Annotated in this window: 54 protein-coding genes, 2 tRNA genes and 3 pseudogenes (2 of these 59 cut by a window edge); 35 read left to right on the top strand and 24 right to left on the bottom strand. The window is 58.3% G+C overall.

The window, feature by feature from the left end:
• From G3M63_RS15705 to G3M63_RS15660, 10 genes are all read left to right on the top strand, one after another.
• Positions 1-656, top strand: partial view of an ArsA family ATPase gene (locus G3M63_RS15705; RefSeq protein ID WP_163983731.1) — the 3' portion only. 352 nt of this gene lie to the left of the window's left edge; only the last 656 of its 1,008 coding nucleotides appear in the window; its start codon lies off the left edge, out of view; it ends in the stop codon at positions 654-656.
• An 86-nt stretch (positions 657-742) separates the two neighbouring features.
• On the top strand, positions 743-1,147 hold the full coding sequence (locus G3M63_RS15700) for a hypothetical protein (RefSeq protein WP_163983730.1): 405 nt from the start codon (positions 743-745) through the stop codon (positions 1,145-1,147).
• 11 nt (positions 1,148-1,158) lie between these two features.
• Positions 1,159-1,740, top strand: a complete 582-nt coding sequence (locus tag G3M63_RS15695; protein WP_163983729.1) for an AAA family ATPase — start codon at positions 1,159-1,161, stop codon at positions 1,738-1,740.
• A gap of 140 nt (positions 1,741-1,880) precedes the next feature.
• The gene (locus tag G3M63_RS15690; RefSeq protein ID WP_163983728.1) at positions 1,881-2,429 is read left to right on the top strand and encodes a hypothetical protein; all 549 of its coding nucleotides are present in this window, start codon (positions 1,881-1,883) and stop codon (positions 2,427-2,429) included.
• 1 nt (position 2,430) lies between these two features.
• Complete coding sequence (locus G3M63_RS15685; protein ID WP_163983727.1) at positions 2,431-2,721, top strand: transcriptional regulator; 291 nt, start codon at positions 2,431-2,433, stop codon at positions 2,719-2,721.
• A 67-nt stretch (positions 2,722-2,788) separates the two neighbouring features.
• Complete coding sequence (locus G3M63_RS15680) at positions 2,789-3,655, top strand: MotA/TolQ/ExbB proton channel family protein (protein WP_163983726.1); 867 nt, start codon at positions 2,789-2,791, stop codon at positions 3,653-3,655.
• A gap of 1 nt (position 3,656) precedes the next feature.
• The gene (locus G3M63_RS15675) at positions 3,657-4,091 is read left to right on the top strand and encodes a biopolymer transporter ExbD (RefSeq protein WP_163983725.1); all 435 of its coding nucleotides are present in this window, start codon (positions 3,657-3,659) and stop codon (positions 4,089-4,091) included.
• A complete protein-coding gene (locus G3M63_RS15670; RefSeq protein WP_163983724.1) occupies positions 4,091-4,810 on the top strand; it encodes a TonB C-terminal domain-containing protein in 720 nt (239 codons plus the stop codon). Before G3M63_RS15675 ends, G3M63_RS15670 begins: the two co-directional genes overlap by 1 nt.
• A gap of 10 nt (positions 4,811-4,820) precedes the next feature.
• Complete coding sequence (locus G3M63_RS15665) at positions 4,821-7,436, top strand: ankyrin repeat domain-containing protein (RefSeq protein WP_163983723.1); 2,616 nt, start codon at positions 4,821-4,823, stop codon at positions 7,434-7,436.
• 233 nt (positions 7,437-7,669) lie between these two features.
• Positions 7,670-9,202 (top strand): phospholipase D family protein, encoded by a 1,533-nt coding sequence (locus tag G3M63_RS15660; protein ID WP_163983722.1) that lies wholly within the window; start codon positions 7,670-7,672, stop codon positions 9,200-9,202.
• Positions 9,203-9,216: 14 nt separating this feature from the next.
• Here the strand turns inward: G3M63_RS15660 and cls are convergent, their stop codons facing one another.
• The 6 genes from cls to G3M63_RS15630 all read right to left on the bottom strand — a co-directional run bounded on the left by cls (position 9,217) and on the right by G3M63_RS15630 (position 12,794).
• Complete coding sequence (gene cls, locus G3M63_RS15655) at positions 9,217-10,656, bottom strand: cardiolipin synthase (RefSeq protein WP_163983721.1); 1,440 nt, start codon at positions 10,654-10,656, stop codon at positions 9,217-9,219.
• 15 nt (positions 10,657-10,671) lie between these two features.
• A complete protein-coding gene (locus G3M63_RS15650; protein ID WP_163983720.1) occupies positions 10,672-11,007 on the bottom strand; it encodes a TusE/DsrC/DsvC family sulfur relay protein in 336 nt (111 codons plus the stop codon).
• Positions 11,004-11,303, bottom strand: a complete 300-nt coding sequence (gene tusB / locus G3M63_RS15645) for a sulfurtransferase complex subunit TusB (RefSeq protein WP_163983719.1) — start codon at positions 11,301-11,303, stop codon at positions 11,004-11,006. Before tusB ends, G3M63_RS15650 begins: the two co-directional genes overlap by 4 nt.
• Positions 11,303-11,659, bottom strand: a complete 357-nt coding sequence (gene tusC / locus G3M63_RS15640; RefSeq protein WP_163984301.1) for a sulfurtransferase complex subunit TusC — start codon at positions 11,657-11,659, stop codon at positions 11,303-11,305. Before tusC ends, tusB begins: the two co-directional genes overlap by 1 nt.
• Positions 11,659-12,048: a sulfurtransferase complex subunit TusD gene (gene tusD, locus G3M63_RS15635; protein ID WP_150298872.1), complete on the bottom strand. Its 390-nt coding sequence runs from the start codon at positions 12,046-12,048 to the stop codon at positions 11,659-11,661. The genes tusC and tusD overlap by 1 nt, the downstream gene beginning before the upstream one ends.
• Positions 12,049-12,119: 71 nt before the next feature.
• Positions 12,120-12,794, bottom strand: coding sequence for a Bax inhibitor-1/YccA family protein (locus G3M63_RS15630; RefSeq protein ID WP_178101008.1), 675 nt, complete (start codon positions 12,792-12,794; stop codon positions 12,120-12,122).
• A gap of 234 nt (positions 12,795-13,028) precedes the next feature.
• Between G3M63_RS15630 and G3M63_RS15625 the strand changes: the two genes are divergently transcribed.
• The 3 genes and pseudogenes from G3M63_RS15625 (at position 13,029) to G3M63_RS15615 (ending at position 15,293) form a co-directional block, all read left to right on the top strand.
• Positions 13,029-13,119: transfer RNA gene (locus G3M63_RS15625), tRNA-Ser, on the top strand.
• A gap of 584 nt (positions 13,120-13,703) precedes the next feature.
• Positions 13,704-13,952 (top strand): annotated as a pseudogene (locus G3M63_RS15620) (alcohol dehydrogenase catalytic domain-containing protein); the annotation flags it as partial.
• A 327-nt stretch (positions 13,953-14,279) separates the two neighbouring features.
• Complete coding sequence (locus G3M63_RS15615; RefSeq protein ID WP_163983718.1) at positions 14,280-15,293, top strand: zinc-binding alcohol dehydrogenase family protein; 1,014 nt, start codon at positions 14,280-14,282, stop codon at positions 15,291-15,293.
• 152 nt (positions 15,294-15,445) lie between these two features.
• Here G3M63_RS15615 and G3M63_RS15610 read toward each other — a convergent pair whose 3' ends face one another.
• Positions 15,446-15,595 (bottom strand): hypothetical protein, encoded by a 150-nt coding sequence (locus G3M63_RS15610; RefSeq protein WP_163983717.1) that lies wholly within the window; start codon positions 15,593-15,595, stop codon positions 15,446-15,448.
• A gap of 233 nt (positions 15,596-15,828) precedes the next feature.
• Here G3M63_RS15610 and G3M63_RS15605 point away from each other — a divergent pair, with 233 nt between their 5' ends.
• The 3 genes from G3M63_RS15605 to G3M63_RS15595 all read left to right on the top strand — a co-directional run bounded on the left by G3M63_RS15605 (position 15,829) and on the right by G3M63_RS15595 (position 19,910).
• Positions 15,829-18,651 (top strand): winged helix-turn-helix domain-containing protein, encoded by a 2,823-nt coding sequence (locus G3M63_RS15605; RefSeq protein WP_163983716.1) that lies wholly within the window; start codon positions 15,829-15,831, stop codon positions 18,649-18,651.
• A 132-nt stretch (positions 18,652-18,783) separates the two neighbouring features.
• Positions 18,784-19,173 (top strand): nuclear transport factor 2 family protein, encoded by a 390-nt coding sequence (locus G3M63_RS15600; RefSeq protein ID WP_163983715.1) that lies wholly within the window; start codon positions 18,784-18,786, stop codon positions 19,171-19,173.
• Positions 19,174-19,322: 149 nt separating this feature from the next.
• A complete protein-coding gene (locus G3M63_RS15595) occupies positions 19,323-19,910 on the top strand; it encodes a helix-turn-helix domain-containing protein (protein ID WP_163983714.1) in 588 nt (195 codons plus the stop codon).
• Between the two features lie 266 nt (positions 19,911-20,176).
• On the opposite strand, the gene G3M63_RS15590 is transcribed toward G3M63_RS15595, so the two are convergent.
• The gene (locus tag G3M63_RS15590; protein ID WP_163983713.1) at positions 20,177-21,142 is read right to left on the bottom strand and encodes a LysR family transcriptional regulator; all 966 of its coding nucleotides are present in this window, start codon (positions 21,140-21,142) and stop codon (positions 20,177-20,179) included.
• A 331-nt stretch (positions 21,143-21,473) separates the two neighbouring features.
• Between G3M63_RS15590 and G3M63_RS15585 the strand changes: the two genes are divergently transcribed.
• The 4 genes from G3M63_RS15585 to G3M63_RS15570 all read left to right on the top strand — a co-directional run bounded on the left by G3M63_RS15585 (position 21,474) and on the right by G3M63_RS15570 (position 24,489).
• A complete protein-coding gene (locus G3M63_RS15585) occupies positions 21,474-22,463 on the top strand; it encodes a zinc-dependent alcohol dehydrogenase family protein (protein ID WP_163984300.1) in 990 nt (329 codons plus the stop codon).
• A 30-nt stretch (positions 22,464-22,493) separates the two neighbouring features.
• Positions 22,494-22,829 (top strand): antibiotic biosynthesis monooxygenase, encoded by a 336-nt coding sequence (locus G3M63_RS15580; RefSeq protein ID WP_163983712.1) that lies wholly within the window; start codon positions 22,494-22,496, stop codon positions 22,827-22,829.
• Between the two features lie 329 nt (positions 22,830-23,158).
• On the top strand, positions 23,159-23,425 hold the full coding sequence (locus tag G3M63_RS15575) for a DUF2790 domain-containing protein (RefSeq protein WP_163983711.1): 267 nt from the start codon (positions 23,159-23,161) through the stop codon (positions 23,423-23,425).
• Positions 23,426-23,505: 80 nt separating this feature from the next.
• Complete coding sequence (locus G3M63_RS15570) at positions 23,506-24,489, top strand: AraC family transcriptional regulator (RefSeq protein WP_163983710.1); 984 nt, start codon at positions 23,506-23,508, stop codon at positions 24,487-24,489.
• 325 nt (positions 24,490-24,814) lie between these two features.
• On the opposite strand, the gene G3M63_RS15565 is transcribed toward G3M63_RS15570, so the two are convergent.
• Positions 24,815-25,099, bottom strand: a complete 285-nt coding sequence (locus G3M63_RS15565; RefSeq protein WP_163983709.1) for a hypothetical protein — start codon at positions 25,097-25,099, stop codon at positions 24,815-24,817.
• A gap of 471 nt (positions 25,100-25,570) precedes the next feature.
• On the opposite strand from G3M63_RS15565, the gene G3M63_RS15560 reads away from it, so the two are divergent.
• The 7 genes and pseudogenes from G3M63_RS15560 (at position 25,571) to G3M63_RS15530 (ending at position 32,917) form a co-directional block, all read left to right on the top strand.
• Entirely contained in the window at positions 25,571-26,221 is a 651-nt protein-coding gene (locus G3M63_RS15560) for a hydrolase (protein WP_163983708.1), read from the top strand.
• 97 nt (positions 26,222-26,318) lie between these two features.
• Positions 26,319-27,218 carry a pirin family protein gene (locus G3M63_RS15555; protein ID WP_163983707.1) on the top strand — a complete coding sequence of 300 codons (900 nt, stop codon included), beginning with the start codon at positions 26,319-26,321 and terminating at the stop codon, positions 27,216-27,218.
• Positions 27,215-28,849, top strand: a pseudogene (locus G3M63_RS15550) (acetolactate synthase large subunit); the annotation flags it as partial. The gene G3M63_RS15555 and the pseudogene G3M63_RS15550, both read left to right, overlap by 4 nt.
• A gap of 68 nt (positions 28,850-28,917) precedes the next feature.
• The gene (locus G3M63_RS15545; protein WP_163983705.1) at positions 28,918-30,351 is read left to right on the top strand and encodes an aldehyde dehydrogenase family protein; all 1,434 of its coding nucleotides are present in this window, start codon (positions 28,918-28,920) and stop codon (positions 30,349-30,351) included.
• A 279-nt stretch (positions 30,352-30,630) separates the two neighbouring features.
• Entirely contained in the window at positions 30,631-31,500 is an 870-nt protein-coding gene (locus G3M63_RS15540; RefSeq protein WP_163984299.1) for an alpha/beta fold hydrolase, read from the top strand.
• Between the two features lie 312 nt (positions 31,501-31,812).
• Positions 31,813-32,432 (top strand): annotated as a pseudogene (gene ycaC / locus G3M63_RS15535) (isochorismate family cysteine hydrolase YcaC).
• 77 nt (positions 32,433-32,509) lie between these two features.
• A complete protein-coding gene (locus G3M63_RS15530; protein ID WP_163983704.1) occupies positions 32,510-32,917 on the top strand; it encodes an OsmC family protein in 408 nt (135 codons plus the stop codon).
• A 42-nt stretch (positions 32,918-32,959) separates the two neighbouring features.
• Here G3M63_RS15530 and G3M63_RS15525 read toward each other — a convergent pair whose 3' ends face one another.
• The 13 genes from G3M63_RS15525 to G3M63_RS15465 form a co-directional block, all read right to left on the bottom strand.
• Positions 32,960-33,694: a pirin family protein gene (locus tag G3M63_RS15525; RefSeq protein ID WP_163983703.1), complete on the bottom strand. Its 735-nt coding sequence runs from the start codon at positions 33,692-33,694 to the stop codon at positions 32,960-32,962.
• Positions 33,691-34,305: an AraC family transcriptional regulator gene (locus G3M63_RS15520; RefSeq protein WP_163983702.1), complete on the bottom strand. Its 615-nt coding sequence runs from the start codon at positions 34,303-34,305 to the stop codon at positions 33,691-33,693. The genes G3M63_RS15525 and G3M63_RS15520 overlap by 4 nt, the downstream gene beginning before the upstream one ends.
• Before the next feature lie 152 nt (positions 34,306-34,457).
• On the bottom strand, positions 34,458-35,096 hold the full coding sequence (locus G3M63_RS15515; protein ID WP_163983701.1) for a response regulator transcription factor: 639 nt from the start codon (positions 35,094-35,096) through the stop codon (positions 34,458-34,460).
• A 4-nt stretch (positions 35,097-35,100) separates the two neighbouring features.
• Positions 35,101-38,127 (bottom strand): sensor histidine kinase, encoded by a 3,027-nt coding sequence (locus tag G3M63_RS15510; RefSeq protein ID WP_163983700.1) that lies wholly within the window; start codon positions 38,125-38,127, stop codon positions 35,101-35,103.
• A gap of 64 nt (positions 38,128-38,191) precedes the next feature.
• Entirely contained in the window at positions 38,192-38,974 is a 783-nt protein-coding gene (locus G3M63_RS15505) for an alpha/beta hydrolase (protein ID WP_163983699.1), read from the bottom strand.
• On the bottom strand, positions 38,975-40,582 hold the full coding sequence (locus tag G3M63_RS15500) for an MFS transporter (protein WP_163984298.1): 1,608 nt from the start codon (positions 40,580-40,582) through the stop codon (positions 38,975-38,977).
• Positions 40,583-40,586: 4 nt separating this feature from the next.
• On the bottom strand, positions 40,587-42,425 hold the full coding sequence (locus tag G3M63_RS15495; RefSeq protein ID WP_163983698.1) for an amidohydrolase: 1,839 nt from the start codon (positions 42,423-42,425) through the stop codon (positions 40,587-40,589).
• Positions 42,426-42,562: 137 nt separating this feature from the next.
• Complete coding sequence (locus tag G3M63_RS15490; protein ID WP_178101006.1) at positions 42,563-43,141, bottom strand: antibiotic biosynthesis monooxygenase; 579 nt, start codon at positions 43,139-43,141, stop codon at positions 42,563-42,565.
• A 46-nt stretch (positions 43,142-43,187) separates the two neighbouring features.
• On the bottom strand, positions 43,188-43,874 hold the full coding sequence (locus tag G3M63_RS15485) for a hydrolase (protein ID WP_163983697.1): 687 nt from the start codon (positions 43,872-43,874) through the stop codon (positions 43,188-43,190).
• 190 nt (positions 43,875-44,064) lie between these two features.
• Positions 44,065-45,447: an alginate export family protein gene (locus G3M63_RS15480; RefSeq protein WP_163983696.1), complete on the bottom strand. Its 1,383-nt coding sequence runs from the start codon at positions 45,445-45,447 to the stop codon at positions 44,065-44,067.
• A 70-nt stretch (positions 45,448-45,517) separates the two neighbouring features.
• On the bottom strand, positions 45,518-46,339 hold the full coding sequence (locus tag G3M63_RS15475; RefSeq protein WP_163983695.1) for an alpha/beta fold hydrolase: 822 nt from the start codon (positions 46,337-46,339) through the stop codon (positions 45,518-45,520).
• A 431-nt stretch (positions 46,340-46,770) separates the two neighbouring features.
• Positions 46,771-47,427, bottom strand: a complete 657-nt coding sequence (locus G3M63_RS15470) for a glutathione S-transferase (protein WP_163983694.1) — start codon at positions 47,425-47,427, stop codon at positions 46,771-46,773.
• A 150-nt stretch (positions 47,428-47,577) separates the two neighbouring features.
• Positions 47,578-48,177: a YigZ family protein gene (locus G3M63_RS15465; RefSeq protein ID WP_163983693.1), complete on the bottom strand. Its 600-nt coding sequence runs from the start codon at positions 48,175-48,177 to the stop codon at positions 47,578-47,580.
• Between the two features lie 275 nt (positions 48,178-48,452).
• Here G3M63_RS15465 and G3M63_RS15460 point away from each other — a divergent pair, with 275 nt between their 5' ends.
• The 4 genes from G3M63_RS15460 to G3M63_RS15440 all read left to right on the top strand — a co-directional run bounded on the left by G3M63_RS15460 (position 48,453) and on the right by G3M63_RS15440 (position 52,479).
• Positions 48,453-49,889 (top strand): thioredoxin family protein, encoded by a 1,437-nt coding sequence (locus G3M63_RS15460; protein ID WP_163983692.1) that lies wholly within the window; start codon positions 48,453-48,455, stop codon positions 49,887-49,889.
• Positions 49,886-50,425 (top strand): UGSC family (seleno)protein, encoded by a 540-nt coding sequence (locus G3M63_RS19655; RefSeq protein WP_306110138.1) that lies wholly within the window; start codon positions 49,886-49,888, stop codon positions 50,423-50,425. The genes G3M63_RS15460 and G3M63_RS19655 overlap by 4 nt, the downstream gene beginning before the upstream one ends.
• A gap of 69 nt (positions 50,426-50,494) precedes the next feature.
• Positions 50,495-52,381: a selenocysteine-specific translation elongation factor gene (gene selB / locus G3M63_RS15445; RefSeq protein WP_163983690.1), complete on the top strand. Its 1,887-nt coding sequence runs from the start codon at positions 50,495-50,497 to the stop codon at positions 52,379-52,381.
• 3 nt (positions 52,382-52,384) lie between these two features.
• A tRNA-Sec gene (locus tag G3M63_RS15440) sits at positions 52,385-52,479 on the top strand.
• Positions 52,480-52,512: 33 nt separating this feature from the next.
• Here the strand turns inward: G3M63_RS15440 and G3M63_RS15435 are convergent.
• Positions 52,513-53,406, bottom strand: coding sequence for a LysR family transcriptional regulator (locus tag G3M63_RS15435; protein ID WP_163984296.1), 894 nt, complete (start codon positions 53,404-53,406; stop codon positions 52,513-52,515).
• A gap of 115 nt (positions 53,407-53,521) precedes the next feature.
• Between G3M63_RS15435 and G3M63_RS15430 the strand changes: the two genes are divergently transcribed.
• Complete coding sequence (locus G3M63_RS15430) at positions 53,522-54,496, top strand: LLM class flavin-dependent oxidoreductase (RefSeq protein ID WP_163983689.1); 975 nt, start codon at positions 53,522-53,524, stop codon at positions 54,494-54,496.
• Between the two features lie 69 nt (positions 54,497-54,565).
• Positions 54,566-56,017 (top strand): aldehyde dehydrogenase, encoded by a 1,452-nt coding sequence (locus G3M63_RS15425; RefSeq protein WP_163983688.1) that lies wholly within the window; start codon positions 54,566-54,568, stop codon positions 56,015-56,017.
• 41 nt (positions 56,018-56,058) lie between these two features.
• Here the strand turns inward: G3M63_RS15425 and G3M63_RS15420 are convergent, their stop codons facing one another.
• Positions 56,059-56,961 (bottom strand): LysR substrate-binding domain-containing protein, encoded by a 903-nt coding sequence (locus tag G3M63_RS15420; protein WP_163983687.1) that lies wholly within the window; start codon positions 56,959-56,961, stop codon positions 56,059-56,061.
• 148 nt (positions 56,962-57,109) lie between these two features.
• Between G3M63_RS15420 and G3M63_RS15415 the strand changes: the two genes are divergently transcribed.
• Together G3M63_RS15415 and G3M63_RS15410 are read left to right on the top strand one after the other, a co-directional pair.
• Positions 57,110-57,466, top strand: coding sequence for a putative quinol monooxygenase (locus tag G3M63_RS15415; RefSeq protein WP_163983686.1), 357 nt, complete (start codon positions 57,110-57,112; stop codon positions 57,464-57,466).
• Positions 57,467-57,566: 100 nt separating this feature from the next.
• Positions 57,567-57,671: the 5' portion of an SDR family NAD(P)-dependent oxidoreductase gene (locus tag G3M63_RS15410; protein WP_163983685.1), read on the top strand. 690 nt of this gene lie beyond the right edge of the window; 105 of the gene's 795 nt are visible here — the first part of the coding sequence; the start codon lies at positions 57,567-57,569; its stop codon lies off the right edge, out of view.

The following is a 57,671-nucleotide window of genomic DNA, read 5'->3' as shown; positions in this document are numbered from 1 at the left end:
CGGCGCTGCTGGAGCGCATCGCCCGGCTGATTACCGACGCTGAATTGGCCTATGACCTGATCATCTTCGATACGGCTCCAACCGGCCACACCCTGCGCCTGTTGACCTTGCCCGAGGCCATGGCCGCCTGGACCGACGGCCTGCTCACGCATAACCGCAAGTCCGAGCAGCTGGGGAAGGTACTGAAACACCTGACGCCCAAGGCGGGTCGCGACGTGAGTTCCCCCTTCGATGATCCGAAGGAGGATGCATTGAGCGCGCTGGACCAGCGCACGCGGGACATAGCGGAAACGCTGCTCAACCGGCGCAGGCTGTTCCATCAGGCGCGTCGCCAGCTGGAAGATGCATCTCTGAGCGGTTTCATGTTTGTTCTCACTCCGGAGCGCCTGCCGATTCTGGAAACAGCCAGGGCGGCTACCACGCTGCAGGAGGCAGGTATTCCTGTGGTGGCCACGCTGGTGAATCGGGTCATACCGGTCGAAGCCGATGGCGCCTTTCTTGAACGCCGGCGACAACAGGAGGCTACCTATTTGCAGCGGATTGATGAGGTGTTTGCCGCGCTGCCTCGCCCACGTTTGCCCTGGCTGGATACCGACGTGCAGGGGCTCGATATCCTTGAGGACCTGGCTGACCGCCTGGCTGGCGAAGGGTTCTGACCGGTCGCTCTGATTGACTTAGTAGGCTTGTAGCGCGGCGCTACAATTGCTATGGTGGCATAGGTCTGTTGACCAGGAGAATGGTTATGGCTACGTCTTCACCGCTTCGACTTGATGAAAAACTGGTAGTGGCAGCCGCGACGCAGGGCAGCCTGGAAAAGCGCACCACGCCGCGCCAGATTGAATACTGGGCTGAGATCGGCCGCGCAGTAGAGCGCGATCTGGATGCGCGGGCATTGCTTGCCATCAGGGAAGGGCTGGCGCGGATCCGTGTCGAGCCTGTGCGCGCCGAGCCGGTCGCATCTGACGATGTGTTCGCAGACATCGATCTGGCGCGCGCTACTGGAACACTTGGCGACCGGGTCAGCGCGTCGACGATCCGCTATCAGGCCAGTCGATCACTGCCCGGTCTGCTCGAGCAACATCATCCGGACGGGCGCGTCGAGACCGGGCGGTTTCGCGATGGTCAGTTCGTGCCCTTACAGGGATGATCATCTGAACCATGCCGCCGCAAAAGCAGCTCTGGATCCTCACCGGCGGCAATGGTGCGGGTAAAAGCACCTTCTACCGGTTGTTTCTTGAGCCGCGCGGGATGGTCTTCATTAACGCCGACAATATTGCCCGGGATCTATCGCCCGACAATCCGGAGGAGGCCAGCTATCGAGCGGCGCGACTGGCCGAAGTCATCCGCTACGAATTGCTGCAGGAGAGCGCCACCTTCTGCTATGAAACCGTCTTCTCGCATCCCTCCAAAATCGATTTTGTCGCCGAAGCCAGAGCACGCGGTTATCAGGTCATCCTGGTATTTATCCATCTCGACGGTTCCGATCTGAACAAGGCACGGGTCGCGCAGCGAGTGGGCGAGGGGGGCCATGCGGTGCCTGAAATCAAGATCGAATCGCGCATCCCGCGCACACTGGGAAATGTTCGCCGGGCGCTGGCACTCGCCAATGAAGTGCACGTCATCGATAACAGCAGCCTGGAGCAGCCTTTCGTGCGCCTCGCGCGCTTGCACGAGGGTGTTCTCGAGCGGTATCAGCCACTCGATGGCTGGGCTGAAGAGCTACTGTCGGGATACCTGTGACCACTGACTAACCAGGTAACCTCTTTCCTGTCTCTCGATTGGGTCACAAATTCCTATTTATTTAATTCGAGACGATACTTGTTTTCGTTCGCTCTATTACATAGAGTACTTTGCATAACGAATAACAAGAGTTTTTTCTGATGGCATCATCTGCCGAAGAAGCCGCCCGCGCTCTGCGGGAAATTGCCGAAATCAATGCCCGCGCCGCCGGGTTTCAGGACTACCAGGCCGAGTCGGGCCAGATGGTCCTATGGGGTTTCGCCTACATCATCGGCTTCGCTTTGACCGGGTTGTTCACCGATTACATCCTGCTCGTATGGACGCTGATTATAATCATCGCGCTGATAGCCGGTAGCTCCATTGCCCGCCGCACCAATCCCGACATTCCCGGTATCGCCTGGCGCTACCTCGCACTGATCGGCAGCATTCTGCTGCTCTGCGTGCTGATCAATATTGTCATGTGGCCGTTGACTCCCAGGCAGGGCGCCATGCTTGCACCCTTGTTCGTGGCCACGCTGTACATCCTGCGTGGCGTACAGCTCAGGCCGCGTTATCTCGTTATCGGCGTGCTACTGGCTGTGCTGAGCATGGTTGGTTATCTGTGGCTGGATGCCTGGTTCTGGTGGTGGATGGCGTTCGCCTTCGGCGGAACGCTGGCGATCTCGGGCCTGTGGTTGCGGAATTTCTGACATGCACAGCCCCGACGAAATCATCCATCAGCCGGTTCGCCTGAAAATCATGGCGGCGCTGAACACGCTCGAAGCGAATCAGTGGCTGGAGTTCGTGGCGCTCAAATCCATCGTGAAAGCGACTGACGGCAATCTGGGTGCGCACCTTGGCACCCTGGAGAACGCAGAGTACGTACAAATCACCAAGGATTTCGCCGGCAAGAAGCCGCGTACACGGGTGCGTCTCAGCCCCGCTGGGCGTCAGGCCTTCGCGCGTTATGTAGCCGATTTACACGCTTTGCTCAATCTTTGAATTCAGACCCGTCACTGCCGTTGGGGTGAGTGGGCTGAGCCTGATAACAACGATAAAAGAGGTTCCTATGCAGACGAGTATTATCCTCAACCGCGCGGCTCGCTGGCAGGCCCGTATGCGATTGGCAGCGTTATCCGTACTTATTGTCCTTTGCGGTATGACCGGTGTGGTACTGGCGCAACAACCCGATGCACCCGCGGCTCAGGTCCAGCCTGTGCAGAGCAATGCAGCGCCTACCGAAGCGGGGAGTGCGGTTCAAATGGAACGATTTGGCGCACGGGAAATGTTCCTGCAGGCCGATGTGGTGGTCAAGGCGGTGATGATCCTGCTGGTGTGCTGCTCGCTATTGACCTGGGCGGTACTGATGGAAAAGTTGATCGTTTTCAACCGGACCCGCCGCAGCAACACGCAATTTCTCGCGGCCTTTCGCAAAGGTGAAACGGCAACATTGGCCGAGCAGGCAGATAAAAGCCCCATGGGCCGAATGTGGCAGGTTGCTCAGTCTGAGCTGAAGCACTTCGGCCGGCACCGTAATGGCGAGGCCAATGCCGACCAGATCAATCGCTTGCTGCAGCGCATGTCGCTCACATCCAGCATCGTCCAGGAACGTGATCTCGCACGGCTGGGCACCATGATGGGCGTGCTCGCGACCATCGGGGCGACAGCGCCATTCATTGGGCTGTTCGGCACCGTATGGGGCATCCTGAACAGTTTTGCCAGTATCGCCACCATGAAGACTGCCAGCCTGGCGGTGGTTGCGCCGGGCATTGCCGAAGCGTTGCTGGCCACTGCCCTGGGGCTGTTCGCAGCCATCCCTGCGGTGATGATCTTCAACAAGTTTGCCCGCGACATTAACGGCTTCGTCGGTTCGCTGGATAACTTCTCGGCCGAGATGATTGCCTCTGTATCACGGCAAATGGACGAGGGGCGTTGAGATGAGCATCCAGTTCAACTCGGGCCCCATGGTCAAGCGGCATAACTATCAGCAGAACGCCGAAATGAACATCACGCCCTTCGTCGACGTGATGCTGGTGTTGCTGATCATCTTCATGGTGGCCGCGCCGCTCGCCACCGTTGACGTACCGGTAGACTTGCCCAGCAATGCCTCCACCGCCAGTCCGCCACCGGCTGATCCGGTGTACGTTAGCGTCCAGCCTGGTGGGGCGCTTTTTGTGCAGGAAACGCCTGTCGCCTTGGGCGAGCTCGCTTCGCTGGTCGCAAGCCTGACCGGCGCTCAAACCGACACCCGCATGTTTCTGCGCGGTGATCAGGCCGTTGACTACGGCACCCTGATGCGGGTGATGAATACGCTGCAAAAAGCCGGCTATACGCGCATCAGCCTGGTGGCGACCGAAGAGCTGGAGCCCTGATGAAGATGACCAGCACATATGCCGGCTGGTTGGTTCGTTTAGGCGTGATAGTGGTATCGGTGATTGTGCATGCGGCATTGATCGCATGGCTCAGTAGTGGGCGATTCAGCCACAAGGCGGCTCCAGAATCCAATGTGGTGGCTGTAGAACTGGTTGAGCTGCCCAAAGAGCCCGAGCCCGAGCCCGAGCCCGAGCCTGTGCCGGAGCCAGAACCGGAGCCAGAGCCCGAACCGGAGCCGGAGCCGGAGCCCGAACCGGCCAAACCAACGTCACCTCCGCCGCGCCAGCAAGCCGCTGCTCCGCCGAAACGCAAGGGCCCGCCGGTGCATTCCTTCGGAGCGAATGATAACTGGGCTGCACCGCCTGCTCCGGCTGCCAGTGACTCTCCAGGTCGCGGAAGGCCCGTGCCGTCAGGCTACGCGGATACGGTGAAGAACAAGGTGATAGCCAATCTCAAGCGGCCGGCCGGTTCTTCCTACAAGCCACCGCCGGGATACAAGGGCGATCCCGAGGATTTCAAACGCCGCTGCTATATCCCCTACGAAATTCTGGTGGATGCGCAGGGCAAGATGATTTCCTTCGAGATCGATCCTTGTGGTGATGCCGTGCTGGATGACGCCGCTGAGCAGGCGATACGTCTGGCTGGTCCCTTTCCGCCACCGCCGAATCAGGGCGCGTCGCGCTACACGATTTATGGCACAGCAATATTTTTAGATTAGGAGCCTGACCATGGCTGTACTGATTGTTCCACGGAGCGCTGTGTTGGCCGGGGCGCTCGCATTGCTAGGCGGTTGTGTATCCGAGCCGGTTTCCGGGCCGGTGCCTTTTCACGACAACACGCCGCGCAGCTACACCGATAAACCGCAAACACTGGCCAGCTTCGCCTGCGGTGGTGCGCTGCCGGCGGTGCACCAACAGATCTGCGCCAGTGAGGCGCTTTCCCGGCTCGATCATCAGGTTGTCGATCAATACCGACAAAAACTGCGCGAGTTGGATGTGCCCGGCGGTTTGTTGCTGGAGGCCAATCAGCGCCGTTGGATGCTGTCCAGAGCCGGGCAGTGTGGCCTGACTGAGGAAGCGCGCGCTGAGGCGGCAAATCCGCAGGCGATTGCCTGCCTGGAATCCATGTATCGCAAGCGTGCACGACAGCTGGCGGATTGGGCCGTGCCAGCGCCACAGACTCAGAAGGAAGCGCATGCCTGGTCCTCGTATGCGGAGTATCGCCTGGTGGATAGTCGCGGGCAGGGCATGTGTGAAGCCATTGGCGCAGCGCTCAACCGTGAGCTCAAGCGCGACGGCATACCGCGTCCGGATGCGTTGCCAAACGTTCAGGTACTGGCGGGCAGCCATGCGGGCAGTCAGCAAACAAAGGTCGGTGCCTCTGATATATCGGTCAACCTGTACGACGCGGGGCTCTATGCCGGTTATGAGCGCCGGGCCCGTGGCGTCAGCGTTGATGGTGTGCCTGTGCTGGATCACCGGACCCTGCCGCTCTGGGTCGCCGAGCAGCCTAACTACGGCGGTCGCGCGCATGCATCCTCATCGCAGACCGGTGACTACGCCTCGATTGATGTGCTTGAGCGCAATGGCCAGACGCTGGTGCTGGTAAATGAAAGCTGGGGATTCTATTCGCCCGCAGCCCGGGGTGAGTCCGCCTACGCGGGCTTGTACCGGCTACAGGGCAAACAGCTTGAGCCCTTGTGTCTGTACCAGACCTACCTGACCCCGCCGCGCACCAATACGCTGGCCGGTTTGCCTGCCTATCAAGCGCTGCAAACCGAGCTCGACACCCTTGCTGGCGACCCGCTGGCCGAATATGCGCAGCACGAGCGCCGGGACAACTTCCAGACCTGGAAAGAGCAACAATGGACCTTGCTCAATCTGCCCTTGGTCGGGGCGGAAGCCTTATCCCGCTACGGACGCAAGGCAGCCCTCCAGCAGCGCAACGATGAGGTGCTGGAGGCGTTCTTCGGCTGGTCTGAACGCAACCTGCGCAACAAGCAGATCTACCGTAAGGTATTGCCGATGATGCAGCCGGCCTATCAGGAATTGCAGCAGATGTTCCGTGATCAAGGCCTGGAAACCGCGCAGGCGACAGCCGCGGCTGACCTGCTGTTTCACGCCAGCCTGGCACGCAGCATGGATAACCTTGCGGCACCGCAGACCGTACCGGATATGCCGCTGGCTGCATTTGCCCGCTATCAGCCGCGCTATGCCATCGCGCCGCAGACTGGAGAGCTGGAGCAGGGTCGCAATTTCGCCACCTTGCACAGTGTTCTGCTCAACAACGCACCGTTACGCGTCGTCAGCGACTTCATAGAGTATGAAACCGCAGAAATGGGGGGCCAGCGGGGCAGGGGGCCAGATGGTAACTCCGCTACCATGGCCGCGGTCGGCAATCCCGAGGCGCTGACATTGCTGTTACGCCACGGCTTCGACCCCAACCAGTCCAACGACTGGGGCAAGACCGCACTGATGAGCGCTGTTCAGCTTGATCGGCCCGACAGCGTGAAGCTGCTGTTTGAGCATGGTGCAGATGTGCACAGGCAAACCCGCAGGCAGACTGGTGCCGGCGCGGGTGGGCCGGACCGGACGGAGGCAACGACCGGCAAACAGACGGCACTGACGCTGGCCGCGCAACATGCGAGCGGCCGCATCATTGACCAACTGATTGCTGCAGGCGCGACGCGCATGGAATGGGCTGGCTACAAGGACCAGGTGTGTGGACTGCTGGCGCAGAACCGCCAGCTGGATGGTGCGCAGCGCAGTCGCGTGCAGGGCCCTCTGTGCATCGCCGACTATGCGCCCGCACCCGCTACATTGCAGGCGCGGGCAGACCTGCGCCGTGGCGAGGAGATCAGCATCAGCGAAGCAGGCCAGGATTATCGGGTAAAACTCATCGATCGCCCGGCTATGACGCTGTTCGGCCAGGCGGTGGAAATGCATCCGCAACGTTTACGCAAGGATCTCGGCAAGATGGCCCGGGCAATCGGCACTGCAGCAGTGCGCCGAGGCAAGGGTGAGATAAAAGGCCCGCTGACGCTGGTGTTCAATGATCTCACCGAAAGCAACGCCGAAAAGCTCAAAGCGGGTGTGGCCTTTCCGGTCTCGGCTGGTACCACCTCGGCGTGGCGTTATCAGGTTGAGCAAAAGCCTGCGAGCAAGGCGTTACGGATCGTTGCCCACGATCCGGATGCCGATCCAGGCACGCTCTGGCACGCGCTGTTCACTGCCGCAGAGCGCAACAATCTCACGCCGACCATGGAGGGCTACATGCTGATCCATACGCGCGGTACCCGCAGTACCGAATATCAGCTCGGCGTGATTGACCAGCCCCGCAACTGATTGTCATCCCAGGCCCGCGATGTCTCCCGTCGCGGGATCTCAGAGCGTGACCCATGTGATCAACCCCGCCCCGTGCGTTGCGAAACTTGCAGCGACGGGCACTTCCTTGCATGCTTCGTGTCCTCTTTGATGGAAGCCGATAGTCGCGTGTGGAGCTGTTTGAAGTAGTCATCAAGCTGCTCCGGTCACCTCGCGGCTAGCGGTAAAACCTAATGGATCCTAAGCGAGACCATGTGAATAGACTGGCAGTTGTAGTTCTCATGTTCTGTACGGCAGCCCTGAGCGGGTGCGCCACGACCTTGCCCCAGCACGATGCGCCGCCGAGCTACGTGCTACCGGTCGACCTGGATTCACCGTTAAGTCGCTACGTGCAGGACCGGCAACCGGATGACACCCAGCTGTCCGGATTCAGGCTGCTGGCGAACGGCTCCGACGCCTTGGCCAGCCGGCTGCAGATGATCAACATGGCGGAGCACAGCATTGATCTGCAGTATTACATCTACAGCTCGGACCTCACCGGAGCCCTGCTGGCCGAGCGGCTGCTGGCTGCAGCAGATCGCGGCGTACGGGTGCGCATTCTGTTGGATGACATAGGCAATGGCCTGGCGGATTTCAGTGTCTCCGCGCTGGATCACCATCCCAATATCCAGCTGCGTCTGTTCAACCCGCTGACCTTTCGCCACAAGTGGCTCCGGAATCTGAGCAAGGTCGCCGAGTTTGCGCGTATCAATTACCGCATGCATAACAAGTTGATGGTTGCCGATAGCAGCGTTTTCGTTACCGGGGGGCGCAATATCGGCGACGAGTATTACGCATTGAGCGAAATGACCTTCCATGACGTGGATATCCTGGGAATAGGTCCGATTACCCGTGACGTCAGCCGTAGTTTCGACGAGTTCTGGAACAGCCGCAGTGCCATCCCGATCAAGGCAGTGGCGGGCAAGTCAGCCAATGGCTCGCTGGTGCAGCTGCGTAAAAGCATCCGTTCAGTGGTTGGACGCGTGGAGACCCGTCGCTACCTGGACGGCGTGAATGAGTCGCCGTACCGGCAGGTTCTGAGCGACGACAGCTTGGCTTGGCATTGGGGCCCAGCCGAGTGGGTATACGATCCGCCGGAGAAGGCTGACCCCACGGAGCCGCGCAAAGATGTTTCACATGTTGCGTATGAGCTGGCCAGGCGTGCCGAGGAGGCCGAAGACGAACTGCTGCTGATGACCGCCTATTTGATTCCGGGCGCGCAGGGCCAGGCGTTTCTGGTGGACAAGGTGATGGCCGACGCGGCCCTGAAAGTGTTGACCAACTCACTCTCAAGTACCGATTTGCTGGCCGTTCACGCCAACTATGCCCCGTACCGAAAGCCGCTGCTTGAGGCGGGCGCCGAGATGTGGGAGCTGCGTCCGATCGCCGGGCAGCAGGGGCGGGCCAGTCCCTTCCTGAGCGAATCCCTGGCCAGCTTGCATGCCAAAACCTTCGTCTTCGATCGGCGCGACCTGTTCGTCGGCTCGATCAATCTTGACCCGCGGTCGCTCTGGCTGAATACCGAATCGGGCGTGTTTGTTGAGCAGCCAGAGCTCGCCGCGCAGGCAGCTAAACTGTTCGAACGCTGGACGTCAGAGAGCTACGCGTTTCGCTTGCAGCTGGATGAGGATGGAGACATCAAATGGCATGCAGACGGGCACACCTGGACCAGCGAGCCGGGTGCATCGGCGCTGCGCCGCATCAGTGCCTGGTTGCTGGGCTGGTTGCCAATCGAGAGCCAGCTCTGAATGTGAGGTCGGGCTTACAGCAACGGACTCATGAAATACATCAGCCTTTCCAGACCGCGAGCGGCCTTGCTGCGTTGTTGCCAGCGGCTCAATAACAGCTGCTCGCTGCGTGCCTGGTAGGAATCCAGCACCGCCCTGATATGTGCACAACTCTCCGGGGTCGTCAATGCGACGGTCAGCTCGAAGTTCAACTGAAGGCTGCGAATGTCGAGGTTGACGCTGCCCACCAGGGCGAGCTGCTCATCCATCAGCATGGCCTTGGTGTGCAGCAACCCGCCATCGAACAGAAAGATTTCTACCCCGGCCTGCAGCAGCATCTCGAAGTAGGAACGGCTTGCCCAACCCACCATCAGAGAATCGTTGCGCCGTGGCAACAATAGCTGCACTTTGACGCCACGATGAGCCGCCTGGCACAAGGCCTCGAGGATGGCTTCGGAGGGCACGAAGTACGGCGTGCTGATGACGATACTGTGATTGGCGCGATAGATGCTGGTGAGCGTGGCGTGCCCGATCAGGTCTTCGCCTATGCCCGGGCCGGAGGGCAATACCATCAGCCACTGGCTGGGATTATCCGGGGTGTTACCGACCTCCGGCAGGCGGCGCTGGCCTGTCTCGACCTCCCAATCCCAGGCAAACACTTTGGCCAGTCCCGCCGCAGCCTGGCCATCGATCCGCAGCATGATATCGATCCAGGGGCCCACCTTGGCGTCGCGCTTGAAAAACGCCGGGTCAGCAATGTTCATCGAGCCGGTGTAAGCGACGGCATCGTCAATCACGATCAGCTTGCGGTGCATGCGCAGGTCGATGCGATGGACCAGCGCCCGCAGCAACCGCACTGGCAGCGCGGCGGTAACTTCAATTCCGGCTGCCTTCATCTGCTTGTACCAGCGAGACCGGAAGAAGGGGCGGCTACCGGCATGGTCAATCAACAGATAGATTTCCACACCGCGGCCAGCCGCTTCGATCAATGTTTGTGCCAGCTCATCGGCCCGCCCACCGGGGAACCAGATATACGTCTCGATGCGAATGCATCGACGTGCACGGCGCACATCATCACATAGCCGATCGAAGATATCCTCGGGTGCGTCCAGCACTTCCAGCGACTGATAGCTCTGCGCGCTGATATGAATCTGGGTGGATAGCAACTGGTTGATAGCCAGACTGAGCTGGCCGCCTGGCAGCGAAACGTCGGCCGGAAAGGATGTGTGCAGGCTCCGTAGATAGGGCTCGATCATGGCTTCGGCGCGGCCGGCGCGCTTGCGGCCCAGGTTCAGGTCACCGACGAGCAAGTAGAGCACCGCGCCCAGGATCGGAACGATGAATATAACCAGCAGCCAGGCCAGGGTTACGCTCACCGGTTTGCGCCGCGCAATGACCCGTGCGGTCACCAGCGCAATCAGCAGCCAGTACATCACGGCCGTCGCGAGACCGAGCACCGTCTGAATATTATCCATTCAGGCCGCTCCGCATCAGAGACAATTATCCGGTTTAGGCAAGCCTGCGATCTTGCTGGCTAGTTTTGCCGGGCTCCCGGGGAACAGCCGCAGCAGATGCAGGCTGGTGCCTTTTTCCGGGCCAAGCTGCTGGCCGATGTATTTGACCAGCGGGCGCATGGCCGGAGACAGCTGATATTCCGCGTAAAAGCGGCGCAGGGCGTGGATGACCTCAAGGTGCTCGTCTCCGAGCGTGATGCCCTCAGCCTGCGCCAGCTCTACGGCCACCTGCTCTGACCAGTCCCCAAGGTCGACCAGAAAGCCTTCCTTGTCGAGCGCAACAGAGCGGCCATCTACCGTGATGACTGTCACCAGCTCACCACTTTCGAGTGATAGACGCAGAGCTGCACCATGGCCGGGTAATCGATGAGTTTGACGCGCTCCGGCAGATCATCCAGCGCAATGCCGCGCGCCAGGATGTCGGCTTCCATGGCATACAAACGCACGCTGCCGGGCAATATTTGCAGCGAAGCCAGCGTCCTTGAGCGCGGCAGCAAGCCATAGACGGCATCTTCCAGCAGCAGCAGGCTCTGTTGAGGGCCCAGGCCGCGCAGGCAGCTGGCGAAGCGGGTCTCGCTACCTGGTGAGTGACGAAGTATATGCAGCATCAGAGCGTAACAACCTGATCGTAGTGGTCGAGGAGGGCGGCGATCTCGGCGCTTTCAACAGGACGCGCATCCAGCAGGCACTGAGCACCGCCAAGGCCGCGTTCGCCCATTGAATGCTGGCACACCATGATCTCTTCCACGCCGAACAGGGGTAACGCCTGCAGATTGGCGGCGAGAGACTTGCGGTTGATCTGCGTGGCATCCTGGCCTTTCAACAACTGCAGTACGCCGTCATCCATAAACAACAAGGCCGTGGGGACACCGAAGGCCGCCGCAGCAAGCGCCAGATCCAGTGCTTCACGGGCAGCCAGGCGGGCAGGCGGGTGACGGCTGATAATCAACAGGCTTTTCATGATCAGGTACCGAAAGTGACGGCGCGATCAGCCGTTTGCAGGGCATCTACCCACTGCCCGAGGCCGGACAGTTCCCAGGGCGCGCCAGTATTGGCAACCGGACGCTCCCAGCGCTGGGCCTCGTCTTCATTGAGCACGCCGCGGCGCAGGGCTGCTGCAATGCATACCACTGCGTCCAGCTCGTGCTCGGCGATGAACTGGCGCCATTCCAGCGCTATATCGGATTCATCCTGCGGTTGAACACCCAGGCTGGAGGCGAGATGCACCGCGTCCCGGTAAAGGAACAGACGGCTGATCTGGTGACCTTCGGCGATCACAGCCTTGGCAAAGCTGAGTGCGCTTCGGGCGGCCGGATCCTGCGGGCCGGCGAGCAGAGCAATAGCAAATTTCATGGACTCTCAACCGCTGAAAACAAGGAGGCCCGCATTAAGCGGGCCCCGGTAGTATACCTGCGTTGATCAGATCAGTCGTTGCTGCCAAAGATGCCGAGCAGCTGCAGCAGGCTCAGGAACAGGTTATAGATGGATACGAACAATGTGATCGTAGCCATGATGTAGTTGTCTTCGCCGCCGTGGATGATCGCGCTGGTCTGATACAGGATCACTGCAGAGGAGAACAGTACGAAGCCGGCCGAAATGGCCATCTGCAAGCCGCTGATCTGGATGAAGAAGCTCGCCACGACTGCGCACAGCAACACCACAAAGCCGGCCATGATGAATCCGGACAGGAAGCTGAAATCCTTGCGCGTCAGGATTGCGTAGGCCGACAGACTGAAGAACACCAGAGCCGTCATGCCCAGCGCCATAGTCACCAGCGAACCGCCGTTAGGCAGCGACAGGTACATATTCAGGATCGGACCGAGCGTATACCCGAGAAAGCCGGTGAAGGCGAAAGTACTGACCAGGCCCCACGCCGAATCGCGTAGCTTGGTAGTCAGGAACAGCAAGCCGTAGAAGCCGACCAGCGTGATGATGATACCGGGATGCGGCAGGTTAAGGCTCATCGACCCAAAGGCAACCAAAGCACTGAATGCCAGGGTCATGGCCAACAGACTATAGGTGTTGCGGAACAGTTTGCTGACTTCCGCCTCGTTCACTCCCGTATGCTGGAGAGTGTTAGTTCGTTGCTGGGTGTTCATGTTCAAGCTCCAATGGTTGCAAACAAGAGGTCCTTTAATCGGTTTGATCATACCGGTTAGTCACTTCAAATCAAGAAATCCCGTGCCGTACAGGCATATCGACCCCGCGACTTTTGTGACAGAGTGCAACAAGGGCACCGGCAGCGGTCCATGACAGCAATCTGCGAGGAATTTGCTACAACCTTTGCTTAGACCATTGACTGGAATGAAGTTTCCGGTAGTATTGCCGGCCGTGGAGGGATGGCAGAGCGGTTGAATGCACCGGTCTTGAAAACCGGCGTAGGTTAATAGCCTACCCAGGGTTCGAATCCCTGTCCCTCCGCCACATCTCGTGGTAAATCAATGCCTTACATTTGGTTTTGATTCTTACCCAACAAAACGCCCCACAACCCGAAAATGGTTGATTGGGGCGTTTTTTTGCCTGAAATCCGTCGTGGCAGTCAATCGACCAGAACTTCAGTATCCGGTCTTACCATCAAAGTAAGCCTGCCAAAGCGGTCAAGCGGAATCGGGGGCGAGGACGACGTGATGCTCGAATTACGGAGTGTGCGATTCCCCGTACTGTTGCCGGATGTCCAGTTGTGAAACCTGTTTCTACGCCAGGAAAAAAGGTGGGAACGGGGACTCCGAAATCCTGAGCCAGGTTGGCGATTTTGCCATTCACGCGTGGACAGCGGCCAGCTTCGTTGGCTGCCGATTTGCCCATACGCGCGGGCAGCCAAGAGTCTGCCCGAGTGCGGCATCACACAATCATCCCAACTTCATAAAATCATCCAATAACAAGCGGCGGTGCTTTGCGACAGTGTCCGACGTTTTATCAATCCCATACTCGATGAGGCAGTTTCGCCACTGGCGCATAGCTATCGGGAAACCAGGCGACTCCCCTTTTTGTCGAAGCGAGGATCTACAATGAAAGCGATGGTGCTCAAATCATTTGGCGGGCCGGAATCGTTCGAGCTTTGCGAGGTGCCCAAGCCAGTGCCGCACGCGGGACAAGTGCTGGTGCGGATACACGCAACCTCCATCAATCCGTTGGATTACCAGGTACGCCGTGGCGATTATTCCGACCTGGTACCACTGCCGGCCATTACCGGCCATGACGTATCGGGTGTTGTCGAAGCCGTCGGGCCGGGTGTGACGAGCTTCGTGCCAGGCGATTGTTGGCGCGGTCTATTCGCTTGCTGACATTGGTCTCGCCCATGCGCTGCTGGAGAGCCCAAACAACGGTCTTCGGGGAAAAATCGCGATTGCGGTCGAGCCACAGGCTCATCTCGTCAGCGGGAATGTCTAACCGTTGAACTCGCACTAACGGAGAGCCCCATGATTTATGAAATCGCTCTGCTGCCCGTTCATAAGGATCAAATCGAACGTTTCAGATGTGCTCATCGACCGCCCCGGGCCTCGAAGCCGGACAGTCTGTTGCTGGACCAGAGCTATTAAAACGTTGCCTCAAGCCCTACAACTCACCATGAAAGGGACAACCCAATGAAAGCTATCGGCTATGTGACTAACGGCGCAATTGAGCGCACCGATTCTTTAATCGATCTTGAGATCAATAAACCATCGGCTTCTGGTTATGACCTTCTCGTCAAGGTGGCCGCCGTTTCAGTCAACCCTGTCGACACAAAAGTGCGGAGAGCCCGCCCAGCAGAGGGCGATGCGCCTGTCATTCTCGGCTGGGACGCCGTGGGCGAGGTTGTAGAAGTCGGCGAAAAGGTCAGCCAATTCAAGGTCGGCGACAAAGTATGGTACGCGGGCGCGATTAACCGCCCCGGCACCAATGCCGAGTACCATCTCGTTGACGCACGCATCACCGGCCATGCACCCAAAAGCATCGAAACGCCTGCAGCAGCAGCGCTGCCCCTGACAACTTTGACGGCGCAAGAGATGATTTTTGATCGCCTAAAAGTCACCGATAGGGTGCCGGGGGCCGCAAATGCAATTGTGATCATCGGCGGTGCGGGTGGAGTAGGGTCCGTAGCGATTCAGCTTCTGCGCGAGCAGACCGACCTGACGATCATTGCAACCGCCTCGCGTCCCGAGACACAGGAATGGGTCAAGGAACTGGGCGCACATCATGTCGTAGACCACTCAAAGGCGCTGGCGAGCCAGATCGCCGCTCTAGATATCGGTGCACCTGCATTTGTGTTCTCAACCAACCATTCCGAAACCTACGTGCCCCAAATAGCTGAATTCATTGCGCCGCAGGGCCGCTTCGGTCTTATCGACGATCCGAACGATCTCGACATCATGCCGCTTAAAGTCAAAGCTGTGTCGATCCATTGGGAGCTGATGTTTACACGGTCGCTGTTCACCACAGAGGATATCGCACGTCAGGGTGAGATCCTCGATACCGTAGCCGGGCTGATCGATGCTGGACACATTCGTTCAACGGCGACAGAAAACTTCGGCAAGATAAATGCTGAAAACCTCAAGCGCGCCCATGCCCTAATCGAAAGCGGCAAGGCCAAGGGCAAAATTGTGTTGGAAGGGTTCTGAACAGCAGTGCGCGAAATTGATGACGCATCCAAACCACCTGAATCGAGCTGCGAGCATCGTCGGCCAGTCGACCTGGATTTATCAAGACAGATCCCACCAGACTGCGCGGATGGAGTCAGAGCCGTCCACCAAGGACGTGCTCGGCTTCATCTCTAGCTGACCTCCAGCGCAGCCAGAGCAATCTCGTCTTCTCCCTCCTGAAATTCCTCGGCGCCAGGTGAACTGATCTTGTTCAACGCCTGATCCGTATTCCGGGAAACGATCAAGAAAAGAAATCGCTCACGTAGCCTGAATCTCGACAATCACCGCGGTCTTCCTTGAGAAGAGCTTGCCCACGTGCCCGGCGCGATGGGTGCAGATGGCAGGTTGCAATATCGTGCTATACCTCGGAGGATAATGCTGGTGGCCGAGGACCTCGTAGTTGGCAGTTAAGTCCCCGTGTTCGCGGACGAGCATGAATACCCGAGGATTTTGCGTGCCAGAGACTGACGAGATTGTCGAATTTGGCCCGTTTCGCCTGCACGTGGTGGGGCGGTTGCTGGAAAAGGAAGGGGTGGCCGTCAAGCTCGGCAGCCGCTCGCTCGACCTATTGATTGCGTTGGTTGAGCGACCTGGGGAAGTCATTTCCCGGCGGGAGCTGATGGCGCGCGCCTGGTCGGGACTGGTAGTCGACGAGGCCAACCTGCGGGTCAATATCGCAAGCCTCCGCAAATGCCTGGGTGGGGCCAGTGAGGGCGCACGTTACATCGCCAACGTCCCCGGCCGCGGGTACAGCTTCGTCGCACCCGTAACGCGAGCGCGGGTTGAGTCTTCGCCTGAGAGACCCGAGGCCCCCCGATCCCCCGATCCTTACCCCGGCAATCAGCTACAGGTGTCGGTCCTGAAATCCGCATTGCCCGAGCGTCTCGGGCGGCTCATTGGACGCGATGCGTCCGTCCGCGCATTGGGCGAGATGCTCACCACCCATCGATTTGTGAGCATCATCGGCCCTGGTGGAATGGGGAAGACGACTGTCGCGATCTGCGTGGCGCGTACCATGCTCGATACCTTTGACGGCGCCGTGTACTACGTCGACCTTGCCTCGGTCACCGACGCCTCGCTCGTTCCGAGCGCGATTGCTTCCGTGCTGGGTCTAAAGGTTCGATTGCAAGATCCCGAACCGAGCATACTGGGGTTCTTTGGCGCCAGAAGAGCATTGCTCGTATTGGACAATTGCGAGCACCTCATCGATGAGATCTCGGGGCTCTCGGAATGGCTTTATAAATCCGCACCTCAAACCCACTTGCTTACGACCAGTCGCGAGCTACTGCGCGTTGAGGGCGAACACGTCTACATTCTCCCGCCACTCGATGTTCCCCCGGTCAGCGAGGGTATGACAGCCTCCGCTGCAATGGCTTATCCCGCAGTCGAATTCTTCATGGATCGAGTGGCGGCAAGCGGGGTACAGGAGCCGCTGACGGACGAGATGGCTCCTCTCGCGGTCGAAATCTGCCGAAAAACGGATGGTATTGCCTTGGCAATCGAATGGGCCGCCGGCCGGGTACGCTCGTATGGGCTGCGTGGAACTGCGGAATTGATCAACAGCCGTTTCAATCTTCTCTGGCAAGGCAGGCGCAGCGCGCCTCCCCGGCATCGGACGCTCCAGGCGATGCTCGATTGGAGTTACAACCTGCTGTCCGAGAGCGAACGGCGGGTGCTGTACCGGTTATCCGTATTCGTCGCTCCATTCCAGCTCGCGGCGGCGGAATATATCGCCGCGGACGCGGTTCTCACGGACGCCGAAGTGGCAGCGGTAATCGCCAGCCTCATCGATAAGTCAATGCTCTCGCCATCGATACTCAACGGATCGAACTATCTGCGCGTTCTGGATACGACGCGCACTTACGCGTCGGCAAAATTGGCGGAATCGGGCGAGGTTGACGCCGTCTCGCACAAGCTTGCCGAGCATCTCATAGCCCAATTCAACCGTAGCAATGAACATGAGAATGAGCGGCGCGACACAGACCGTGAGTTGATGCAGCTCGGGAACCTGCGCGCTGCGCTTGCATGGGCATTCTCCGAGACGGGAGAAGGTGAGTTAGGAGTTCGCCTGGCAGCGCTTGCCGCACCGTATTTGGTGGAATCGTCGCTGCTGGAGGAGTGTCACCGTTGGTGTCAGGCCGCGCTTTCGCAACTGGGTTCGCAGCAGGGCTCCGTGACGCATCTCATCTTGCAGGAGGCGCTGGCAATTTCTGCCTTATTTACTCGCGCCAGTACAGATGAAGTCCGCAATTCTGTCGAGCTGGCACTGCGCCTGGCGCGGGCGCTGAACGATCAGGAACGCGAGCTCGGGCTGCTCTGGGGGCTCCAGGCATTCATGACCCATGTCGGTCAGTTCCGTGAGGCTGTTGACGTGAGTTGGCGCAGTAGCGACTTGGCGCGCAGGATTGATTCTCCCGCGGGCATTGTCATGTCTGATTGGATGCTTGGGGGTTCGTATCACTTGGCAGGCGATCAGACGGCTGCGCTACGCCACACCCAGGAGGGCTTTAAACACGCTGCGGCGCATGGCGGGATAGCGGTCGATCTGCTTGGCTTCGGCCATCGAACCCGTGCACTCGCCCTTCACGGGCGCACGCTCTGGTTGAGTGGCGCCGCGGACCGCGCTGCCCAAGTGGCTCGTCAGGCAGTTGAGGGAGCCGAGCACAACGTGTTGAGCTTGTGCATCGCTTTGTTACACGCCTCTACGGTTTTTCTGTGGAGGGGTGATGTAGAGGAAGCCGAAGCGCTGATCAGCCGTCTCATCCAGCACGACAGTCGCTACTCGCTCGGGTCCTGGGTGGACTTCGGCATCGCGCTGTCAGGTGAAGTGGCTTTGCTCAAGGGGCAATCCCGGTTGGCGGCAGACAGGCTTCGTGAGGCGCTAGGTACCCTGCATGCGAAGAGACGTTTCATGTTCATGACGGCGCTGAGCCGATCGATGTCCGAGGCGCTGCTCGATTGCGGCGAGATTCTGGAGGCGGAGGCGACGATCACCGCTGCTCTGGAACAGGCTGAGGCGCGACATGGATCATTCGACACGCCAGAGCTGCTGCGAACGCGGGCGCAGATCGGGATGGTTTCCGGTCGACTGGACGCAGAATCGGCCGAGGCGATGTTGCGGCATTCGATGCAGCTTGCAAGCAGTCAAGGCGCACTTAGCCTGGAATTGCGCTCCGCCATGGCTTTAGGCGCACTGCTTACAAGCGAGGGGCGGACTGAGGAGGCCTACGTGATCCTGACGGGCGTTTACGGAAGCTTTACGGAAGGGTACGAGACGCACGATCTCAGAACGGCCAGACACCTGATCGAAACCTGGGGGCCGGCCGCAAAAGCATAGGGCGCCAGTGGTTGACCTCGATCCATTCGCTTTTTACACGCTTTTACACCTATTTACGAACGCTCCAGCCTGTAATCTCGGAGGATAGGTGAGATATACGTGGGCGAGCGCGCCCTTGCAGGAGGTGCTTCCTTGGCCAGTAACTCAAGTGGTTCGATTCTTCCTCCAAGAGTCGCACAGTTCATCGAGGCAACGAACGCCGGTGACCTGCCCCGTCTTCTTGAAGTCTTCGCCGCGGATTCCATCGTCAACGATCAGTTACAGCAATGGCGCGGGCTAGCTGAACTAGGTGAGTGGGCTAGGCGGGAAGTCGTCGGGCAGCAACTATCGCTTCGCATTACTCACTACATCCCGCACTACGGCCACTGTGTTATTGCGGCCCATGCTGACGGAAATTTCGACAAGCGTGGGTTGCCCGATCCGCTGCAAGTCCTGCTCTATTTCACTCTCGCCGAAGACAAGATCGTGCAACTGATCATTCTGCGAGATAACTCGGGCACCTGCTCTTTCGATGCGGGCTGAGCAGGTGGATAGAGGTTCGACGACCGTGCGATAGAGCCTGCTGTTTACAGAGCTTTTCAACTTCTGACTTAGCTTTTGCGCGCATTCGCCTGATCATCATCGGCATGTGGATCGTGTTACCCGGACGATCACAAGCGGAGGATAATCCCATGAACAGCAATGCAATGTTGGCCGCAGGAGCTCATGAACAGAGCAGCCAGAACGGGGTTGCGTTGGCAGCGACTTTGTTGGAGTTGCTCTCCATAGCGCAATCCAAGGTTGAGCTTGATCATCAGGCTGCGCGAGCATGTCTATCCCGTGCAACGGCTTTGTTGGCAGCTAGCCTGGAACGCGACGGCGAATTGAAGGCCGAGAGTGCTTTCCGCGGCAAGCTGTCCGGTTGGCAGGCGAAACGCTTGATGTCATACATCGAGGAGAATCTCGACCGGCCTATCCGGAGTCCCGATCTCATCAGGCTCACCGGAATCAGCGCCGGACATTTCTTTCGAACCTTCAAGGCAACATTTGGTGAGGCTCCGTTCGCGTATATCGCCGGCCGGCGCGTCAAGCTCGCACAGCAGATGATGCTGACGACGAGCCTTCCGCTTTGCCAAATCGCACTCGATTGCGGGCTGTGCGATCAATCCCACCTGACGCGCTTGTTTCGGCAGTACGTGGGTACGACGCCGAGTCAATGGCGGCGGGAATATGTCCGTGGGTCGCTAGATTTGACGCCCGCGCATTCGGACGTGGCATGAAACTCGATTTGCGCTCAGCGCGTGATGGCTGCAGCGGTCACGGGGGGGCACGGTTTCGCTGCAGGATGCAGGCTGCATCCTGAGGATATGTCATCCAGGAGTCGCAGCGCCCGAGTCATCGGGTAGGGGAAGATGACTACGGCCGCCAAGCCGGAAGCAACCTCCCGGCGCTGCTTTGGAAAACCTCAGAAACCAGGGAGCCGCGTGCTGCGCTCATCGCGCTAACCCTATCCCGTCGAACCGTTATCAGATTGCGAGCCGCGAAGCTAAAGTTCAGCAACGGCCGAAGTTGCCATGAGTTTCGCTAAACAGGGATAAGGTTTCGCAACGTCTGTGCGTTCGTGTCCATCGTTTTGCAGGTGCGGGGTTTGTTCAAAGTAATCGATCATGATTTCGGTGAGAATCCGGACCTTCCGTGCCGGGTGTTGACTTGGGGGACGGATGACATACGCACCGACTGGAGGTGGTGGATAGTCGGTCATAATCGGAACAAGCGCGCCGGAGGCTCTCTCTTCATGAGTCAGGCAATCGGGGAGCCACGCGATGCCAAGCCCCGCTACAGCGGCGGCAGTTAGAGCTGTTCCGCTGTCGGCCTTGAAACGTCCCTGTGGATGTACCTTGATGATCCTGTCGCCGTCCATAAATTGCCAGACTTCTGTGCCATGCATCAGAGCCTGATGAGCAAGAATTTCATCTGGTGTCTCCGGTGCCCCATGCGCCTTGATGTAGCCTGGACTCGCGACGAGCTTCCCATGGATCGGGCCGACGCGCCTGGCGATCATGTTGGAGTCCTGCAGTAAGCCAACCCGTATCGCACAATCGTAACCCTCTGTGATCAGATCAACGAAGCGATCGCTGTAGCCGGTATGAATGTGGAGATTCGGATGGCGTCGTGCCATTTCGGCGATTGCGGGAGCGAAATGAGTTGGACCGAAAGACAGAGGGGCAGCAATTCGAAGGCGCCCGCGAAGTTCACCGGTCGGAAGAATCGCTTCTCTGGCTACGTCAGTTTGGGCGCAGACCTGGGCCGCGTAGTCTCTGAAGGTGGTTCCGGCTTCCGTGAGGGAGGCTCCCCGGGTAGACCGTGTGAGCAATTGGACGCCGAGTTCCGATTCAAGCCGGACGAGCCGGCGACTGACGACCGATTTGGTTACACCAAGCCGGAGCGCAGCAGGCGAAATGCCTCCAGCGTAAGCAACTTCCACAAATGTCTGTAGCTCCTCGATGTCCACTGTGGTGCCCTCCATTTAGCGACAAAGATTTCCACAAAATGGTAGTAACCGGTAGAGAGCAGAGATAGGACGATACTGCTACGAATTGGCGTCACCACAGCATGGAGCGCCAAGGGGTAGCTGATACTTTCAGCGCCCGACCGTTGTTCGGGCGTAAGTCGAGCCTCAGGCTTGCCTGGTCAATGCGAATGTTTAACCCAGGTGTTTCCGTATTTCGCGACACAGCTTCGCCGCTAGGAGGACTACTGGGTTCCCGGTGAGGTAGTTACATTCTTATCTCCGGGACCGAGGGTTCCATAAGTGGAGAAAGACCATGAAGCAAGAAGCTGGAATGAAAGCGATGGTGCTCAAATCATTTGGCGGGCCGGAATCGTTCGAGCTTTGCGAGGTGCCCAAGCCAGTGCCGCACGCGGGACAAGTGCTGGTGCGGATACACGCAACCTCCATCAATCCGTTGGATTACCAGGTACGCCGTGGCGATTATTCCGACCTGGTGCCGCTGCCGGCAATTACCGGCCATGACGTATCGGGTGTTGTCGAAGCCGTCGGGCCGGGTGTGACGAGCTTCGTGCCAGGCGATGAAGTCTGGTACACCCCGCAAATATTTGACGGCCCTGGCAGTTATGCCGAATACCACGTTGCAGCCGAAAGCATTATCGGAAGCAAGCCGCCCTCGCTGAGTCATCTTGAGGCCGCAAGCCTGACCCTGGTTGGCGGCACGGTGTGGGAAGCACTGGTCGTGCGTGCTGGGCTCAGAGTGGGGGAGAGCATCCTTGTGCACGGCGGGGCTGGCGGCGTCGGCCATGTGGCGATTCAGGTGGCAAAAGCCATTGGCGCCAGGGTGTTCACTACTGTGCGCGAAGCCAATTTTGAGTTCGCACGGAGTCTGGGTGCCGATGTGGTCATCGACTACGAGCAAGAAGATTACGTGGACGCCATCCGCCGGGAAACCGGTGGCCAGGGCGTCGATGTAGTGTTCGACACCATCGGCGGCAATACATTGTCGCGCAGCCCCGACGCGCTCGCACAACTTGGCCGCGTAGTCTCGATTGTTGACATTGCCCAGCCACAAAACGTTATAGAAGCCTGGGGCAAAAACGCCAGTTATCACTTTGTTTTCACCAGACAGAACCGCGGCAAACTTGACGAACTGAGCACCTTGATAGCGCGCGATCAGCTGCGGCCGCATGTGGGCGCGGTCTATTCACTCCAGGACATTGGCCGCGCCCATGCCTTGCTGGAGACCCCAAACAACGGTCTCCGGGGAAAAGTCGTGATTGCAGTCGAGCCGCAGGATCATCTCGTTAGCGCGAATGTTTAACCGATGTATTCACATTAAGGAGTGCCCCCCATGATTTATGAGATAGCTATGCTGCCTGTTCACAAAGATCAGATTGAACAGTTCAGATCTGCATTCACCGAAGTGGCTCCTCTACTCAGCCGTGCCAAAGGCTACGGTGGTCACTTGCTCGCGCAAGGTATCGAAACCCCACAGCTATTCAACCTGATAGTGCGGTGGCAGTCCTTAGAGGACCACACGCCTGGCTTCGAAGCGAGTGAAGATCATCGGCAGTTCATGATGGGCTTAGAGGGATATTTTTCGAAAGAGCCGGAGGTTTATCACATTGAAGGGGCACCTTTTATAAATGGAGAACCTGGCTTCAGCACGGCTCCTTTGACATCGTAATGACAATGTCTTGGAAAGTTGGTGGATTTTAGAGATCTGGTCGCTGTGATGAATATGCGGGCTAGATCTCGATAATCTGTAGTGCTTGCAGATTTGATCTGTCAATTCCTGATTTGCGGTCTGGTACTTTCACCTCCAGTTCAATATTCCAGATGGTTAGGTGCATCGAGCTGGATAGCCGTTGATCGATCGAGGTTAACTGATTACTCCTGGCCGTTAGTAGTAATTGAGGAGGGCGAATATTTACATGTCGCTTGCTCGAAATTGGTTGGTGCCTTGACTGTCCTTGGAAGCACCAAAGCAATATACAACTATTCGGGATCCAGATTATGAACAGCAAGAATCGCAGCAAATCAGAAAACATTATTTTGGCCACTATCGGATTGCTCTTATCCTGTAACGTGCTCGGTGAGATAATCCCCATAACCTATGAATATGGCCTGAAACCTGATGTTGTAAAGGTTTTATCCATATCAACCGAATACACCCCTATCTGCGAACCAGTAGATCACATAATGAAATACATAGATTCGTCTGGAGAAACCCGAGCCCTGAAATATCGGGCTCTTTCAGATGCGTGCAGCTCGAGGGGCTAGCAGAATCCTGGTGGCCTACAAGATCCACCCGGAAGTGTCTGTAGTCCGCATTCGTGGTTGCACGAAGCTGGAGGGTAGTCATGAATACCATCACTTATCAGGCTCCACTCGCCTACGCCTTGCCCAGCACCCGCAAACTATATGTCGCGCCTATCTCTAGCGAGCTGACAGAGCTGGTATCGGCAAAATTGCCAAGCGAGGGTATTTACAAAACCGATATTGCGGGACTTGAACTCTTTCGCGTCGACGCGCCGACATCCTGCATGCCCACCGTCTACGAACCGTCCCTGTGCGTGATTGCCCAGGGGCGCACGACAGTACAACTTGGTGACCATGATATCGTCTATGGCGCACTCAGTTGCATGATGTCCAGTGTCGAGCTCCCGGCGGACGGCCGGGTGGTGGATGCCTCGCCTGAACATCCGTTCCTGGCGGTGAAAATCAACATGGACCTGGCCGAGGTGGCTGAATTGGTGTTGCAGCTAGGCAATGCAGCAACGACTGTCGAAGCTTCGGACCGTCCATACTCTGAGTGCGGCCTCTGGTTTGCGCAGGTAGACATGGGAATGCTCGACGCCTTGATCCGGCTGGTGCGTCTACTCGACGCGCCTACCGATGCGCCCATACTTGCTCCGCTAATTCGCCGCGAAATTGTTTACCGAGTATTGATTGGGGAGGAGGGGGCGCGGATACGTGAGTTCGTATCTGCGGACAGCCAATTAAATCGCATCTCCAGGGTCATCTCCATGCTCAAAGATCGCTTTGCCGAAACGCTGCGTGCGCGTGATCTCGCTAAAGACTTCAACATGAGTGAATCGACTTTCTACCATAGTTTCAAACAGGTCACGCGTATGTCGCCGCTCCAATTCCAGAAGAGGCTGCGCTTGCATGAAGCGAGACGACTAATGCTCAGGGAAGGGCTCGAGGCGGCGACCGCAAGCTTTCGCGTTGGCTATGAAAGCCCGTCGCATTTCAGCCGCGAGTATCGTCGGATGTTTGGCGCGCCGCCGCGTGCGGATGTTGTCAAGCTGCGCGGCGAGACGGGGATGGGCGTATCGGGATAATGCATCCGTCCATGCGCTCTTTTTGCTGCGATAAGATGCGATGCGTCTTGCATCCAAACATGGGTGATGGTCTGACCGCAAAATCTGAACCCCGCACTCCCTCCCTCCTTCGGATTGTTCAAGAGCTGCGAGCTTGCTGCCGTAACCTTGCCCGGTCCTGTGATCAATGAGCGGACTGTATGGTCGCTGACATTATCGTTCGGAGTAGTTGCGAAGGTTGGTGATCGAGCCCGAATAAAACAGCCGTAGGTCGCTTATCCCGACGGCTGTTAATTAGGGCTCGGTAGTAACTCACGTGACGCTTGCAGCCAAAAGATAAAATAGTCTAGCGGCCGTTACGCTTAGAAAATCCGTATCTGTGACGCTTTTGAAAACGCTTCAAGCTTGCCGAACGGTGGTTGGCCTGCTTGAGCCTTTTGTCCGAGGAAGAAGCTGATTTGACTGCCGGCTCAGCATCAATCCTCTGTTCCCTGGCTGCTACTTTGTGGAACTCTTTGAGACGGTCCGCACCGTCTTCAGCCATCGCGCCAGTTAACGGTACTGCACTAAGAACGGCGACGGACAGAGCACTTATTATCAACCTTTCTTTGATGCGGTTGAATTTTCTCATAACGAATCTCCTGAACATGAATGGTTTTGAAGCTCGATCAATAGTCGGCCTCTAAGTGACAAAAAGCCAAGCCCGATTAGCTCAGCCCGTGAATGAAATATATATATTTAAGGGTTGGTGGTGATACACAGAACCTGCGACGTTATTGCCTAATTCTGTGCGTTTTTTCTACGAGCGTTCATGGTGTAAGGCGAGCGCTAGCAGACAGCGCTTTGGTTGGAGCGGATCATATAACTTGCACTTCATCCGTTAATCGCGTTCCCAGAAGTGTTTCTGCGGCCACAAGTATAGTGCTTCACCGATCACACGATTATCCAAACTTCAGACAGTCATCCAATAATAGACGGTGACGCTTTGCGACAGTGTCAGGGTGTTTTATGAATCTTGTACTCGTCGAGATGAGGTTGTGCCGCCACTGACGGACAGCCTCGAGAGTGCAGGCACGCCCAAATTAGGAATAGAGGATAATCCATGACTTTCCGTAACGGCCTTGCTTCGCTTCTTCGTCCCGAAGACTCGGTACTTGTACTAATCGACCACCAGCCGTTCCAGCTGGCGAATTTGAACAGCCACGAACCGCTGATGGTGATCAACAACTCAACCGCCCTGGCGAAGGCAGCCAAGGCATTCAATGTACCGACCATTCTGACGAGCGTGCTGGCTGCCCAGGGCGGCGTGATTTTCCCTCAGATCACCGACGTGTTCCCTGACCATGAGGTAATCGACCGGACGTTTATCAATACCTGGGAGGACCCGGCGGTAGTGGACCTGGTCAAGACGACAGGCCGAAAGCAGCTGATCATCGCCGGGCTGTGGACCGAGATATGCGTCGCTATGCCGGCCATTCAGGCTGCTGGAGAAGGTTGGGACGTGACGGTGGTGACCGATGCGTCTGGCGCCGTTTCCGTCGAGGCTCACGAGGTTGCCATTCAGCGCATGATCGGTGCCGGAGTGAACATGATGACCTGGTTGGCTGTAGCAGCCGAGTGGCAGCGTGATTGGGCCCGAACCGACAGCCTCGAAGGGATGATCGAGGTTATGAAGCAACATAGTGGCGGGAGCGGCATCGCCTTCCTGTGGGAGCAGCAGCTGCTCAATACGCCGGTACCTGACAACGCATGATGACCTGTCTGTGGGCCCGATAGGGTTCGAGATCAACGGAAGGACCCTTGCTCTGGATCAGGGCCCTTGATGACGTACTTCGAACAGGAGAGACGAAATGATTGACATGATCATCGAGCAGAGGCGACGGGCCCTCGGCGGCGGCCTTCAGGTGGGCCGCGTTCTGCCATTTGCCAAGCAGCGAATGGTAGGGCCATTCATCTTTTTCGATCACATGGGGCCCATCGATCTCCCACAAGGCATTGCTGCTGATGTAGACGTTCGCCCGCATCCCCACATCGGCCTGTCTACGGTGACTTACCTGTTCGCCGGGACTGTGATGCACCGGGATAACCTTGGCTACGAACAGGCAATCAGACCCCAGGAAGTCAACTGGATGACCGCCGGCCGGGGAATCACTCATAGCGAGCGGTTCGAGCACGCGCGGGTGCATGGCGATCACTTGCACGGCATTCAGGCCTGGGTGGCGCTGCCTACCGAGCATGAGGAGGTCGCGCCATCGTTCTCCCATCATGCGGGGCAGGATCTGCCGCAATGGGACGATGATGGCGTGATCGGACAGCTCATCGCAGGCAGTGCCTATGGTTTGACGGCTGGGGCCGAAACGCATTCGCCGCTTTTCTACGTTCATCTCGATATGGCCGCAGGCGCTTATGCGGAGATTCCTGGCGGATACGAGGAACGCGCAATCTATATAGCGACCGGGGCGCTAGAGGTGAGCGGCCAGCGCTACGAAAGCGGCAGGATGTTGGTGCTCGGGGCAGCCGCGTCGCGCATACGCGCCCTGGAGCGCTCCAGAGTGATGGTCCTCGGTGGCGACCCCGTAGGGGAGCGGTTCATTTACTGGAACTTCGTCTCCTCATCGCAGGAGAGGCTTGCCCAGGCAGCATCTGACTGGAAGGCGGGAAGGATGAAGCTGCCGGATGCCGACGATGCGGAATTCATACCATTGCCGGACGAGCCAGCGTCATGGAAAAAAAGGGGGATCTCATCATGACCAAAGCATCCGATCTTTTCATCCAGTGTCTGGAGGAAGAGCAGGTCGAATATATTTTCGGGGTTCCCGGCGAGGAGAACCTCGACATGCTCGACAGCCTCAGCCGCTCGACCAAGATTCAGCTGATCCTTACCCGCCACGAACAGGGCGCGGGATTCATGGCCGCGACCTATGGCAGGCATACCGGCAAGACCGGCGTCTGTATGGCGACGCTGGGTCCGGGCGCGACCAATCTGGTCACCGCCGCCGCCTATGCGCAGCTTGGAGGCATGCCGATCCTGATGGTTACCGGCCAAAAGCCGATAAAAAAGTCAAAGCAGGGTCGTTTCCAGATCCTCGATGTGGTCGACATGATGAAGCCGCTGACCAAGTTCACCCACCAACTTGCGAGTGCTGACAACATTCCCAGCCGTGTGCGTGAGGCCTTCCGGCTGGCCGAAGAGGAGAAGCCCGGCGCAACGCATATTGAGTTTCCCGAGGATGTCGCAGACGAAAAAACCGAATCGGTCCCGCTCAAGCGCAGCCACTCGCGGCGACCCAATGCGGATGTGAAGTCGGTGCGCGCTGCGGTGCATGCACTTGAGAAGGCCAGGTCGCCAATCCTGGTGATCGGGGCAGGTGCCAACCGCACGATGACCAGCCGAATGCTGCTCCAGTTTATCGAGAAGACCGGTATCCCGTTTCTTACCACTCAGCTCGGCAAGGGTGTGATTGACGAACGTCACACAGGGTTTGTCGGCTGCGCGGCCTTGTCGGCGGGCGACTTTGTTCACAGCGCGCTCGAAGCCGCCGACCTGATCGTCAATATCGGCCATGACGTGATCGAGAAGCCGCCGTTCTTCATGCGGCCGGGCGGCACGCAGGTCGTCCATATCTCATCCAGGGCCGCCGAAGTCGACCCGGTCTACTTTCCGCAGATCGAGGTTATCGGTGATATCGCCAACGCGATCTGGCAGATCAAGCAGGATATTGTTCCCAATGGGGGCTGGACGTTCGACGCGATGCTGGCGGCGCGCAAAGGCCAGGTTGCGCACACCACGTCGATCTCAGGCGATGCACGCTTCCCGATCTTCCCACCCTTTCTAGTTGAACAGGTCCGCGCGGCGATGCCAGAAGACGGCATCATCTGCCTCGACAACGGTATCTACAAGATCTGGTTCGCGCGCGACTATCCCGCTTACCGACCCAATACCGTGCTGCTCGACAATGCGCTCGCCACGATGGGCGCGGGCCTGCCTTCAGCCATGGCTTCGGCAATGGTCTATCCCGAACGCAAGGTGATGGCGATCTGCGGCGATGGCGGTTTCATGATGAACAGCCAGGAAATGGAAACCGCCGTTCGCTTGAAGCTCAACCTCACCGTGCTGATCCTCAACGACAACAGCTACGGCATGATCCGCTGGAAGCAGGCGAACATGGGCTTCAAGGACTGGGGGCTGACATACGGCAACCCCGACTTCGTCAAGTATGCGCAAAGCTATGGTGCGTTCGGCCATCGTGCCGAAAGCGCCGAGCATCTCAAGCAGCTGCTCGCGCACACGCGCGACACGGCGGGGGTTCATCTGATCGACTGTCCAGTTGATTATTCAGAGAACGACCAGATCCTCAACATCGACATCAAAACCCTGTCGAAACAATTGCAATCAGTGTCCCTGCCTGCGGCTTCGCCGAAAGACGGGGTGCTTCTCGGGAGTTTCAAATGACCACCCTCAATCCCGTCTATCCGCTCTACCTGAACAATGTGGCTCAGCAGCCGAATGCCGATCTTGCAGTAACCGACAAGTTCACCGGCGAGGTCGCGTTCCGTGTCGCGCAGGCTGATGTCGCGACGATCGATGCAGCCATCGCAGGCGCGGTCGAGGCGGCAGAACCGATGGCGCGGATGGCCAGTTACGAGCGCCAGGCGGTGCTCACCCATTGCGTTACGCGCTTCAAAGAGCGGTTCGACGAGCTCTCGTACGCGCTGTGCGTCGAGGCGGGCAAGCCGATCAAGGATAGCGAGGGGGAGGTCGGCCGCCTGATTGACACGTTTCGCATCGCCGCCGAAGAGTCGGTGCGGATGACCGGAGAAGTCCAGCCGCTCGACATTTCGGCGCGCGCCAGCGGCTATCAGGGCATCTGGAAGCGCGTGCCGATCGGACCCTGTTCATTCATCTCGCCGTTCAATTTCCCGCTCAACCTGGCCGCGCACAAGATCGCGCCGGCACTTGCGGTGGGCTGTCCGTTCGTGATGAAGCCAGCAAGCCGTACCCCCTTGGGCGCGATTATCATCGGTGAAGTCCTTGCCGAAACCGACCTTCCGAAAGGCGCATTCTCTATCCTGCCCGCCAGTCGTGACGGGGCCGACCTGTTCACCACCGACGACCGGCTCAAGCTGCTCTCGTTCACTGGATCGCCCGATGTTGGCTGGGATCTCAAGGCCCGTTGCGGCAAGAAGAAGGTTGTACTCGAACTCGGCGGCAACGCTGCAGTAATAATTGATGCCGACGCTGATCTGGACGATGCGCTCGAGCGCGTGATCTTTGGGGCCTTCTACCAGTCAGGGCAGAGCTGTATCGGCGTGCAGCGCATCATCATTCACGCCGATGTCTACGACCGGTTCCGCGACATGCTGGTCGCCAGGACCAGGACGCTGGTAGCGGGCAACCCCAAGCGGCGCGAGACGTTCATTGGCCCGATGATTCATGTCAATGAAGCAACCCGGCTGGAAAGCTGGATCAGCGAAGCGGTCGCAGCCGGCGGCACTCTGTTGTGCGGTGGCACTCGCGACGGCGCAATGCTCGACGCCACTCTGCTCGAAGCCGTGCCAGCGGACACCAAAATTGTCACCGAAGAGGCGTTCGGCCCGGTTGCGGTGCTGTCACGCTTCACAGATTTTTCTGCCGCACTGGCCGAGGCCAACGCCTCCAAATTCGGGTTGCAGGCAGGCATCTTTACCCGCGACCTGTTCAAGATGTTCGATGCCTGGGATCTGCTCGATGTGGGCGGGGTGGTGATCAACGACGTGCCCAGCTACCGCGTCGACAACATGCCCTATGGCGGGGTCAAGGATTCGGGTCTAGGCCGCGAAGGCGTGCGGTTCGCGATGGAAGATATGACAGAAATCCGCAATCTAGTGATTCGCCGACGGTAAGGCATGTCCTCGGGGGAGGGCGTCACCCAGGGGGCCGAGCTCGGCGCCCGTCCAAAACCGTTGCGCGTGGAGATCAGAGCTGTTCACGAGTCCGGCAAGCCAATAGAAGAAGTCGCCGAGATATGAGGCTTAGCTGCGCATGGGTCCGGGCTGAGCGCAGGTCGTTAGTGCGACCAGCCACACAATCATCCCAAACTCAGGAAGTCATCCAATAGCAACAAAGAACGCCCTGCGACAGTAGATTGGAATTAACCACCGCTAAAGGCAGAGGATGATGTGATGAAGACACGCTATGGGATTCAACAAGTTGATGACGTTGAAGTCTTCTACCGCGAGGCGGGGCCGAGCGATGCCCCGGTAATTCTGCTCCTGCACGGGTTCCCGAGCGCCAGCCATATGTTCCGCAACCTGATTCCGTTACTTGCCGATCGCTTCAGGTTGATTGCACCGGACCTGCCCGGATTCGGCCAGACGAAGTCGCCGGCGCGCGGTGCATTCGAATACACGTTCGACCACCTCGCCGACGTGATCGAGGGCTTCACTGCCGCCATGTCATTGGATCGATACGCGTTGTATATCTTCGATTACGGTGCCCCGGTGGGTCTGCGCCTTGCCATGCGTCATCCCGAGCAGGTGTCGGCGATCATCTCGCAGAACGGCAACGCCTACGTCGAAGGGTTTAGCGACGAATGGGGCCCCTGGGAGACCTATTGGCGCGAGCCCAGCGCGGCAAACCGGGAAGCCTGCCGGCCATCGCTCTCCCCGGATACCATTCGCAACTGGCAATACGGCACGGGCGCTGATCCCGGACTGTTGTCGCCTGACGGCTATGAACTGGATATCGCCTATATGGCGCGGCCAGGCGCTGAGGAGATCCAGCTTGACCTGATCCTCGACTACCGCAGCAACGTCGCGCTGTATCCGGACTTCCAGTCTTATTTTCGCGAATACCGCCCACCGTTGCTTGCCGTGTGGGGACGGCATGATCCCGCATTCCTGCCCGCCGGCGCCGCCGAGTACAAGCGCGATCTGCCCGATGCGCAGGTTCGCCTGCTCGATGCCGGGCATTTTGCCTTAGAGACGCATGCGCAAGAGGTGGCAGCCCTGATGAGGGCATTCCTTGAGCCGATTACCGATCAGTACCGATAGTTGGATCGCCACTTTAGGGGGCAACACATGATCGATTTGAATGGGAGCGTGCATTAGCGAGGGCGCACCAGGTGCGCCCAGCCCGGGTTATTTCCCTTTCCAGTTTCTTGATCACACATTTATCCCAATCTCGGACAGTCATCCAATAACGCGTGGCGATGCTTTGCGACAGTGTACGGGCGTTGCACAAACCTCGTACCTGCCGAAGGCCAGCACAACGCGGAACCCAGCAGCTGCAATGGCGTGCGGTGTGCAGGCATTCATCGGCAAGCACTTACCGAACTCGAAACTTGATTGAAATGGAGAAGGATCATGGCTTTTGAATATAAGCGTCTGGATAAAAACGATGTAGCCCTGCTGATGGTGGATCATCAGGCTGGACTGCTTTCACTGGTACGGATTTCTCACCGGATGAGTTCAAGAATAACGTTCTGGCTCTGGCGGATATCGCCACGTTTTTCGATATTCCAACAATATTGACAACCAGCTTCGAGAATGGCCCGAATGGTCCAATGGTTCCGGAGCTAAAAGCTGCGTTTCCCAATGCGCCATACATCGCACGTCCCGGCCAGATCAACGCCTGGGACAACGAAGACTTCGTAGGCGCGGTGAAAGCAACGGGCAAGAAGCAGCTACTCATTGCCGGTATTGTCACTGAAGTGTGCGTGGCTTTTCCTGCTCTATCGGCCATCGAAGAAGGTTTCGATGTGTTTGTAGTAACCGACGCCTCGGGCACCTTCAACCCGGTAACGCGGGACGGTGCGTGGAGCAGGATGCAGGCTGCCGGTGTACAGCTGGTCAACTGGTTTGCTGTGGCCGGTGAGTTACATCGTGACTGGCGCAACGATGTCGAGGGCTTTGGCGGAATTCTGGCCAATCACCTGCCGCATTACTCCAACCTGATTCAGAGTTTCGACACGCAGCAAAAGTAACTTCCTTAGCCCGCTCTCACATGGTGGGGGCGGGCTGGTTCTGGACGCAGTCCTTCTCCCACGACCTGGTACCATCCATGACCATAAAACTATCCAGAAGCGATTCAGGTAAATTCCGTCAACTGCTCCAGATTGACCAGCATGAACTTGTCGCTGATGCGCGGTTTGACCCGGAGTCTGACAGCGGGCCCAATCCTCATGATCTCTATGACGCAGCGCTTGCCGCATGCAAAGCAATCACCTTGTTAATGTATGCGGAGCAAGCGCGCATTCCGTTGGAAGATGTGCACATCACCATCGACCGGGACAGCAGTGAAGAGCGATCGGGTAAGTACCATTTGCACGTTGGCCTGGTCCTTATTGGTCAACTGGACCCTACCCAGAAAGACCGTCTCGAAAAAGTTGCTGCCAAGTGCCCCGTTCATAAATTGATGACAACCGTCGAAACCACGATCACGACAACCTGTGAAGCCATTCAAGGATAGATCGCAATCGCTACACAAGCGCGCGCAGACGGTTCACTGTCATTATTCGCCTCGTCCCGGCTGCCGCAGGCGAGTATCCGGCCGCAGATCAAATACCAATACCTCAGCATTACGCCCATTGCTGAAATCAAGGTCAGTCTCATCCATGATTCTGGCCCCGTCCCCAGCCGCCATCCACTTTCCGTTCAGCAAGACGGTGCCGCGAGCAACGTGAACGTAGCCGTAGCGGCCAGGCCGCAGTTTGAAATGTGCAGCTTCGTAGCCATCAAGTTCTGCTGTATAAACACGCACATCCTGATTTATAGCTAACGATTGATCATCGCCATCTGGCGAAAGGAGCAGGGCAAATCGGCTACGTTTGTGTACCGGGTCGAGAGAATACTCCTGGTAGTTCGCGGGCTGGTTTGCTTGCGCTGGAAGGATCCAGATCTGAAGAAAATGCACCATCGAAGTTTGTGATGCGTTGAACTCGCTATGAACAACGCCAGTGCCCGCGCTCATCAATTGGACGTCGCCGGGTTTGATGGTCGAGCCATTACCCAGTGAATCCTTGTGCGCCAGCTCGCCTTCCAGAACATAGGTGAAGATTTCCAGATTACGATGCGAATGGGAGCCAAAGCCCATGCCGGGGTCGACCCGATCCTCGTTGATCACCAGCAGATCGGAGAAGCCGGACTGCTCTGGGTCGAAGTACGACGCGAACGAGAAAGTATGGGCCGACCGTAGCCAGCCATGATCTGACTGGCCGCGTTCTGCGGCTGCTCTGATAATGATCATGCTGGACTCCTGGCCTGGACCGCTTGATTGGATGCCGTTGTGTTGCGGGTTCTAAGCAAATCAGGATCTGCCGCGTGGAGCTTTCTCCAGGTCTGCGGGGACAAGCCTGTCTGGCGTCTGAATACGCGGCAGAAGTGGGACTGGTCGCAAAAGCCGTGACTGAGTGCGACATCGCTCAAGGAATGCGGCGAACGGACCATATATCGCGCTGCCGCTTCCACACGCTTTGCAGCTACATACATCAGCGGGGTCAATCCGGTGGTTTGTTTGAACGCATGGGAGAAATGGCTGGCGCTCAGTCCTAAAAGCGAGGCGAGTTCGGAGGTGCGGATGCTTTGGTCCAGGTGCTGCTTTATGAACTCGTTGATACGTGCAATCTGCCACCGTGCCAACCCGCCTCTGGCTTTGCACTGTGAAGAATTACTATGACTATCGGCTCCCAATATAGCGATTGCTCTGTCCAGATAAGCGGCCGCTGCGTCGGGGTCGTGATAAATAGCCTTTTCCGTTTCCGTTAACAACGCCAGCATTTGTCGGCTCCGTTTCAACCACTCGGAATGTGTGGGCGGGGCGCTGTTGGATGGGTAATGTACACCCGCATTCTGGTTCATGGCTCGCGCTCCTCTGCCGGGATTAGATCCAGGTGGCGCGTATGATTCGCCACCCTCGGTTGAACAGGATGGCCCTATGGCCGAGCGACTCACAGAGCCTAAAGGGGCGGGCTGAATCAACACTAAAGTGGGGGGAGGGCGCAGCTTGCACGCTATTGTGGTAGTTCGATGATTCCTCGCTGAATACCAATGGTCACCGCATGGGTCCGGTTATTGGCGCCCAGTTTGTCCATGATGTTTCGCAGGTGGCCTTTTACCGTGTCCTCGCCGATGGCAAGCGCTACAGCCGTCTCCTTGTTAGACAGGCCGCAAGCTACGTGGCGCAGTACATCAAGCTCCCTGCCGGTGAGACCGTCCTGATCAATATGAGCCGCGAGTTCTGCAGCGATCTCCGGAGGATAGCGGCGTTTTCCGGCGGCGAGGGCACGTATCGTGTCGATCAGTTCATGACGCAGCGTGCTTTTAAGAAGATAGCCGCGCGCACCCGCCTTGATCGCTTGAAGTGCCCGTACATCACCTCGATAAGTCGTCAGTATCGCGATGCGCGCCTGCGGAAACTCCGACATTATCGAGCTGATGGCACCGATGCCGTTGAGCTCCGGCATCTGCACATCCATGAGAGTGACATCAGGTTGCGTCGCCCGAAATATCCGGATTGCCTCCAGCCCATCGGATGCTTCGCCGACCACGCTGATGTCCTCATAACCACTCACGACTGCTGTAATCCCCTCGCGTATCAGCGGGTGGTCGTCCACGATCAAAACCGTGATGGGCGTTCTGAAATCAACCATGGCTTTAGCCTGTTCTACTGAAGCGGGTTTGCGTGCTGCCGAGAGGATGTTCATAAGCGGCAGAGGCAGGTAGGGACAGGTTGATCCGCGTACCGCTTCCAACATTGCTGATAATCGACAGCTTGGCGTCAATTCTCTCGGCACGTTCATACATGCCCCTGAGGCCACCGTGCGCAGGTCGCCCTCGCATGCGCTGGTAGACGGGATCAATGCCAATCCCGTCATCGGCGACAACCATTTCGAACCGGTGCGGCGTGTATGTGAAGGTAACGGACACCTGTGTCGCCTGCGCATGGCGCAGCGAATTCAAAACCGCCTCCCTGCCCACCTGATAGAACGCGTCGCGAACAGTGCTTCTCAGTACCGCGGTCTGACCTATATTGCTGACCTGGTAAGTAACAGAATCTGACTCGGGGGCCTCAAGTCGCAACGCCTGGAACGCGGTGAACAGGTCTTCCGCAGGAGCCATCTGGCCACGCAAGCCGGTGATCCGATCACGGCCTTCGGCAATCACCTGCTCGGCCCGGTCCAGCGCCCGCTCCATCGAATGACGAGCCGTTGATTCCTTGGGTAGCCTGTCAGCGACCGCCTGAAAGCTGAGCATCATGCCCTGAACGCTTTGCAGCAAGGTGTCATGCAACTCGCGCGCGATGCGTTCACGCTCCTGAAAACGTTCTTCGAGTCGGGTCCTGAGAGCTGCCTTTTCCCGCAGCGTATGAACACGGGACATCCAGAGCACGAGTGCCAGCAGTGCCAGTGCAGACATCAGCAGGAACTCCGGGCGTAGATAGAAGACCTGTGGAATGCTGACAGTTAGCGTGGCGAGAGGAAGGTTAAGCCTCCCATTCGCGCCCAGCGCGCGGACCTGAAATTCGTAGTCCCCCGGGCGCAAGTGTGGAAAAGTCGCTTGCCTGGAGCGCCCGGCGTCCACCCATTCCGAATTATGCCCATCAAGCCGGTATTGAAAACGCATTGTCTCCGGTGCGGAGAGATTCAGGGCAGAGTAGGTGATAACCAGTTTTTCCGGGGCGGCAGATAGGCGGACGGACGCGTTGGAGATATCGAGATCGGCTCCATCGGCTGTCAGCGACTTGATCGTGACGGCGGATGTCTGTGTCCCGCCCCTTAGTCGGTATGGGTCGACGCGGACGACCCCATCTTCGGTGGCAAACCATAGCGAGCCTGCTGGAGTGAATACCGCAGTAGGCACCGGCAATACCTTATATGGGTCCATGGGTAGCTGACCAATGTGATCATGTGAGCTATACAGGAGCGTGTCACCACCGGCTATCACCCGCTCGATCTCTGCGGCGGGCAGTTTGAAGATACCGCCTCGACTGTGTATCCAGATATCCATCCCGGAATTGCCCGCGTTTTTCTCTGCCGGCACGGCGACTAATGCATAGATATTCTGGAAGGCGCCGGCCGCTGGCAGGCTAAGACGATGGAAACGACCATTTTCGAGATACGCCAAACCGTACTGGCCACCCATCCAGGTGCGTCCTGGCAAATGCAGCATTGCCGTAACATGGCCGATATCCAGACCTTCCTCTTTGCCCCAGTGTGCGATCTTCTGCTCATCGATCGAAACCAGGAGATTGTCCCGATAGCCGAACCACAGTTTGCCAGTCAGGTCTCGTGAGGCAGTGACAGGCATTATTTGCCGTTCGGCATCGCTGACCGGCTCAATACGTCGCCAGTGCTGATCAGCCCAGACGAAAAGCCCTGTCCGGTTGATCGAGACCCAGATACCGCCATCCTTATCTACCGTCATCGCCCTCACCGCGGCCTCCCGAGCGGAACCCACAGGTAACGCTGCGATCCGCAGCGGCCCGTCGTCCGAAATCGAAAAGATCCCCCGGTGTCCGCCAATCAGCAATCCGTGATCCTGGCTGTTCACCAACGTGGTGATCGGCATGTTCAACTCGGAGATGGAGTGGCTGTCGCCGCCGGGGCCTATCAGCTGACCGTTGTCGGTGCCGACCCACAACGAACCATCACTGCTCACCGCCATTGCATGACTGCCGGCCCCGACGGGCAAGGCAAGGGGAGTCATTATTCTACGCGAGAGGCGGTCCAGACCTGCATCCGTGCCCAGCCACAGGTTGCCATCTCGATCGATGAGTTGGGTTAATACCTTATTGGAGCTGAGTCCGTGGCGCACAGTGAACAGGCTGATCAGGTCGTTATCCTCGGTAAGACTTGATCGCGGGTCCGCGGCCAGCTGGTGCACGCCAGACCCTAGCGTGCCCAGCCAGGCGTCGCCATGCTCATCAATAACGATACTGACCGTGCGCGAACTCGGTATTTCTTCAATTTCATATTCGGGAGAGTCTGTTTTTTTTAGACGCAGTAACTGACCCCGGGCGCGATCAGTTATCCAGATGTCACCTGTAGGGGAGGATGTAATCTTGCTGATCGATTGGCTCTTGACCGCGATGGGTATGAACTTTGATGCGCCTGGGGGGAGAGCAAACAACTGTTCTTCGCTCGCAGCCCATACAGAGCCATCGGCATCCACGTGGACCGCACGGGCATGGCGCTCGGTAAATCCCGCGTCCTCGCCAAAAGGCTGCCACGCCGTGCCATCATGCCGGGCGAGGCCATCATCCGCGGCAACCCACACCTGTCCTTGTTGATCCTCAGCCATGCCGTAAATTACTCCGCCCGGTAGGCCTGGATCGCCCGGTTGCAGGACGCCCTTTGGGCTGATCAAGCGTACACCGCCTGCACGAAGACCTACCCACAGACCCTTGGAGGTACTGAGAAGCGCCGAGACCATGCCGAGCGATTCACTGCCTTCCGAGGTGAATTTTTCAAACTCGAAGCCATCAAAGCGATACAAGGAATCGTGAGTACCCAGCCACAGATACCCGTCAGCGGTCTGCGCAAGTGCACCCACTGCACCCGGGCCTCGGTCGCTGACAGTCCAGCGGCGGTGGTCCATTTCATCTGTAATGCGCGCCGATGCGCTCGTACACGCAATGCAACCAAGCGCGAGGCTCAGCAGCAAGGTGACAAATGTTCGCACGGAGAATACCTGTCGCATGCGCCGACGCGCTTGCTTGTAATGAGCCTTCCAGCTGAAAGTGTGATCAAAACCAGCCCAGTTGGCGCTCGAGCCATTCGAGGATGCGGTCGGCGACCTGTTCCCAGCCTGGCTGCGTAATGATCAAATGGCCGTAACCGGGAAACAGGAGGTAGTCTGTCGTAGCCAACGAACGTCTTTGATAAATATAGTTGGCTAAAACCACAGAGCTGGCAACTATACGATCATCGCCGCCAGCAACCAGTAACAAAGGGGCTCGCTCCCGGTTGAATCGCAGCCGGCTGCCCACGCCTATCGCTGCCGTTACCATCAGTGTCTGCGGGACTCTCCCAACAAACCTTTCATAACGCAGTCCGTTCGTCTTCGATAGCGGATGTCCCATGCAGCGTGAGACCTGCGCAGATGTCATACGCAAGAAGCGCATGCCATTCAGGTGCTCAACCCGCGCTGCGAGTATTTGCAGCAGCGAACGGGTGTCAGGAAAAACCCGCCGGGGCGGACGGGGAGCAATAGCCACTCCGGCAACACCCAAGCCTCGATCCAGCAGCAACTGAACAACCAGCCCGCCCATCGCATGCCCGATAAGTATAGGCGGCACAGGCAAACCCGCAATCTGCTCAGCATAGAAATCCACGAGGCGTCTGAGGGGCGACGAGCGGGTGTCGGTGCAGTGCAGTACCCGGTGCCAACCCAGCTCGCCAGGGGCTGGCAGCGAGAGCACACAGCAGGTGAAGCCGCAGGCCTTGAAGTGACGTTCGAATTTGTCCCAAACCGCCGGGATCAGCCAGTCGCCCTGAACAAAACAGACCTGGTACTCCACGGCCGACATTCAGCGATGCGCTACGTGCATGAGATGGTGTTTGATCACCAGCTCCACGTCCGGTCGCTGAAAACGTCGCGCAGCTGATTCGATGCGCCGGTCTGCCCTGGTGACACGGCCATGGTGGCGCATGTGCTCCAGCCAGGAGCCATCAATAAAGAACTCCAGCCAGCTGTCAGAGTTCTCGGTATTCTGTACCAGCCCCCACGTCAGCGCGCCACTGCGCCTACGCATCGCCCGGACCTCTTGCATGGCCCGCGTGAACTGCTCCGCATCTGCTGGATTGATGGAGTATTCCAACGTCACCATTACCGGCCCGCGATCGATGTCCTCTTCCTTAGGGGATATGGGTGTTGGCCAGTGCAGCGAAGGGGCAATATCCTCAGCCTCGGTCACCGGCAACGTAAGACGCAGTGTCAGGAGCACCCCAAGGATCAAAACAGCGCTGGCGCCAAGCAGCGCAAAAGCCACATCGTATCGACTGGCAATGGCGCCCCACAGCAGCCCACCTGCTGCCATACTGCCGAAGAAAACGAGTATGTAGACCGAGAGTACGCGTGCCCTGACCCATGCAGGCACTGAGGTCTGCACTGCAATTTGCAAACTGGACAGCACAGCGATCCAGGCCGCACCGCTGAGTGCCATGATCGGTACCAACCAGATCAGGTCTCGCAGCAAGGCGAGGGCGGCCAGCACCACGGCGTACAACACGCTAGCCACCACTACCAGTAAATGGTTGCTGATGCGCGAGCGAATCGCCGGTAATGCCGCAGCCCCAACCAAGGCACCAACGCCAACGCTGCCGAGCAAAAGCCCGAAGTCCATGGCGGTACCCTGCATTTCGCCACGCACCAGCAAGGGAAGCAGAGCCATCCCGGCACTGGCACCCAGAAAGAACGCAAAGGTTCGCGCAAGAGCCCGTTTTATCGGCGACGATTCGAGACTGAAAACCAACCCGGCACGCATCGCACCTAGCAGACGCTCCGCCGGCAGTACATTGGGCTCCACCTGCCTTTTCCAGAAAAACAGCACCGCCATGACCGCCAGGAAAGATACCGCGTTCAGCGAAAAGGTAAGCCATGGCCCGCTGAGGCTGACCAGTACTCCGGCAATCGCCGGCCCGACTGCCCGAGCGACGTTGATCCCGACGCTGGACAGCGCGATGGCTGCCGGCAAATCTGTCTTACTGACCAACTCCGGGGTGAGTGCCGACCAGGCGGGCATCATCAAGGCTGTACCGATACCCATGCAGGCGGTCATGCCCAACAGGAGAGGAACTGTAACCAACCCTGCAGCCGTCAATAGCGCCAGAACCAGCGCGGTGGAGGCCATCCACAGCTGTACCGCCAGCAGGTAGCGCCGTTTGTCTATGACGTCCGCCAACGCACCGGCAGGCAGGGCCAGGAAGAACATCGGGGCAGCGCCTGTAACCTGGATCAGGGCGACGGCAATCGGGTTGGTTGAGAGGCTGGTCATCAGCCAACCGGCGCCTACCTCGTGCATCCAGGTTCCGATATTGGACGCTATGCTCGCAATCCACAGCCAACGGAACGTGGCATGGCGCAGCGGGCTCCAGGCCGATGCAGCTGGAGCCGATGTAGCGGGGGCCGGGGTCACGCTATCAGAACGCAAAACAGGAACATCCGAAAGCGCCCCAGAAACCCTGATAGTCGCTGACCGGCACTGAACTGGTTCTTACCCGGCCATGCCGATGAGCGTGAACTGCACAGGGTCCCGAGCAATGATGAACATTTGACTGCAGTGGCGCGCTGGGTTTCCAGTGCCCAGGCACACGCGCCACCGGTGACCAATCCGGTAGCACCGGTAGGTCACCAGGAGACAGCGGCCCGAACTGCCCGGCGGCGTATACCACTTTGCCACCGACCACGGTCAATACCGATTCGATCCACTTGATCTGTTCTTCCTCGACGCTGAAAAAGTCCGCGTTGAGCGCGACCAGGTCCGCCAATTGGCCGACTTTCAATTGGCCTTTCTTGCCCTGCTCCGATGAGAACCAGGCGCTGCCGTGGGTAAAGAGCTCAAGTGCGACCGCGCGGGATAAGCCTTCTGGATGCAACGCCAGACCTCCCAGCGTCTTGCCACTGACCAACCAGTAAAGCGACGTCCAGGGGTTGTAGCTGGATACCCGCGTAGCGTCAGTACCTGCGCCCACCGGCACGCCCTCGGCCAGCATGCGCTGAATCGGCGGCGTCTGTTCTGCGGCCTTGCTGCCGTAGCGGTCAACAAAATACTCGCCCTGGAATGCCATGCGATCCTGGATCGCGATGCCACCACCCAGAGCGCGCACGCGCTCGATGTTGCGCGGCGTAATGGTTTCAGCGTGATCGAAGAACCACGGCAAACCATTGAAGGGAATGTCCTGATTGACCTTTTCAAACACATCCAGCATGCGCGAGATGGACTCGTCATAGGTCGCATGCAGGCGGAACGGCCAGCGATGTTCCACCAAGTGGCGGACCACCGGCTCCAGTTCCTGCTCCATTTGCGGGGCAAGATCCGGGCGCGGCTGAACAAAGTCTTCGAAATCTGCCGCAGAGAACACCAACATTTCGCCCGCACCATTGTGACGGAAGAAATCAACGCCATCCCCAGGCTTGACCTGGCTGGTCCAATTTTGAAAATCAGCCAGCTCTTCCTTTGGCTTCTGGGTGAAAAGGTTATAGGCAATACGCACGGTGAGCTGATCGTTGCTCGCCAGCTCGCGCACCACCTGGTAATCATCCGGATAATTCTGAAAGCCGCCACCGGCATCGATGGCACTGGTCACACCCAGCCGGTTCAACTCCCGCATGAATTGGCGCGTGGAGTTGACTTGATATTCGAGAGGCAGCGTCGGGCCTTTTGCGAGCGTTGAGTAGAGAATCATGGCATTAGGCTGTGCGACCAGCATCCCGGTCGGTTCGCCATTGGCGTCGCGCTGAATTTCGCCGCCAGACGGATTAGGCGTATCGCGTGTATAACCCACCACCCGTAATGCGGCGCGGTTCAATAGCGCTCGGTCGTACAGATGCAGGACAAAGACCGGCGTGTCCGGTGCCGCCTGGTTAAGCTCATCGAGCGTCGGCATCCGCCGTTCGGCAAACTGGAATTCATTCCATCCGCCTACCACCCGCACCCATTGCGGCGCGGGCGTGCGGTCGGCCTGAGTCTTGAGCATACGCAGCGCATCCGCCAACGAAGGCACCCCTTCCCAGCGCAGCTCAAGGTTGTAGTTAAGGCCGCCACGGATCAGATGGAGGTGCGAGTCGTTCAACCCCGGAATGACCGTGTGCCCCTGTAGATCAATCAGCCGGGTTGCGTCGTTACGGAACGCCATGGCCTCGGCATCATTGCCGACAGCTACTAACTTGCCATCCTTTATCGCCACGGCTGTGGCTCGCGGTTGTTCCCGATCCACTGTGTGCAGATCGCCATTGAAGAAAATGATGTCGGCACTCATGTTGCCTCCTTGAACCGGTGAGAACGTCGAGGCCGCAGCCGCTGCAAACGGAAACGTCGACCACAGAGCGCAGCTAGCGACGATCAGTGATCCAGCGGCGATAAGCGCTCGGCGGCCCTGGTTTGTTGGTTTGTTTTTCATGATGTAGCTCCGTCATCGTCGCCTTGTAACCAGTCTGCAAACCAGCCGGTGGCCATGGGCATGAAGACGTAAACCACCAGCAAAACAATGGTGGCCGTGATGACGATGCCGCTGGCCAGATAACCACCCAGCCAGGGGATGTTCGCGAATACCGGGCGCCAGGCCAGGGGCACCAGCAGGCTGAGCGGCAGGATCACCAGAAAGGTGACGCAGACCTGTTTCCAGCGCGGTGGCTGGGTATGTGAAGCAGCCGGGGTGAACCAGAAGTCCTTCACCGCGCTGACTTCTGTCTGGTCCCCGTCAACCAATAACGGCGACGCCTCATGGATCAGTTGTTTGCGTTCATAGGATTCGAGCCATGCGTGTAATTTTTGGGGGCCGCTAAATCGCAACACGATAGTGAAGCGTGTCAAACCTGTTTCTCGGGTCCGTACTACATTCACACCCAGGTGACCTTCGAACTTATCTGCGACACCTATGGTGCGGCGGAGCCAGGCTTCATAAGCGGTAAGCTGTTCGGGCCGCACGCAGTGGCGAACGACCAGCGTCACAATCTCGGGTAACTGTTGGGCCATGACGGCAACTCCAGCATCAGGGTGGCGTGAACCGCCCCGTAGCGGTCTAGATATCAGCGTGAACGGGCGCCAGCGTGGGTCCGTGTATCACCCGCTCTTCTGCTTTGTGCACCATGGTGTAGGCGTAATCGATACCCATGCCGTAAGCACCGGAATGCTCCTTCGCCACGGCCATAACCTCGTCATAGGTGTCGCGGTTCTTCCAGTCGCGCTGCCACTCCAGCAATACCTGTTGCCAGGTGACCGGCACCACACCGGCCTGGATCATCCGTTGCATCGAGTAATCGTGAGCCGCCTGGCTGGTGCCGCCCGAGGCGTCAGCGACCATATAGATTTCGTAGCCGCCTTCAAGCATCGCTGAGAGCGCGAACGTATTGTTGCAGACCTCTGTCCAGAGCCCTGAAACGATCACCTTGTTGCGTCCGTTACGCTTGAGCGCATCACGCACTTTCTGATCGTCCCAGGAGTTCATCGACGTGCGCTCAAGGATGGGTGCATCGGGGAATACTTCCAGTAGTTCGGGGTAGGTATGTCCCGAAAAGCTCTCGGTTTCTACCGTGGTGATCGTGGTAGGCACGCCAAAGATGCATGCCGCCTTCGCCAGGCCTACGACATTATTCTTCAGGGTTTGCCGATCAATGCTCTGCACACCGAAGGCCATTTGCGGCTGTTGATCAATGAAAATCAGCTGAGAGTTGTGGGGAGTCAGGACTTCAAGTTTGGGGTTTTGCATTGTTATCACCTCAGGCAGCCGCAATGGATTTGGTTTCGTGTGTCGCCCGTTAAATGTCGCAATACATTGCTGCGGGTTATTGGATAGCTGTCTGAGGTTTGGATGAAAATGCGATTGCTATCGATCAGCCGGGGAGGGGCTCAATCTATCGCTACACTTTTGATCGTTGATTCGGAGTCGTTATCGCGGCTCAATACTTCCACTCGAGCTGAACCTTGAGAAATTGCGCATCACTCCCACCGGCACGTTTGATCACTTCTTCTGCAAAAAAATGACTGTAGCTGAGGTCCATGCTCAGGTGCCGGCTCCACTGATAATCCAGGCTGACTGACGGCGTGTGTGCCACAAAGTGGCCGGACACTGCTGCCGTGTTCGGCAAAGGGGTCAGCCCGCGTACATAGACCGCGTCCTGTTTCTCAAGACGCCAGAAAAAGTTCCAGTCCAACGCCAGCGACATTTGAGGGGTAAGGCGCCAACTGATTTCCGGTTCGATATTGTAAAAATTCTGGGGCGCAAAGATCGCGGCCTCTTCAAAGTAGGCCAGGTTCGGGAACAATGGATTAAACGTCTGAAGTTTGCCGTCATCAGGATCGCTGTCGCCACTAGCAACGTTGGCGCTCAGCGCAATGCGTGGCTGCCAGCGGGCATTGGCAAATCGGTATCCAACAAGGCCGGCCACTGTCCATCCACGAATATCGGCATCGCCAAAATCACCAAACTGGTACAAGGCTTCAACGTCCCAATCCCAGCCATTTTGGATGCCGTAGAGGCGCATCCCCATGGAATGCCGCGTTTCTTTCTCCACCCCTTGAGCATAAGCCGCATCTTTTCTATCAAGCCCAAGGTAATAGATATCAGCGCTGCCCCGGCCAAGCACCCAGGTACTGTTCAGCCCCCAGACGGATTCGTCTCGGCGACTCGTGTTGTCGAACATTCCCTCGTCCACATCAACTGGCTGCAAATAAAATGCTCGCCATTGCGCAGCACCGAGAGCGCTATCCCAACGCAAACCGTCGTAAGAGCGGCGGACATTGGATCCGTCCCGGGTGCCCATAAGCCGCGCGGACCCCAGTCCCATTTCCTGGCGACCAATCCGCCACCGGGAATTGCCGATTTGCCAGTCAAGAAATGCCTGTGCCAGTGCAGTTTTATCCTTGTCGAAGGGCCCTGGCGTAAGATCACCACCAGAATCTGCATAGTTCGCGCTCAATTCGACAAAGGCGCGGATCCTGTTGCCAAGATGAATGTCGGCATGTCCATATAAGCGCTGCAACCAGACCGTGCCATCCGATCCACCCAGCAGTCCAAACCGATCGTTATCATAGGCATTGATGCGACTGCGTAATGATCCTCCGAAGGTAACGTACCCCTCGTGACCGGAGGCTTGAAATGGCTGGTACTTCAGACTTTCGTACGCACTCAGCTGCGGCTTTTCACCCAGATTGCGATAGTCCTCGTTCCAGCGAAACGTTTCCATTTCTGAATCAGCAGCCAGGCTTGTAGCCGCTACCGTAAATGCGACGAATGACAATGAGATCGCCGTATAGATACTGACGCTTGAATTGATGGTCATCGCAGGATCCTCGCTGTCGCGACCCGTTGATTGCTGGAACCAGGGCGGCCCAGGACCGCCCTGTGGTGGTTCAACTACGAATAAATGCCAGTACGTCCGCGTTGAACTCTTCAGCATTAATCTGCGCCAGGCCATGCGAGCCCCCCGGGTAGATTTTCAGGATGGCGTCCCTGACGATTTCTGCAGCCAATTCTGCAGAAGCTGCGAGGGGCACGATCTGATCATCGTCACCGTGGATGAATAGCACTGGCTTGTTGATGGCTTGCAGGTCAGCGGTGTAGTCGACTTCGGAGAACTCATGAATGCAGTCGAAGTGCGCCTTGATTCCGCCTTGCATGCCCTGCAGCCAGAACGCCTTTCCGAGTCCTTCATTAACTACGGCGCCCTCCCGATTAAAACCATAGAAGGGCACCGTCAGGTCCCGGAAAAACTGCGAACGATCTGCAGCGGTGCCTGCACGAATGCCGTCAAACGCTTCCATTGGGGTGCCGTTGGGATTGTTGTCGGTCTTCAGCATCAACGGTGGCACAGCACCAACCAGCACGACCTTCGCCACGCGTGCAGAACCATGGCGGCCGATATAGTGCGCCACTTCGCCGCCGCCAGTGGAGTGGCCGATCATGACGATACTGCGAAGATCCAGATGCTCAAACAGCTCAGCAAGATCGTCAGCATATCGATCCATATTGTTGCCATCCCAGGTCTGCTCCGACCGCCCATGGCCCCGGCGATCATGGGCGATGACTCGATAGCCCTGTTGGCCGAAGAACAACATCTGGTTATCCCAGGCGTCAGATGACAACGGCCAGCCGTGTGAGAAAAAGACCGGCTGGCCTGAGCCCCAGTCTTTGTAGAATAGAGCGACGTTATCGCTAGTTGTGTACGTAGTCATGATATGGCTCCTGTGGGTGAGTGCCACAGGAAGGATAGGAAGATGACCCAGGCGACGATAGAACAAGGATGTCGTTTTTGTACGATGCAGGCTTGGTTACAGTTCGTCATCTGATGTGCCGGCGGTCATGGGTCGGAGCTGATACCAAACCTGTGCGTTCAGTTGGCCAACTGCGCTGCAACGACATCCGCTTTGGTATCTAAATCAAGGCTGATGCACGCCTGGATCGTTTGAAGGTACTCAATGTGAACCGTTGGGTTCACATTGAGTACCTAGCTGCCGGACATATCAAAAGCTCGGGTGGCGGCAGGCTTTGCGCTTACCGCTTGGAGGGGGGGGAGGGGTGATTTGTCGAAAGACTGTTGCGTGTGGGTAACTGGATGACAGCAGTTCTCTCGTTACCCCAGACGTCGCGGCCCTCGGGTGCCGTTCTATGGATACACCACTATTTCATCGCCTTCTTGCCAGGGCTGGAACTTGATCATTACTTGCTGAAAAATCGGATGTTCCAGCCAATCCTTCAGCCATTGCTGTAAATGCGGATAGGGCAGTCTGTAAAACACCTCCTGATCGACATGGGCGAACTGGCGTACAAACGGCATGATGCCGATATCAGCGATGCTGATATTGTCTCCCAGCAGGTTCTCGTTCTTGGTCAGCAACTGCTCTAATAACCGCAAGAACACCTCGCCGCGCTGCCGATACTCTGATTGGGTTAACTCCGGATGGCGATCGGCGTATTTGTAGCGATCCAACCAATGTTTGAATTCGGTATCGTTCTGGTCGATCAGGCTATTAGCGCTTACTAGATCGACGTTCAGCAGACCTTGCGGATCATTCTGTCGCAGAGCCCATTCCAGTATTTCCCTGCTTTCCTCGATAACGCGTCGCCCAGAGCTGCCATCGCCAGGCAGCTCCAGGACCGGAACCGTGCCTTTTGGGCTGATAGCCAGCATCTGTGGCGGCTTGTTTTTAAGCACAACCTCCCGCAGCTCCACCTGCAGCGCCGCAAGCAGTAAGCCCAGGCGAGCGCGCATGGCGTAAGGACAGCGACGGAAGGAGTACAAGCGAGGTAGTGAAACGGACATGATGTGCTTCCTGACTGAATAAACCACCACCAGGCACGCTAGTGGCCGATCCCAAAAAGATGATAAAGGTGATGAAGGCGGTCCCTGCCTACGGCGCGACAGTTGCTGCTTTCCTTTGCTGACTACGTCGGAAGCCTGATCGTTGTTGCGTTATGGATCAGGCTGTGCGCCAGTCTCCCAGCCGAGTTCCCCCCGGGTGATCGATAAAAGCTGCTCCCGCAGCGCGCCGGCTGCGGTGACAGGCAGGCGCACTTGCAACCGCACTGCTTGCCCATGGCTGACTGCGAGCAGCTCGCCGCCAAGCTCCGTAATCAGGTTTCGAGCCATTCCTTCATTGGCGTAAGCCAGCTCGCAGCACAGCGTCTGGCTGGGAATGTGCTCGACTTTTTCAGCCTGCAACAGCGCTTGGGCTACAGCATCGGTGTAGGCACGCACCAGTCCACCGGCGCCCAGCTTGATACCGCCGAAATAACGCACCACTGTCGCCAGCACGCCGTCCAGCTCTTGATGACGCAATACTTCGAGCATCGGGCGGCCCGCTGTACCCGAGGGCTCACCATCGTCCACTGCCGCGCTATGCCCGCCGGCCAGGAGTGCCCAGCACACATGAGCGCAGCCGGGATGCAGCATGCGCAGCTCGTTCACCCGCGCCTGCGCCGCGGCGCGATCGGCCACGGGTTCGATAAAGGCAAGAAAGCGACTTTTGCGGATTTCCAGAATACTGGTGACGGGGTGAGCAAGACTGTACATGGTGCCCAGCATAACCCGGCGTTAGCTGTGCATACAGCGTCCGGCACGAAGTCCTCACAGAGCCCACAGCTTGCATACGGACCCATGTCATCGATTACAAACCGCCGCGCAGGAAGAAACAGTCGCCTAACGAGTGCGCAGAATCGAGCCCACCCCTGAAGCACTGATACCTGCCCAATCACCCCGCACATGATCACGCCCGCTGGCTTGGCAGCACATCCCCGGCTGCCTATGCTGTCTTTCCGAGACACGCACGAGCAGCCCAAAGGCCCAACATGACTTTATCCTTGCCCGATGGGCTGATTGTAGTGGCCAAAGCCGACTGCCCGACTTGCCGCCTGATTGAGCCTTTGCTGGCAGAGCTGGACCAGGCTGGGCCGCTGACGGTGCTGGTGCAGGATTCCGAAGAGTACGCCGCTGCGTTGCCTGGCACCCGGTATGACCGGACGCTGGAGCAGTCCTTTCGTTTGGGCATCGAGTTTGTGCCGACATTGATCCGGGTGGAGCAGGGCGTGGAGGTCGAGCGTACCTATGGTTGGCATAAAGAGGATTGGCGTGTGCTGTCCGGCATTGGCGATCTCGGTGACGACTTACCCGTCATGCGCCCCGGTTGCGGCTCCAAGACCCTGGACCCGGGCACTGCCGAGGAGCTGGAGCTGGCCTTTGGTGATGTGCAGCTGCAGTCGCGCGAGATTGATATAACCGGTGCAGATGATGCCATTGAGGCCTGCTACGAGCGTGGCTGGAGTGATGGTCTGCCGGTTGTGCCGCCAACCCCGGTGCGAGTACTGCGTATGCTCAAGGCTACCGAGCGTGCTGGCGATCAGGTGCTGGGCTTGATGCCGCCTGATCTGGTGCCCTGCACCGTGGAAAAGGTGGCGATCAATGCCGTGATGGCCGGGTGCAAGCCGGAATATATGCCGGTTCTGCTGGCCGCCGTCGAGGCAGCCTTGACCGATCAATTCGGTTTGCACGGGCTGACCTGTACCACCATGTTTGGCAGCCCGATGATTGTGGTCAACGGCCCGATCACCAGGGCAATCGGGATGAATTCCGGTGTCAATGCGCTGGGGCAGGGCAACCGCGCCAACGCGACCATTGGCCGAGCCCTGCAATTGATCGTGCGTAATGTGGGTGGCGGCCGGCCTGGCGAGATCGATCGCTCGACCATGGGTAACCCTGGCAAGTACAGCTTTTGTTTTGCTGAAGCCGAAGACAGTGACTGGTTGCCCCTGGCACAGGAACGCGGTATTCCGGCTGGCCGCTCTGCGGTCACGCTGTTTCCCGGTGAGGGCGTGCAGGGCATTGTCGATCAGAAGTCCCGCGATCCTGAATCGCTGGCACGTTCCTTTGCTCTATCACTGCGCACAGTCGATCACGCCAAGCTGGCTATGGCTGGCGATGCGGTGCTGGCGGTATCCCCCGAACATGCGCGGGTGTTCATCGACGCGGGTTGGTCCAAGCAGCGCCTGCACGAAGAGTTAGAACAACTGCTGCTGGCGCCCGGTGCCGATCTGGTGGCCGGTGCCGGCGGGATTGCGGAGGGCATTCCAGAACGTTTCAAGGGTGAACAGGTACCCAAGTTTCGCCCTGGCGGCCTGTTGATTGTTCGGGTTGGCGGCACCGCCGGCCTGTTTTCAGCCATTATCGCCGGCTGGGCCGCATCCGGCCCGGTGGGCTCATCACCGGTAACCTGCGAGGTGACATCATGAACGAAAGCATACTGCTCGACCCCACGGCCGAGCGAGCCCCCGCCGAGCGCGCACGACTGGCTCGGCCAGACAGCCTTAACGGCAAGGTCGTTGGCCTGCTGGATATTTCCAAGCCGCGTGGCAACGTGTTTCTCGATCGGATCGAGGAGCAACTGAGTGGCATGGGTATTGAGGTCAAGCGTTACGCCAAGCCGACCTTTACCCGTATCGCACCGACCGAACTCAAGCAGCAGATTGCCGCTGAAGTGGATCTGCTGGTGGAAGGTCTGGCCGACTGAGGATCGTGCACGTCGTGCTGTATGCATGACATCGCCGATCTGGAGTCACGTCAGATCCCAGGAGTAGGGGTTGCCTCCAGTGAGTTTGTTGAAGCAGCAGCAATGCAGTCCAGAGCGCTGGGGTTCGACCCGGCCATGGTCTTTGTGCCGCATCCGATTCAGGACCGCACCGACGCAGAAATGCGCGCACTGGCCGATGGTGCGTTGGCCGACATCCTGCGGCTATTGCGTGCCGAGGGGGATGCTGGCCAACCTTGAAGGCAGTGCTAATCAGGCATTGGTTGGAACTGTGAGCGCGCGCTTCCCATTGCCGTGGCAGGCGCGCCAGTGATCATCGCCACAGCCGGGCATGTGGACCACGGCAAGACCGCATTGATCAAGGCCCTAACGGGCAAGGATACCGACCAACTGCCCGAGGAGCAGCGCCGCGGCCTGACCATCGACCTCGGCTTTGCCTGGCTGCACGACCCGCAGCTTGGGCCGCTAGCCTTTGTCGATGTGCCCGGGCACGCACGCTTTATTCGCACCATGCTTGCCGGCCTCGCCGGAGTCGACGCCGCCCTGTTGGTAGTCGCGGCCGATGAAGGGCCAATGCCACAAACCCGCGAACACCTGACACTGCTGAATCTGTTGGGCATTGCCCGTGGGCGGCTAGTGATAAGCAAAATCGACCGCGCCAGTACTGAACAGCTGGAAGCAACCCGGCAGGCTGTTGCCGAACTGGTTCAAGGCCGCGCACTGGCCGAGCACCCACCGCTGGAAGTCTCAAGCCTGACCGGGGAGGGTATGGACGCCCTGCGACTGGCCATTCAGCAATTAGGGCAAAACGCTGGCCCAGTCGATACATCAGGGCCTCCGCGCTTTCTGGTTGACCGGCGTTTCAGCGTTACCGGCAGTGGCTGCGTGGTCACTGGCTCCTTGCTCAGTGGTGAGTTGCATACCGGTAATCAACTGACCCTGACACCGGAGGCGCGCAAGGTACGGATTCGCGGCATGCAACAGGATGGTCAGCCAGTAAGCCGCCTCCAGGCTGGCCAAAGAGCCGCACTGAACCTTGCAGGTGAGCTGGATGCCGAACATCCCCAGCGCGGCGACTGGCTATTGAATGCAGCTATGCACCAGTTGACCGATCGCCTGGATATCTCCCTGCGTCTGGTAAGCGATACTCGTCTGCACCGCGGCACCTTGCAGATTCTGACCGGTGCCACGGCCACCAGCGGACGTGTGGTGTGGCTGGATGAATCGGCAGGCCTCGCCCAGGTATTGCTCGACCAACCTGTGCATGTCGCGGTGGGTGATTGTGTGATCGTACGCGAGCCAGCGGCGAACCAGACGCTCGGCGGAGGCCGAGTGATTGATCCGTTGGGCCGCCAACGCGGACGCACTAAACAGGACTATCTTGCCCGCTTAGCCGCGCTGCATGGAGTTACTTCGCCAACAGAGGCGCTGGCAATAGAGCTTGAACACCAGAGCGAAGTTGCAATACCCGCTTTTGCTTTGCGCTGGCAACTGACCGAAACAGAGCTGGCAAACAGCCTGAGCAAAGTGCCTGTGGTTCGCCTCGGGGATCAGGCGTTGCACCCGCAACGAGTAGCGCACGCCGAACAGACCATTGTCACCACCTTGCAGCAAAGCCATGCCGAACAACCGGAGCAACGGGGGCTGACGCTACATACACTCCTGCGCCGTGCTGCACTGGGCCTGTCACCACCGAGTAGTGGCCTGTTACTCAAGCGCATGGTGGATAAACGCCTATTGCGCCAAGAAGGCGGCATCTTCGCCTTGCCCGATCACCAGCCGCAGCTTGCTGAAAGCGATGTGGCGTTCTGGGAGCAAGTTTCCTCTGAACTGACCCAGGCAGGTTTACGGCCACCGATAGTTGGCGAACTGGCAGAACGACTCGGTACCAGCCGGGAGGAGATGCTGGCTTTCATGCGCCGCATGCAAGCCTGGGGCTATCTGCTGGGCGTGGCGCCCAATCGCTTTTACCTGCCTCAGCAACTGGATCAGCTGGCCGCTGTAGCGGCTGCACTCTGTGGTGAGTCTGAAGACGGCGGTTTTATCGCGGCCGAGTACCGCGACAGATCACGCATCGGCCGCAACCTGACCATACAGGTGCTGGAGTACCTTGATCGCGCCGGGGTGACTTGGTATCGCCGGCAACGTCGCTACCTACAACCGGCCTGGCAACGCCAGCAAGCAGAAGACAATTGATTAGGATGGACATCGCCCCCGGTGGGGCGCCCGGACTTCAACTCCGGTGAGATGCGCAACGCGTGTCTGGTGGGTTCGACTCCCATGTCCTTCCGCCATTTACCGCTGCGATCAGTGCCGCAAGAGGATTTTCAGGCATCGGGTGTACCCAGCCGATCCACCATGAAGTCGACGAATGCCCTGACTTTGGGTAGAGACTGGCGCCCTGATGGCCACAGCAGGCGGACGTTGCGCTCATCTTGCATCTGCTTTTCCAGAACCTTGACCAGTCGCCCGTCCGAGAGCGCGTCAGCGATGATGAATTCCGGCAGTAGCGCAATGCCTACGCCTGCTTCGGCCATGGCATGCAAGGCCCCGGTCGCGTTGGCGATGACTGATTCCGGTATTTCGACGGAGGTTGGTTGCCCCTGCTCGATTAATGGCCAGGACGAGAGTTTTCCGCTACTTGGAAAACGGTAGCGCAGGCAGACATGGGCACTCAGGTCGGCAGCGCGGACGGGCGTGCCGTAGCGCGACAGATAGGAGGGCGCCGCGACCAGAAGGTGCGTAAAACCCTTGAGTTTACGCATGGTTAGTCGCGAATCGTCGACTTCACCGATGCGCAACACGGCATCGAATCCTTCCTCAATGACATTGACCAGTCGATCACCGAAATTCAGCTCCAGCTCAATGCTGGGAAACATCTGCTGAAAATCGCAGAGATGGGGCATGAGGTACAGGCCGATTTGCGGCAAGCCGACACGCAGCTTGCCTTGCGGGGCGGAGCTGGCCTGGCTCAGTTCCGCTCGGGCTGCCTCGAACTCTGCAAGGATGCGCTGGCAGCGATTCAGAAAAAGCTGACCCTCGGCGGTAAGCGTGATGGAGCGCGTGGAGCGGTGAAACAGCCGTACGTCCAGTTGCTCTTCCAGCCGGACAACCGCTTTGCCAACCGCTGAGGAGGAAATGCCAAGTCTGCGTCCGGCTGCGGTAAAACTGCGGGTCTCGGCAGAGTGGACGAAGGCTTCTAGCGCACCGAAGTAATCCATAGCCATGGGTTTTCCTTTGCTGATTGCAGCTTTATTTTCCGATATGTTGTGAACGATATCCTATTTTTCCTGAATAGCGTATGACCTAGAGTGCTTGGCTTTTCAGGAGTCATCCGTGACCAAACTATCCGTACTTGATCTGATGATGATCGGTGAAGACAAAGGCTTCGCCGATACCCTGGCTGAGGCACGCATGCTTGCCAGACATGTTGAAAAGCATGGCTACGAGCGCTATTGGATAGCCGAGCATCATGACCTGCCGGGCATTGCATCCTCGGCCACCACGCTGTTGATCAGTGACCTGGCCGCCGCCACCAGTACCCTGCGCGTGGGCGCTGGCGGCATCATGCTACCTAACCATTCGCCGCTGATGGTCGCTGAGCAATTCGCCACCCTCGCGACACTTTATCCCGGCCGTATCGATCTGGGCCTGGGGCGGGCCGCCGGCGCTGCCGGGCCGACCATTCGTGCCCTGCGTGGCGATGCCTCGGAGCGGGATTTCGAGCAGGATATCCGCGTGCTGTCGGACTACTTGCAGAACAATGGTCGCCAGCCCGTGCGCGGCATACCCGGCAAGCACGACATCCCGCTGTGGATTCTCGGCTCCAGCATGAACAGTGCCGACCTGGCCGCCCGACTGGGCCTACCTTATTCCTTCGCCTCGCACTTCGCGCCGCATTTCCTGAAGGATGCCGTGGCGCATTACCGGGCCAACTTCAAGCCGTCCGCCGTACTGGACCAGCCGTATGTCATTGCCGGTATCAACGTGTTCGCCGCGGACACCGAGCAGGACGCCCAATACCACGCCAGTTCGCATTTCCACTGGGTCAACATGCTGTATCGGGGCCGACCGGGACCGCTGCCCTTGCCTCAGGAGGATTACCTGCAACGGATTTCCGCAAGCGAGCGCAACGCTCTGCAGCAGGCCACGGCCTATACCGCCATGGGTGACGTCGATCAGGTGGGCGAGTGGTTACGCCGGTTTATTGCCATAAGCGAAGCTGACGAGCTGATCATCGATGCGCGGATCCACGACCCAGCGGCACGCTGCCGTTCCTACCAACTAGCGGCCGAGGCTTTGTCCTCGTGAGCACTCGGCAGTGACGCTCCTTATAGTGGTCGCTGCCTTTCCTTCTTATTTGAAAGCAGAGGTACCAACTTGACCGTACAACTCATTATCGATAATCAGAAGAGTGACGCCTCCGATGGCAAAACTTTCCAACACATCGACCCGCTGACAGGCACGTTGGTCAGCACCGGCGCCGCGTGTGGCGTGGAAGACGCCGCGCGGGTCGCCGAATCATCTCAACGCGCCTTTCGCGTCTGGTCCAAGACCGGGCCGGACGAGCGCCGCCGGATTCTGCTGGCTGCAGCCGATATTCTGGAAGCGAAAACCGATGATTTCTGCGCAGCAATGGCCGAAGAAGTCGGTTCGTCCCAGCTGTGGGCGCAGAGCAACGTGCAATCATCAGCAAAACTGCTACGCGAAGCGGCCGGGATGACCACGCAGATCAAAGGTGAAACCATCCCCAGTGACCGGCCCGGCACTTTGTCTATGACTTTGCGCCAGCCGGTAGGCACAGTGCTGAGCATAGTGCCGTGGAACGGCCCGATCTTGCTCGGTGCACGCGCCATTGCCTACCCACTGGCCTGCGGCAATACCGTGATTTTCAAGGGTTCGGAAACCAGCCCCAGAGTCCATGAGTTGCTTGCCGAGGTGTTTGTCGAAGCCGGTCTGCCGGCGGGTGTTCTGAATTTCATTGTCACAGACCCGGCCGACGCCGCAGCCGTTACCGAAGTGCTGGTGGCCCATGACACCGTGCGCCGGGTGAACTTCACCGGCTCGACCAATGTGGGCCGCATGATCGCTCAGACCTGCGCCAAGTATCTCAAGCGCTGCCTACTGGAGCTGGGCGGCAAGGCACCCTTCATTGTGTTGGATGATGCGGATATCGATGGTGCAATCAACGCCGCTGTATTCGGTGCCTTTCTCTATCAAGGCCAGATCTGCATGTCCACCGAGCGCTTCGTGGTCGACGAGGCGGTCGCCGATGCCTTCGCCTCAGGCTTCGCCGAGCGCGTGAGCAAGCTTGACGTGGGTATCCCGACGCAAGCACCGAACTGCATTGTTGGTCCGGTCATTGGCAGCGGTGCGTTAGGCCGAATCAATGATCTGATCGACGATGCGCTGAGCAAAGGCGCCAAGCTGATTGCCGGCGCACTGGGTGACAGCACGCTGATGCAGCCGATGTTGGTGGATCATGTCACGCCCGAGATGAAGATCTACCACGAGGAAACCTTCGGCCCCGTCACCATCATCGTTCGCACCAAGGGCGCCGAGCAGGCGTTGGAGATCGCCAATGACAGCGCCTTCGGCCTGTCGTCATCAATCTTCACGCGTGATATCAGTCGCGCATTGGAGTTGGCCAACCGGCTGGATGCCGGCTGCATCCACATCAATGGCGCCACGGTCAATCATGAGCCCCAGGCACCTTACGGCGGGATGAAGAACAGTGGGTATGGCCGCTTCGATGGTAGCGCGGTAATCGAGGAGTTCACCGAAATCAAATGGGTGACGATCCAGCCTTCGGATCAGCCTTACCCGTTCTGAGCACATTGCCGGCGCAGTCATGCGCCGGCAATCCTTCCTTTCTATATGGCGTGGCCATGCAGCTTCAGTAACTCATCAACGAGATAACGGATTTTCGGCCGCAGGTGATTGCTTTTCGACCACAAGGCGTGGACCTCAACCGGCGCAGGTTCGAAGGCTTCGAGCAGGGGAACCACCGTCCGTGTTTCGATATCTTTTTCGAACAGGCATAACGGCATCTGACAGATCCCCAGCCCTGCTCGTGTGGCTTCCATCATGGCTTCCGCATCGTCGAACTGATAGGTCGGTGGCGGCAAGAACTTCAGTGCTTGCCCTCCGTTGGTCATTTTCCAGGGCATCAGACTGCCGCGGCGGTAGCCGACGATGGCGCGATGCTTGGCCATGTCTTCCAGCGTCAACGGCGTGCCGTGTTCGTTCAAGTACTCAGGCGATGCACAGGTCACCCACCGGTGGGCAATGAGGCGCCTGGCAACCAGCCCGGGGACGCTGTCCACGCTGCCAAAGCGAATGGCCAGATCGATGCCTTCTTCGGTCAGGTCCACTAGTTGGTCGCTGAAGGTCAGGGTCAGCTGCAACTGCGGGAAGCGTTTGCTCATTTCAAGCAGAACCGGCAAGACCACCTGTTTACCAAAAGCTACTGGCATATCCACGCGTAAACGCCCGGCGGGCACGGCGAGCCGGTTGCCGAGGGTGCTCTCGGTGGCTTTGATCTCCTCCAGAGCGGCGGACCACACCTTGAAATAGGCTTCGCCGTCGGGGGAGAGGGATAGCCGTCTGGTCGATCGGTAAAACAGGCTGGTGCCAACCCGTGCTTCCAAGCGGGCAATAGCCTTGCCCACGGCGGACTTGGACAGGCCCAGACGCTCGGCTGCCTCGGTAAATGTCGCGGAGCGAGCGGTCGCCAGGAAGATGGTGATCCCACTGAAGGAGTCTTCCGAAGTCATTGCGATCCCATGGTAGCGCTGGATGCTACCTATATGTGATTTATAGGCTGTTTATCTGCGTGAGGCTCTACCTTAGCATGACGTTCGACCTAGCAGCGCTCCTGTATTTCTAGCGGGGCGTCGGATTTTCACGACGTGAGTACATACCATGAAAGACGAAGTTATTAATATTTTCAGCCTTAGCCTGGCGCCGGAAAATTTTCCGGAATTCAAGAAGCTCGCTGCCAAGATCGTTGCAGCGACGAGCAAAGAGCCGGGCACCCTGATGTACGAATACAGCGTGAACGATGACCACACCGTTGCGCACATCATAGAGCGCTACCGGGCGGACGCGGTTGTCAGCCATATCGAAGAAACCTTCGCGCCTTTTGGGGAGAAGTTTCTCGAGCTGGTGACGGTCACAAGCCTTTTGGTATACGGCAGCCCTGACGCACCTACCCGCAAGCTCCTGGATGGCTTCGGAGCGGTCTACATGCACTCATTCGATGGCTTTACCCGCACCTGAGCCATTACCCCGGTGGCCAGTGAAGAACTCTGCTGACCGCCGGATTGTCGAACACCAAACTGACTTGCCGGGAGCTTCCGGCGCCAGGGGAGAACAGAGCATGCATATCAATCTTCAAGGCAAGACTGCGCTGGTCACCGCCTCCACCGGTGGCATTGGCTTCGCTATTGCCAAGGGTCTGGCGCTGACTGGCGCCGACGTCATC

Origin of the sequence: Pseudomonas sp. OIL-1 (assembly GCF_010669185.1) — a bacterium.
Lineage (GTDB): Bacteria > Pseudomonadota > Gammaproteobacteria > Pseudomonadales > Pseudomonadaceae > Halopseudomonas > Halopseudomonas profundi.
This window is presented reverse-complemented; position numbering and strand designations above follow the sequence as displayed.

Excerpts from the sequence above, each read along its gene's own strand:
- G3M63_RS15540 (WP_163984299.1), top strand. The coding sequence starts at position 30,631 with ATGAAGACACGCTATGGGATTCAACAAGTTGATGACGTTGAAGTCTTC.
- G3M63_RS15480 (WP_163983696.1), bottom strand. The coding sequence starts at position 45,447 with ATGACCATCAATTCAAGCGTCAGTATCTATACGGCGATCTCATTGTCA.
- G3M63_RS15460 (WP_163983692.1), top strand. The coding sequence starts at position 48,453 with ATGACTTTATCCTTGCCCGATGGGCTGATTGTAGTGGCCAAAGCCGAC.
- G3M63_RS15490 (WP_178101006.1), bottom strand. The coding sequence starts at position 43,141 with ATGGCCCAACAGTTACCCGAGATTGTGACGCTGGTCGTTCGCCACTGC.
- G3M63_RS15665 (WP_163983723.1), top strand. The coding sequence starts at position 4,821 with ATGGCTGTACTGATTGTTCCACGGAGCGCTGTGTTGGCCGGGGCGCTC.
- G3M63_RS15680 (WP_163983726.1), top strand. The coding sequence starts at position 2,789 with ATGCAGACGAGTATTATCCTCAACCGCGCGGCTCGCTGGCAGGCCCGT.
- tusD (WP_150298872.1), bottom strand. The coding sequence starts at position 12,048 with ATGAAATTTGCTATTGCTCTGCTCGCCGGCCCGCAGGATCCGGCCGCC.
- G3M63_RS15685 (WP_163983727.1), top strand. The coding sequence starts at position 2,431 with ATGCACAGCCCCGACGAAATCATCCATCAGCCGGTTCGCCTGAAAATC.
- G3M63_RS15580 (WP_163983712.1), top strand. The coding sequence starts at position 22,494 with ATGATTTATGAGATAGCTATGCTGCCTGTTCACAAAGATCAGATTGAA.
- G3M63_RS15530 (WP_163983704.1), top strand. The coding sequence starts at position 32,510 with ATGACCATAAAACTATCCAGAAGCGATTCAGGTAAATTCCGTCAACTG.
- tusB (WP_163983719.1), bottom strand. The coding sequence starts at position 11,303 with ATGCTGCATATACTTCGTCACTCACCAGGTAGCGAGACCCGCTTCGCC.
- G3M63_RS15565 (WP_163983709.1), bottom strand. The coding sequence starts at position 25,099 with ATGAGAAAATTCAACCGCATCAAAGAAAGGTTGATAATAAGTGCTCTG.
- G3M63_RS15595 (WP_163983714.1), top strand. The coding sequence starts at position 19,323 with ATGAACAGCAATGCAATGTTGGCCGCAGGAGCTCATGAACAGAGCAGC.
- G3M63_RS15435 (WP_163984296.1), bottom strand. The coding sequence starts at position 53,406 with ATGGATTACTTCGGTGCGCTAGAAGCCTTCGTCCACTCTGCCGAGACC.
- G3M63_RS15515 (WP_163983701.1), bottom strand. The coding sequence starts at position 35,096 with ATGGTTGATTTCAGAACGCCCATCACGGTTTTGATCGTGGACGACCAC.
- G3M63_RS15505 (WP_163983699.1), bottom strand. The coding sequence starts at position 38,974 with ATGTCGGCCGTGGAGTACCAGGTCTGTTTTGTTCAGGGCGACTGGCTG.
- G3M63_RS15520 (WP_163983702.1), bottom strand. The coding sequence starts at position 34,305 with ATGAACCAGAATGCGGGTGTACATTACCCATCCAACAGCGCCCCGCCC.
- G3M63_RS15485 (WP_163983697.1), bottom strand. The coding sequence starts at position 43,874 with ATGCAAAACCCCAAACTTGAAGTCCTGACTCCCCACAACTCTCAGCTG.
- G3M63_RS15675 (WP_163983725.1), top strand. The coding sequence starts at position 3,657 with ATGAGCATCCAGTTCAACTCGGGCCCCATGGTCAAGCGGCATAACTAT.
- G3M63_RS15615 (WP_163983718.1), top strand. The coding sequence starts at position 14,280 with ATGAAAGCTATCGGCTATGTGACTAACGGCGCAATTGAGCGCACCGAT.
- G3M63_RS15560 (WP_163983708.1), top strand. The coding sequence starts at position 25,571 with ATGACTTTCCGTAACGGCCTTGCTTCGCTTCTTCGTCCCGAAGACTCG.
- G3M63_RS15555 (WP_163983707.1), top strand. The coding sequence starts at position 26,319 with ATGATTGACATGATCATCGAGCAGAGGCGACGGGCCCTCGGCGGCGGC.
- G3M63_RS15585 (WP_163984300.1), top strand. The coding sequence starts at position 21,474 with ATGAAAGCGATGGTGCTCAAATCATTTGGCGGGCCGGAATCGTTCGAG.
- cls (WP_163983721.1), bottom strand. The coding sequence starts at position 10,656 with ATGGATAATATTCAGACGGTGCTCGGTCTCGCGACGGCCGTGATGTAC.
- G3M63_RS15470 (WP_163983694.1), bottom strand. The coding sequence starts at position 47,427 with ATGTCCGTTTCACTACCTCGCTTGTACTCCTTCCGTCGCTGTCCTTAC.
- G3M63_RS15700 (WP_163983730.1), top strand. The coding sequence starts at position 743 with ATGGCTACGTCTTCACCGCTTCGACTTGATGAAAAACTGGTAGTGGCA.
- G3M63_RS15670 (WP_163983724.1), top strand. The coding sequence starts at position 4,091 with ATGAAGATGACCAGCACATATGCCGGCTGGTTGGTTCGTTTAGGCGTG.
- G3M63_RS15690 (WP_163983728.1), top strand. The coding sequence starts at position 1,881 with ATGGCATCATCTGCCGAAGAAGCCGCCCGCGCTCTGCGGGAAATTGCC.
- G3M63_RS15570 (WP_163983710.1), top strand. The coding sequence starts at position 23,506 with ATGAATACCATCACTTATCAGGCTCCACTCGCCTACGCCTTGCCCAGC.
- G3M63_RS15415 (WP_163983686.1), top strand. The coding sequence starts at position 57,110 with ATGAAAGACGAAGTTATTAATATTTTCAGCCTTAGCCTGGCGCCGGAA.
- G3M63_RS15545 (WP_163983705.1), top strand. The coding sequence starts at position 28,918 with ATGACCACCCTCAATCCCGTCTATCCGCTCTACCTGAACAATGTGGCT.
- G3M63_RS15695 (WP_163983729.1), top strand. The coding sequence starts at position 1,159 with ATGCCGCCGCAAAAGCAGCTCTGGATCCTCACCGGCGGCAATGGTGCG.
- G3M63_RS15630 (WP_178101008.1), bottom strand. The coding sequence starts at position 12,794 with ATGAACACCCAGCAACGAACTAACACTCTCCAGCATACGGGAGTGAAC.
- G3M63_RS15475 (WP_163983695.1), bottom strand. The coding sequence starts at position 46,339 with ATGACTACGTACACAACTAGCGATAACGTCGCTCTATTCTACAAAGAC.
- G3M63_RS15465 (WP_163983693.1), bottom strand. The coding sequence starts at position 48,177 with ATGTACAGTCTTGCTCACCCCGTCACCAGTATTCTGGAAATCCGCAAA.
- G3M63_RS15495 (WP_163983698.1), bottom strand. The coding sequence starts at position 42,425 with ATGAGTGCCGACATCATTTTCTTCAATGGCGATCTGCACACAGTGGAT.
- G3M63_RS15525 (WP_163983703.1), bottom strand. The coding sequence starts at position 33,694 with ATGATCATTATCAGAGCAGCCGCAGAACGCGGCCAGTCAGATCATGGC.
- G3M63_RS15420 (WP_163983687.1), bottom strand. The coding sequence starts at position 56,961 with ATGACTTCGGAAGACTCCTTCAGTGGGATCACCATCTTCCTGGCGACC.
- G3M63_RS15575 (WP_163983711.1), top strand. The coding sequence starts at position 23,159 with ATGAACAGCAAGAATCGCAGCAAATCAGAAAACATTATTTTGGCCACT.